Origin of the sequence: Paenibacillus violae (assembly GCF_032461945.1) — a bacterium.
GTDB classification, from domain to species: domain Bacteria; phylum Bacillota; class Bacilli; order Paenibacillales; family NBRC-103111; genus Paenibacillus_E; species Paenibacillus_E violae.
In genome coordinates this window covers 1-57,671 of sequence record NZ_JAWCUD010000013.1, presented here as the reverse complement: position 1 = coordinate 57,671, position 57,671 = coordinate 1, and the positions used below count along the sequence as shown (strand labels likewise).

53 protein-coding genes and 1 pseudogene (1 of these 54 running past the window's edge) are annotated in these 57,671 nt (G+C 47.0%); 38 read left to right on the top strand and 16 right to left on the bottom strand.

The genetic code is table 11. The features are described from left to right. The 3 genes from RQP52_RS29615 to RQP52_RS29605 form a co-directional block, all read right to left on the bottom strand. Window positions 1–556, bottom strand: partial view of a YheC/YheD family endospore coat-associated protein gene (locus RQP52_RS29615; protein WP_315955169.1) — the start only. The gene continues 809 nt to the left of window position 1, outside the view; 556 of the gene's 1,365 nt are visible here — the first part of the coding sequence; it begins with the start codon at window positions 554–556; its stop codon lies off the left edge, out of view. A 96-nt stretch (window positions 557–652) separates the two neighbouring features. Next, complete coding sequence (locus RQP52_RS29610; RefSeq protein ID WP_315955168.1) at window positions 653–1,780, bottom strand: YheC/YheD family endospore coat-associated protein; 1,128 nt, start codon at window positions 1,778–1,780, stop codon at window positions 653–655. A 9-nt stretch (window positions 1,781–1,789) separates the two neighbouring features. Continuing rightward, window positions 1,790–3,166: a YheC/YheD family endospore coat-associated protein gene (locus tag RQP52_RS29605; protein WP_315955167.1), complete on the bottom strand. Its 1,377-nt coding sequence runs from the start codon at window positions 3,164–3,166 to the stop codon at window positions 1,790–1,792. Window positions 3,167–3,326: 160 nt separating this feature from the next. On the opposite strand from RQP52_RS29605, the gene RQP52_RS29600 reads away from it, so the two are divergent. From RQP52_RS29600 to RQP52_RS29580, 5 genes are all read left to right on the top strand, one after another. Beyond that, window positions 3,327–3,662: a YlbF family regulator gene (locus RQP52_RS29600; protein WP_315955166.1), complete on the top strand. Its 336-nt coding sequence runs from the start codon at window positions 3,327–3,329 to the stop codon at window positions 3,660–3,662. A gap of 231 nt (window positions 3,663–3,893) precedes the next feature. Then, window positions 3,894–4,214, top strand: a complete 321-nt coding sequence (locus RQP52_RS29595) for a hypothetical protein (RefSeq protein ID WP_315955165.1) — start codon at window positions 3,894–3,896, stop codon at window positions 4,212–4,214. A 10-nt stretch (window positions 4,215–4,224) separates the two neighbouring features. After that, on the top strand, window positions 4,225–5,220 hold the full coding sequence (locus tag RQP52_RS29590) for an FAD:protein FMN transferase (RefSeq protein ID WP_315955164.1): 996 nt from the start codon (window positions 4,225–4,227) through the stop codon (window positions 5,218–5,220). Between the two features lie 21 nt (window positions 5,221–5,241). After that, window positions 5,242–5,814, top strand: coding sequence for a ferric reductase-like transmembrane domain-containing protein (locus tag RQP52_RS29585; RefSeq protein ID WP_315955163.1), 573 nt, complete (start codon window positions 5,242–5,244; stop codon window positions 5,812–5,814). 94 nt (window positions 5,815–5,908) lie between these two features. Beyond that, on the top strand, window positions 5,909–6,994 hold the full coding sequence (locus RQP52_RS29580) for an acyltransferase (RefSeq protein WP_315955162.1): 1,086 nt from the start codon (window positions 5,909–5,911) through the stop codon (window positions 6,992–6,994). A 674-nt stretch (window positions 6,995–7,668) separates the two neighbouring features. Here RQP52_RS29580 and RQP52_RS29575 read toward each other — a convergent pair. Beyond that, window positions 7,669–8,697, bottom strand: a complete 1,029-nt coding sequence (locus tag RQP52_RS29575; RefSeq protein WP_315955161.1) for an NADH:flavin oxidoreductase/NADH oxidase — start codon at window positions 8,695–8,697, stop codon at window positions 7,669–7,671. Between the two features lie 180 nt (window positions 8,698–8,877). Here RQP52_RS29575 and nfsA point away from each other — a divergent pair, with 180 nt between their 5' ends. The 3 genes from nfsA (at window position 8,878) to RQP52_RS29560 (ending at window position 11,515) form a co-directional block, all read left to right on the top strand. Further along, window positions 8,878–9,606 carry an oxygen-insensitive NADPH nitroreductase gene (nfsA, locus tag RQP52_RS29570; protein WP_315955160.1) on the top strand — a complete coding sequence of 243 codons (729 nt, stop codon included), beginning with the start codon at window positions 8,878–8,880 and terminating at the stop codon, window positions 9,604–9,606. 102 nt (window positions 9,607–9,708) lie between these two features. Continuing rightward, entirely contained in the window at window positions 9,709–9,996 is a 288-nt protein-coding gene (locus tag RQP52_RS29565) for a hypothetical protein (protein WP_307719955.1), read from the top strand. A 190-nt stretch (window positions 9,997–10,186) separates the two neighbouring features. Beyond that, window positions 10,187–11,515, top strand: coding sequence for a DRTGG domain-containing protein (locus RQP52_RS29560; protein ID WP_315955159.1), 1,329 nt, complete (start codon window positions 10,187–10,189; stop codon window positions 11,513–11,515). Here RQP52_RS29560 and RQP52_RS29555 read toward each other — a convergent pair. The 3 genes from RQP52_RS29555 to RQP52_RS29545 all read right to left on the bottom strand — a co-directional run bounded on the left by RQP52_RS29555 (window position 11,512) and on the right by RQP52_RS29545 (window position 12,720). Further along, complete coding sequence (locus RQP52_RS29555) at window positions 11,512–11,805, bottom strand: YtpI family protein (protein ID WP_127458088.1); 294 nt, start codon at window positions 11,803–11,805, stop codon at window positions 11,512–11,514. The two genes, RQP52_RS29560 and RQP52_RS29555, sit on opposite strands and share 4 nt — an antisense overlap. 94 nt (window positions 11,806–11,899) lie before the next feature. Beyond that, on the bottom strand, window positions 11,900–12,391 hold the full coding sequence (locus tag RQP52_RS29550; RefSeq protein ID WP_157322955.1) for a hypothetical protein: 492 nt from the start codon (window positions 12,389–12,391) through the stop codon (window positions 11,900–11,902). Next, on the bottom strand, window positions 12,388–12,720 hold the full coding sequence (locus RQP52_RS29545) for a YtrH family sporulation protein (RefSeq protein WP_315955158.1): 333 nt from the start codon (window positions 12,718–12,720) through the stop codon (window positions 12,388–12,390). The genes RQP52_RS29550 and RQP52_RS29545 overlap by 4 nt, the downstream gene beginning before the upstream one ends. 123 nt (window positions 12,721–12,843) lie before the next feature. On the opposite strand from RQP52_RS29545, the gene RQP52_RS29540 reads away from it, so the two are divergent. The 8 genes from RQP52_RS29540 to RQP52_RS29505 all read left to right on the top strand — a co-directional run bounded on the left by RQP52_RS29540 (window position 12,844) and on the right by RQP52_RS29505 (window position 22,039). Beyond that, window positions 12,844–16,443 carry a DNA polymerase III subunit alpha gene (locus RQP52_RS29540; protein ID WP_315955157.1) on the top strand — a complete coding sequence of 1,200 codons (3,600 nt, stop codon included), beginning with the start codon at window positions 12,844–12,846 and terminating at the stop codon, window positions 16,441–16,443. A 70-nt stretch (window positions 16,444–16,513) separates the two neighbouring features. Next, window positions 16,514–17,014, top strand: coding sequence for a phosphatidylglycerophosphatase A family protein (locus tag RQP52_RS29535; protein ID WP_315955156.1), 501 nt, complete (start codon window positions 16,514–16,516; stop codon window positions 17,012–17,014). 172 nt (window positions 17,015–17,186) lie between these two features. Next, window positions 17,187–17,375: a hypothetical protein gene (locus RQP52_RS29530; protein ID WP_057307280.1), complete on the top strand. Its 189-nt coding sequence runs from the start codon at window positions 17,187–17,189 to the stop codon at window positions 17,373–17,375. Between the two features lie 67 nt (window positions 17,376–17,442). Continuing rightward, window positions 17,443–18,309 carry an acetyl-CoA carboxylase, carboxyltransferase subunit beta gene (gene accD / locus RQP52_RS29525; protein WP_315955155.1) on the top strand — a complete coding sequence of 289 codons (867 nt, stop codon included), beginning with the start codon at window positions 17,443–17,445 and terminating at the stop codon, window positions 18,307–18,309. Further along, window positions 18,299–19,273, top strand: a complete 975-nt coding sequence (gene accA, locus RQP52_RS29520) for an acetyl-CoA carboxylase carboxyl transferase subunit alpha (protein ID WP_315955154.1) — start codon at window positions 18,299–18,301, stop codon at window positions 19,271–19,273. The genes accD and accA overlap by 11 nt, the downstream gene beginning before the upstream one ends. After that, window positions 19,266–21,020, top strand: a complete 1,755-nt coding sequence (gene pyk, locus RQP52_RS29515; protein ID WP_315955153.1) for a pyruvate kinase — start codon at window positions 19,266–19,268, stop codon at window positions 21,018–21,020. Before accA ends, pyk begins: the two co-directional genes overlap by 8 nt. Before the next feature lie 157 nt (window positions 21,021–21,177). After that, a complete protein-coding gene (locus tag RQP52_RS29510) occupies window positions 21,178–21,630 on the top strand; it encodes an acyl-CoA thioesterase (RefSeq protein WP_315955152.1) in 453 nt (150 codons plus the stop codon). Window positions 21,631–21,643: 13 nt separating this feature from the next. Further along, complete coding sequence (locus tag RQP52_RS29505) at window positions 21,644–22,039, top strand: FxsA family protein (protein WP_315955151.1); 396 nt, start codon at window positions 21,644–21,646, stop codon at window positions 22,037–22,039. 43 nt (window positions 22,040–22,082) lie between these two features. Here the strand turns inward: RQP52_RS29505 and ytvI are convergent, their stop codons facing one another. Further along, entirely contained in the window at window positions 22,083–23,219 is a 1,137-nt protein-coding gene (gene ytvI / locus RQP52_RS29500; protein ID WP_127457420.1) for a sporulation integral membrane protein YtvI, read from the bottom strand. 174 nt (window positions 23,220–23,393) lie between these two features. Here ytvI and ppk1 point away from each other — a divergent pair, with 174 nt between their 5' ends. After that, window positions 23,394–25,526, top strand: a complete 2,133-nt coding sequence (gene ppk1 / locus RQP52_RS29495) for a polyphosphate kinase 1 (RefSeq protein WP_315955150.1) — start codon at window positions 23,394–23,396, stop codon at window positions 25,524–25,526. Here the strand turns inward: ppk1 and RQP52_RS29490 are convergent. After that, a complete protein-coding gene (locus RQP52_RS29490; RefSeq protein ID WP_315955149.1) occupies window positions 25,492–27,027 on the bottom strand; it encodes a Ppx/GppA phosphatase family protein in 1,536 nt (511 codons plus the stop codon). The genes ppk1 and RQP52_RS29490 overlap by 35 nt on opposite strands. 301 nt (window positions 27,028–27,328) lie before the next feature. Between RQP52_RS29490 and citZ the strand changes: the two genes are divergently transcribed. From citZ to RQP52_RS29465, 5 genes and pseudogenes are all read left to right on the top strand, one after another. Further along, window positions 27,329–28,441, top strand: coding sequence for a citrate synthase (gene citZ, locus RQP52_RS29485; protein ID WP_127457423.1), 1,113 nt, complete (start codon window positions 27,329–27,331; stop codon window positions 28,439–28,441). A gap of 366 nt (window positions 28,442–28,807) precedes the next feature. After that, window positions 28,808–30,106 carry an NADP-dependent isocitrate dehydrogenase gene (gene icd, locus RQP52_RS29480; RefSeq protein WP_315955148.1) on the top strand — a complete coding sequence of 433 codons (1,299 nt, stop codon included), beginning with the start codon at window positions 28,808–28,810 and terminating at the stop codon, window positions 30,104–30,106. Between the two features lie 57 nt (window positions 30,107–30,163). Beyond that, window positions 30,164–31,105 (top strand): malate dehydrogenase, encoded by a 942-nt coding sequence (gene mdh / locus RQP52_RS29475; RefSeq protein WP_315955147.1) that lies wholly within the window; start codon window positions 30,164–30,166, stop codon window positions 31,103–31,105. Between the two features lie 88 nt (window positions 31,106–31,193). Next, window positions 31,194–31,471, top strand: a pseudogene (locus RQP52_RS29470) (hypothetical protein). Window positions 31,472–31,655: 184 nt separating this feature from the next. After that, window positions 31,656–32,084: a hypothetical protein gene (locus RQP52_RS29465; RefSeq protein WP_315955146.1), complete on the top strand. Its 429-nt coding sequence runs from the start codon at window positions 31,656–31,658 to the stop codon at window positions 32,082–32,084. A 76-nt stretch (window positions 32,085–32,160) separates the two neighbouring features. Here the strand turns inward: RQP52_RS29465 and yfbR are convergent, their stop codons facing one another. Together yfbR and RQP52_RS29455 are read right to left on the bottom strand one after the other, a co-directional pair. Next, window positions 32,161–32,757 carry a 5'-deoxynucleotidase gene (gene yfbR / locus RQP52_RS29460; RefSeq protein WP_127457427.1) on the bottom strand — a complete coding sequence of 199 codons (597 nt, stop codon included), beginning with the start codon at window positions 32,755–32,757 and terminating at the stop codon, window positions 32,161–32,163. Between the two features lie 17 nt (window positions 32,758–32,774). Further along, a complete protein-coding gene (locus RQP52_RS29455; protein WP_315955145.1) occupies window positions 32,775–33,917 on the bottom strand; it encodes a polysaccharide deacetylase family protein in 1,143 nt (380 codons plus the stop codon). A gap of 77 nt (window positions 33,918–33,994) precedes the next feature. Here RQP52_RS29455 and RQP52_RS29450 point away from each other — a divergent pair, with 77 nt between their 5' ends. The 4 genes from RQP52_RS29450 (at window position 33,995) to RQP52_RS29435 (ending at window position 39,540) form a co-directional block, all read left to right on the top strand. Beyond that, entirely contained in the window at window positions 33,995–35,545 is a 1,551-nt protein-coding gene (locus tag RQP52_RS29450) for a fumarate hydratase (RefSeq protein ID WP_315955144.1), read from the top strand. A 143-nt stretch (window positions 35,546–35,688) separates the two neighbouring features. Then, on the top strand, window positions 35,689–37,485 hold the full coding sequence (gene pnpS / locus RQP52_RS29445; protein WP_127457430.1) for a two-component system histidine kinase PnpS: 1,797 nt from the start codon (window positions 35,689–35,691) through the stop codon (window positions 37,483–37,485). Window positions 37,486–37,581: 96 nt separating this feature from the next. Beyond that, window positions 37,582–38,298 (top strand): response regulator transcription factor, encoded by a 717-nt coding sequence (locus RQP52_RS29440; protein WP_127457431.1) that lies wholly within the window; start codon window positions 37,582–37,584, stop codon window positions 38,296–38,298. Window positions 38,299–38,457: 159 nt separating this feature from the next. Next, window positions 38,458–39,540: a Gfo/Idh/MocA family protein gene (locus tag RQP52_RS29435; protein WP_315955143.1), complete on the top strand. Its 1,083-nt coding sequence runs from the start codon at window positions 38,458–38,460 to the stop codon at window positions 39,538–39,540. Between the two features lie 57 nt (window positions 39,541–39,597). Here RQP52_RS29435 and RQP52_RS29430 read toward each other — a convergent pair whose 3' ends face one another. Next, on the bottom strand, window positions 39,598–40,476 hold the full coding sequence (locus tag RQP52_RS29430) for an AraC family transcriptional regulator (RefSeq protein WP_315955141.1): 879 nt from the start codon (window positions 40,474–40,476) through the stop codon (window positions 39,598–39,600). A gap of 117 nt (window positions 40,477–40,593) precedes the next feature. Between RQP52_RS29430 and RQP52_RS29425 the strand changes: the two genes are divergently transcribed. Then, complete coding sequence (locus tag RQP52_RS29425; protein WP_315955140.1) at window positions 40,594–41,442, top strand: phytanoyl-CoA dioxygenase family protein; 849 nt, start codon at window positions 40,594–40,596, stop codon at window positions 41,440–41,442. A gap of 9 nt (window positions 41,443–41,451) precedes the next feature. Here RQP52_RS29425 and RQP52_RS29420 read toward each other — a convergent pair whose 3' ends face one another. Beyond that, complete coding sequence (locus RQP52_RS29420; protein ID WP_315955139.1) at window positions 41,452–42,294, bottom strand: AraC family transcriptional regulator; 843 nt, start codon at window positions 42,292–42,294, stop codon at window positions 41,452–41,454. Between the two features lie 159 nt (window positions 42,295–42,453). Here RQP52_RS29420 and RQP52_RS29415 point away from each other — a divergent pair, with 159 nt between their 5' ends. Both RQP52_RS29415 and RQP52_RS29410 read left to right on the top strand, forming a co-directional pair. After that, window positions 42,454–43,227, top strand: a complete 774-nt coding sequence (locus RQP52_RS29415; RefSeq protein WP_315955138.1) for a phytanoyl-CoA dioxygenase family protein — start codon at window positions 42,454–42,456, stop codon at window positions 43,225–43,227. Between the two features lie 87 nt (window positions 43,228–43,314). Continuing rightward, window positions 43,315–44,103 (top strand): DUF975 family protein, encoded by a 789-nt coding sequence (locus tag RQP52_RS29410; RefSeq protein WP_315955137.1) that lies wholly within the window; start codon window positions 43,315–43,317, stop codon window positions 44,101–44,103. Window positions 44,104–44,174: 71 nt separating this feature from the next. Here the strand turns inward: RQP52_RS29410 and RQP52_RS29405 are convergent, their stop codons facing one another. Further along, entirely contained in the window at window positions 44,175–44,966 is a 792-nt protein-coding gene (locus RQP52_RS29405) for an HAD family hydrolase (protein ID WP_315955136.1), read from the bottom strand. A 255-nt stretch (window positions 44,967–45,221) separates the two neighbouring features. On the opposite strand from RQP52_RS29405, the gene phnX reads away from it, so the two are divergent. The 8 genes from phnX (at window position 45,222) to RQP52_RS29365 (ending at window position 53,991) form a co-directional block, all read left to right on the top strand. Next, window positions 45,222–46,019, top strand: coding sequence for a phosphonoacetaldehyde hydrolase (gene phnX, locus RQP52_RS29400; protein WP_315955135.1), 798 nt, complete (start codon window positions 45,222–45,224; stop codon window positions 46,017–46,019). Next, window positions 46,016–47,143 (top strand): 2-aminoethylphosphonate--pyruvate transaminase, encoded by a 1,128-nt coding sequence (gene phnW / locus RQP52_RS29395; protein ID WP_379173821.1) that lies wholly within the window; start codon window positions 46,016–46,018, stop codon window positions 47,141–47,143. The genes phnX and phnW overlap by 4 nt, the downstream gene beginning before the upstream one ends. Window positions 47,144–47,276: 133 nt before the next feature. Beyond that, window positions 47,277–48,380, top strand: a complete 1,104-nt coding sequence (locus RQP52_RS29390; protein WP_315955134.1) for a putative 2-aminoethylphosphonate ABC transporter substrate-binding protein — start codon at window positions 47,277–47,279, stop codon at window positions 48,378–48,380. A 131-nt stretch (window positions 48,381–48,511) separates the two neighbouring features. After that, the gene (locus RQP52_RS29385) at window positions 48,512–49,549 is read left to right on the top strand and encodes a putative 2-aminoethylphosphonate ABC transporter ATP-binding protein (RefSeq protein ID WP_315955133.1); all 1,038 of its coding nucleotides are present in this window, start codon (window positions 48,512–48,514) and stop codon (window positions 49,547–49,549) included. Continuing rightward, window positions 49,549–51,270, top strand: a complete 1,722-nt coding sequence (locus RQP52_RS29380; protein ID WP_315955132.1) for a putative 2-aminoethylphosphonate ABC transporter permease subunit — start codon at window positions 49,549–49,551, stop codon at window positions 51,268–51,270. The genes RQP52_RS29385 and RQP52_RS29380 overlap by 1 nt, the downstream gene beginning before the upstream one ends. A 47-nt stretch (window positions 51,271–51,317) precedes the next feature. After that, entirely contained in the window at window positions 51,318–52,106 is a 789-nt protein-coding gene (locus RQP52_RS29375; protein WP_315955131.1) for a DeoR/GlpR family DNA-binding transcription regulator, read from the top strand. 50 nt (window positions 52,107–52,156) lie between these two features. Further along, the gene (locus RQP52_RS29370; RefSeq protein ID WP_315955130.1) at window positions 52,157–53,176 is read left to right on the top strand and encodes a hypothetical protein; all 1,020 of its coding nucleotides are present in this window, start codon (window positions 52,157–52,159) and stop codon (window positions 53,174–53,176) included. After that, window positions 53,173–53,991, top strand: coding sequence for a hypothetical protein (locus tag RQP52_RS29365; RefSeq protein ID WP_315955129.1), 819 nt, complete (start codon window positions 53,173–53,175; stop codon window positions 53,989–53,991). The genes RQP52_RS29370 and RQP52_RS29365 overlap by 4 nt, the downstream gene beginning before the upstream one ends. A 534-nt stretch (window positions 53,992–54,525) precedes the next feature. Here RQP52_RS29365 and RQP52_RS29360 read toward each other — a convergent pair. Further along, window positions 54,526–55,074: a hypothetical protein gene (locus RQP52_RS29360; RefSeq protein WP_315955128.1), complete on the bottom strand. Its 549-nt coding sequence runs from the start codon at window positions 55,072–55,074 to the stop codon at window positions 54,526–54,528. Window positions 55,075–55,302: 228 nt separating this feature from the next. After that, a complete protein-coding gene (locus RQP52_RS29355; RefSeq protein WP_315955127.1) occupies window positions 55,303–56,982 on the bottom strand; it encodes a DUF2339 domain-containing protein in 1,680 nt (559 codons plus the stop codon). 159 nt (window positions 56,983–57,141) lie between these two features. On the opposite strand from RQP52_RS29355, the gene RQP52_RS29350 reads away from it, so the two are divergent. Further along, window positions 57,142–57,420, top strand: a complete 279-nt coding sequence (locus tag RQP52_RS29350; RefSeq protein ID WP_315955126.1) for a hypothetical protein — start codon at window positions 57,142–57,144, stop codon at window positions 57,418–57,420. Window positions 57,421–57,671: the final 251 nt, after the last annotated feature.

Here is a 57,671-nt window from a genome sequence, read left to right as displayed (position 1 = left end):
CAAAACGATCCTTAAAGCCCTCCATCCCGGCCGACTTCTCAGCTACACGGCTGGATAGGCGGTTATAGACGACATCCGGAAGCGGGAACGTTTTGCGAATCCAGCCTCCGCCTTCTTTGGGAATGATCCCCGTAACGGTTTCCTGTACCCAATTGACCCCTTTCGGGCTGAAAGCGAAAATAAAAGATTTGCTCGAACCTGTATTTAAAACCTGACGGATGAACCCGGTTTTTGTACCAAAGGGAGATGAACCTCCTACAATATTCGTTAAAACGCCGATGAGCGGTCCGATGCGCAGTTCTTTGTTATTCGCGCTCGCGACCATTACGCTCCCCGAGCGAGGAACTCGCAGAGAAGCCATCAAAGAAAGCGGAATGTACATATGCTGACCACTTTTTTTAATCAGGCGGATCGGTAGGGTGGCTGTTTTGCTGCCGACCTTTACAGTAATCGATTTGGTACCGGTTAACCGTAAAGCTTTGACGACTTCACTTGTTAAGTAGACCGATCTATCTGTTCGTTGTACGGCGTGGAGCATACACGTTGTCAAACTCATTAGGTTACCCTCCTAAACTTGTTGCCCTACGGGGCTTCCGTGTCAAAGTAGCGAGACATAACGTCCGCTACCCGGGCACTTACCGGCCATCCAAGCTTAACTCAGCTTTTTGTGCAGCAAATATCCAGCATAATAAATAGGGTTAGCTATGGATTTCAACCGTGCTTTCTCGTTGCGCATGCGCGCGAAAATCGTTCTGCCTGGCTTGGAATTCACTTCGAGAATCCAGACGCGCCCCCACGTATCGATCCCAAGATCGATACCGAGCTCAGCCAATCGTCCGTGATGGGTTTCCAGAAGCGGGGGGATTCGATTCGAGAGCATGGTTAGTGTTGCTATGAGCTCACTAGCCTTGGTATCGCCGAATTCCCTGGTTAGATAGGCGGAAACCTCTTCAGCACTTCCTCCGCCATGCAGATTGGAAGTCACACTGCCAGGTTTGCCGACACGAACCGCCATGCCGGTGCTCTCCCATATGCCGGAACCGTTCTTTTGGACGAGAGAGCGAATATCATAAGCCATTCCTTCTGAAGAATGCAGGTGCAGATATTCTTGCATCAGGTACGGCCTGTTGCCGATAGAGCTACGCAGCCATTGCCAACAGGAATAGAAATCATGAAATTGGTGATCGACGAGCCCGTTGTGAGCATTGCGACCTTTGATATGGTAGGTGCTTTTTCCGTTCATCGTGTTTTCTTTGTGAAGATGCAGGGCACCCTTTCCTTGGCTGCCGCCCTGTGGTTTAAGAAACACATCTTCCCTAGTTTGAAGCCAATTTCTAAGAGCGCTGCCGCTTGTGAGCAAGTTCGTTTCAGGTAAGTAACGGCTGATCATACGATCTTTCTGCAAAATTTGATCGACTTCCCATTTTCCACCCAGTCCATAGCCCAGGAAGCGTATTAGAGGGGATTCGCGCAGCTTTTTCACATGGTACTGATACTGTTCATAGCTGTGTTTATTGTTAAAGAAACATCGATCATAGATCAGTGAGGGCAGCGGAACGAGTTTGGGCACCCATTCCTTCGTTTCCGTCAAGTAGGTGTAACCCCGTACCGTATGCCCTTTCCAGTCGATGCGATTCGGTGAGAACACGACGACGTCCAGACCTTCACGGGCGCCATAATAAGTCAGATGCTGATAAAAGCCTGAGCTGGCAAAAGGCAGTTCCCGTTTCAATTCTGTGACCATAATCCCGAGCAAGGGACGTTTGGTGCTTAACCGCATAGTTCCACCTCAAATCTTTGCTAAGAATTTGGCGTATTGCACGAGTTGTTTCACGGAAGGTCTTATTTTTTTGTCCGTGTTTAATGGCGTATTATCATCCTTAGAAGGTTTGGAGTTTACCTCAAGCAGCCAGACCTTCCCCATTTTATCTACAGCAAGGTCGATCCCCAGCTCTCCAAAATGACTCGGGATTTGGGCTTCAATCCCTTTGGCAATGTCGATAGAGGCCTTGCGCAATCGAGCCGTTACAGAGACACGAGTGGCTGAAGAAAATGGCGTTTTGGCAAGTGCGCCCACCACATTGGTCAGACTGCCGCCTCGTGCAAGGTTGGAGACGAAATGCTGAGATCCGGCAATACGGCCGACAATGGAGGTGATGGCCCACTCCCCTTTGGCCCCACGCTGGACAAGCGAACGGAAATCAATCGATCTGCCGTCTGTTGTGATAAGATCAAGTCCTTGCTGCAGTTGATAGCGCTGGGTCTTGAGTTTGCCGGATATCGCTTGAAAGACAGCAGAAAGGGAAGGAAACGTCTGTTTGCGAACACCGGTTAGATTCGTATAATGACACGTATAGACGTCACCGGGCTCTCGGCGAATGCGAATAATTCCTTTTCCCAAGCTGCCGGTAATTGGTTTGAGGAATAGAACGGGATGGCGGGAGGCCATCGATTTTAACATTTGATAATTTTTGAAGAGGTAGGATTCCGGTAAATACCCATGAAGGGAACTATCTTTGCGCAAAGCTTCGAACACTTCCGTTTTGTTCAAATATTTCTCATTGAAGACCTCGGTTCCATAACGGGTCTTAGCATCTTTCAAAAATTGTTGAACATTCGGCAAGTTCTCATACTTGCGCGAAGTAAGCCGGTTGTAGATCACATTGGGGATCGGAAACATTTTTTTGCTCCAGGAACCATTGGCATACGCATATGCGGAAATGGAACTGGCATTCGCTTGCATTTCACCAGGCGGGAAGAAGCAGACAACAGCCCCATAACGTTCACATGCGTCGGTCATTTCTTTACAAAAAGCGGTAATCGCACCAAATGGGCGGTCGTGTGAACTTGTATAAACGCGGCTGATCATCACGCCAATTAAAGGTCCAATCGACAAAGTGCCCACATTTTGCCTATAATGGATATTGAGCTGCGCCCCTTGATGAATACCGATCTTGGTAGCGAGGACAGGATTGAACCGTAAACTGTTCGATGTAGCGGCGGTGACGACCTTGACATCCTGTTTGGCAGAGCCGAAGCGCAGAGTCATCGATTGATTGGACGGAACTTTCCATTTTCTTGCAATGGCTTCACTTAGAACAACGGTCCGATCATCCAAATAGATGCTGGTGCCTTGAATGGATATTCCGACTTTCGTCCTGGTCAATAGCGAACACTCCTTCCAGCATCAAAAATGGCATTGCTGTTTAAGCAAAGTAAACTACTCCATCATATGAGGACATATATCCCTTGGTGCTTGGTATGTCGTCGAAACTGTTTGGAGGAAGAGCCCAACCGAGTTTGGGTTAAATTAGGAGGTCATGGAAATGAACGTACACGATAGAGCGTATGAGTTGGCAAAAGCGATTAAAGAAAGCAGCGAATACAAGGATATGCTGGAGATTCGCTCGAAGATTAATCAGGATGCGTCTAGCAAAAACTTATTGGAAGATTTTCGCTCGCGTCAAAATGAACTTCAACAGAAAATGGCTGTAGGCGAGATGCCGCCTGAAGAGGAGATGGAGCAGCTGCAGAAGCTGTATGACGTACTCGCTCTGAATCCGGGGATTAAGCAGTTATTTGATGCGGAACGCCGTTTATCGATAGTGCTTGAGGATGTGCAGCGCATTATTGCGGAGCCGTTGCAAGCGATGTTGCAGTAGAAGAAAGATACTCGAATAGAAGATCCTCAAATAGAAGATAAATGTAAGGCTATTCAGGAAGAAGTAGTTGATCTACTTACCTGGGTAGCCTTTCTTTGTGTATATCAAAGTCGAATGCGTTATCCATTCAGTTAAGTTTCAGTTGTTGTTAAGGCTTTTCTCAGGTAAGTGAAACAACTAACAAATATAATGAAGTTAAGATTAGGCCATTAGTTAGGAGGGGCGATAGGAATGAAAAAGTCCAAGTGGACAAAATGGCAAATGGGGATCGTCATTGGGGTTCTCCTCTTCTATTTATTTCAAGAAGTGAAAGATAGCCCGCAATTTCTAGCGGCTGTCTCCGCAGCTGCTCTATCCAAAGATAATTCGGCTACGGTAACGGCTCAGAAGGATGCTCCTAACAATCGGGGAGCAGAGAATACAGTCCGTCGGGGAAGAAACCATGACCGGATGGCAGCGGGGGCAGGGTCCGCCGGATCAACAGGCTCCACAGGAGGTGCCGAATCTTCACAGCCACAGTTGAAAGCACATACTAGAAGTCAAGCTTCATAAAAACAAGGAGATGGTCTTTATGCTCCAGGAGTCAAGCTTTCGTTCCATGAACACGCAAATTCAAGTGATATTGGCTGCACGCCATGAGATGTCTGAATTTGAGCCGCTTATCCAATCTTATTTTGCCAAGGCAGAACGGCGGTTTAGCAGGTTTTTGCCATCAAGCGAATGTTCCCGGCTTAATAGGAACTCAGGAAGCCGTTGCATGATATCAGATGAAATGGCGAATGTACTTGAGCTGTGCCAGCATTATTTTGAAGTGACGGAGGGAGCGTTTAATATTTTCATTCTTCCTGCACTTGAGCAAGCTGGTTACCAACGTAGTTTCGAAACGATATCAAATGATGATGAATGCGCAGAAGCCTGCAACCATTCGCTGCTACCTTTATCAGAGGATCGGTTACAGATAGATTTGGACACGGCCATGTCATCCGTACGATTTCCTGGTAATCAGCAAATGGATTTAGGGGGCATTGTAAAAAGTTGGACCGTTCAGGGGTTATCGGAATTACTTCGCGTCGAGCGGCAAATGCAAAGAGGCCTCGTGAATGCCGGTGGTGATGTTGAAGTATGGGGAGGCGCAACAGATACGGATCCGTGGGTGATTGCTATTGATAGACCTAATAACAGTCGTATACATCGGGCGGATGATCTTTTGCTCTTGCTAGTAGATGGGGCAGTTGCTACCTCGAGCACGCAAAAGAGAAGTTGGCGGAACAGCGGAGGTAGTATGCATCATCTCATTGATCCCAGTACGATGAAGCCTAGCCGCTCATCTGTGATTCAGTGCTCTGTCGTGGGGGAGCATTTGGTTGATTGCGAAATATGGGCTAAGGTCATGTGCATTCGTGGGCTGGAAGAAGGCCTACCCCTTTTTAGACGCCATGCGCAGCGGTTGGAAGCTCTCATTTATACAGAGGATGGAACGCTCCATCATGTGAATCCGTGTGCGAATAAATCCACGGGTCAATGGTTAGGGCTTGAAGCAGATTTTGTGCATGTTTGAAAAGGTTAGGAGGGAGTAAAAGTGATTCAAATCCTGCTAGATTTACCCATTTGGATGTTAATTCGCGTATTTGGCATCTTGTCTTATCTCAGTCTATTCATGGGGATGGCGCTAGGCATTGCGTATAGCTTTCCTCAGTGGAAGGGTCAAACGAAGGCGCGGCTTCTTCGATCGCATACATATGCGAATCATTTGGGCACTTGTTTAGCTTTACTGCATACCGTGCTTTTGGTCATCGATACTTTCATGCCGTATGATTGGAAGGAGATCCTTGTTCCATTCGCGGCCAAGCATTCTGCGGTATTGAGTGGTACCGGCTCGATAGCAATGTATGGATTGCTCTTGTTAATCTTCACAACCGATATCCGTCAGAAGCTGAAGAAGAAGCTTTGGTTCGCTTTCCATTTGCTATCGTATCCTATTTTTGTGTTATCCCTGATTCATGGATTATTTATAGGGACGGATAGTTCGAGCATCCTGATCAAAACGATGTATGTGATTACAGCGCTCCTCTTGATTGGTTTAACTGTTTTACGTGCTGTTGTACGTCCTCGCAAACAAGTGGCCAGAACAAAGGAGACGTATTCCGTCTAGCGCCTAGAAGGCTCCTATTTCAATGAAATAGGGGCTTTTTGCCATGTAAAAAGTTGCGAAATGTGTCGAAACTGTCTATAGTAAAAGGGGATTGTTGAATACGAAAAGAGGACCTGAAACCGATATGGCCAAACAAAAAATCACGGAGCTGGATATCGTCAGAGCGATAGCTATCCTGGCTGTCGTCACGATCCACGTCACGGCAGACTGGACGGTAGATCCGACTTTGAAGGGCAGCAGTTCGCAGTTGCTCGTCTTATTTTTGAACAAAATGAGTTACTTTGCAGTTCCCGTGTTTATCTTTTTAAGCGGAATTGTGCTTTTCTACATTTATACGGATAATTGGAGCGCCAAGCAGGCCGGTGTCTTTTACTGGAAGCGGGTCAGGCAGGTCCTTGTTCCTTATATTGTATGGTCGTTTTTCTACTATATTTATAATCCGTGGCTATGGACACCAGGGCATCCATTCAAGCTGGAACCACGTGTGTTCCTGGAGCAGTTAAAATGGGCGGATTCCGGCTATCATTTGTATTTCATGATCATTATTGTGCAGTTTTATTTGTTGTTTCCATTGTTGGTTTGGGCTGTGAGGAATGCGGCCTGGTTCCGCAAAACGCTGGCGCTTTGGGGGCTGGCGATTCAAGCCGGCGTGTACATATACAGCCATTGGTTCGGGACTATCGACCACAAACCGGAGCTGTGCATCACCTATTTTGCGTACTTCCTTATCGGAGGTGCGATCGGCATGAACTATGGAGCATTTCGCGCGTGGCTGGAACGAAACAAAGGCTGGGTCATTCCGGCTTCGATCCTCAGTGGCCTTGTCTATACGGCACTTTATCTGCTAGGCCTTAAAGGATACTCGTTTGAGAATACTTGGTTTGAGGTGCTTTGGCTCCTGTATAGCATCGGAATCGGCATCAGCTTCATCTGGGTAGGCAAATGGCTCTTGCAAAAAGCAGCGCCAGTCGGCCGCTTCTTTGTCTCACTCGGCTCCGTGTCGTTCGGCGTGTACCTGATGCATCCAGCGCTGCTTTCTCTGTGGAAATATAAAGTGCATACGCCGGGCTCTATTGTGCTCTTCCATTTGTACAACGCTATCGTGCTGGTACTCATTGTAGCTATTCCTTGGTTATTAACGCTGCTGTATCGAAAGGCAAGAAAATTGATGGGGTTTTGATGAAAAAGACAGTGCAGGTGTGTTTCCTGCACTGTCTTTTTTTTGAGTGAATGCGGTGGGCTCTGCCGATAGGGCGCGTAATCTCTTGGGTTTGGTGGTGAGGTCGATCCTCACCACCAAACCCTTCAGTAAGGCTGAATTCGAAGCGCGTTGCGCTTTCTCATTCAGCGAAGGGAACTCTAGGGCGCTATTTCATCGAAATGCGCCATTTTACGCGCGGAGGGGAACTGGGGGCTCTTATTTCTTCATATTTGGCTAAAGACCAGCCAAATGTGAAGAAATAAGGCCCTGCAGTTCCCCTGGAGCTGCCATGATCCCACTATTCACCGAAATAGTGGACTGTAGTTGCGCTCTGTTGGCCGCGCAGCCAACTTGGTTCTGATGGTGAGGTCGAACCTCACCACCAAGCCCTTCAGTAGCGCTGAATTCGAAGCGCGTTGCGCTTTCTCATTCAGCGAAGGGAGCTCCAGGGCGCTATTTCATTATGTTTCGGGGAACGATAGTCCGTTATTTGCCTGAAAAGGCACATTTTCCATTCGTGATGGGAACTACAGTTCGATAGTTTGCTAATTTCAGCTAAACCAGCCCCAATCAGCTACTTCACGATCCCTAAGCTGTACAAAGTACAACGTAGGGGAGCGAAGAGGCCAAAAAGTACAACGCCAGGCAAGTAATCAATACCCGCGCTGATACTGCCGCGGGATATAGGGATGCGCATGCCCTAGCTGAACGGCAGCATGCGTCGCCCAATAAGGATCGCGCAGCAAGCCGCGTGCGATGGCGACAAGATCCGCGTCCTCGTTAACGATGACGGACTGCGCCATTTCCGCATCCGCCAGCAGGCCGACGGCGATGACCGGCACTTGCAGCGCTTCGCGAATTTGCCGCGCGAAAGGCACTTGATAACCGGAGGAGTTACCCGGTTTGCGCTGCCCTGCAAGGCCTTCCCCGCCTGAGCTCACATGAAACGCATCGACGCCTGCGGCTTGATACGCTTTGGCAAGCTCGATGGCGTGGTCAATATCGTAACCGCCGTCTGCGTATTCAACGGCAGAAATACGGAAAATAAGCGGCATATCAGCAGGCATTTCTTTTTTCACCGCTTGAATGACTTCCACGCCGAATTGGGCCAGATTTTGCCCATAGACATCGTCTCTTTTATTCGTAAGCGGCGACTGGAATTGATGGATCAAATAACCGTGAGCACCGTGCAGCTCGATGGTATCAACGCCTGCTTGCACCGCGCGACGGGCCGCGTCGCCGAACAGCTTCACGATATCCCGGACCTCATCCGTTGTTAATGCCCGTGGCATTTTGTAGGCATCACCCGGGAAAGGGATAGCCGACGGCGCGACAGGAACTTCCGCGTCCTCTGCTTTGCGGCCTGCGTGGGCAATCTGAATGCCGATTTTTGCACCATGCGCATGAACGCCGTCAATGATTCTGGCAAATGCAGGGATATGATCGTCCGACCAAATACCCAAATCATGATCTGTGATGCGGCCGTCCGGATGTACATCCGTCATTTCCATAATAAGCAGACCCGTGCCTCCGATTGCCCGTGTGAGATAATGGACGTAGTGCCATTCATTAGGTTTTCCATCTTTAGCTGTAACGGAATATTGACACATCGGCGCCATCACGATGCGGTTTCTAATTTGCAAGCCTTTCAGCTCATAGGGAGAAAATAAATCTGTTTTCATGATGATGCACCTCCAATAATATAAATATCTAGATATCTAGATATTTGCTGCCAAGTTAGGTTGCATTGTTTGGCAAAACTATGTACCTTAGTATCGGTTGTATTATAATTAATTTCAAGTACCCACTTTTTAGTGCCATAGTAACTAAAAGTATACTAATGGGAGAAAGGTTGCATCAATATGAACGAAATCATTCAGTTATTGCAAAATCATCGCTCGATTCGCAAGTTTACGGATCAACCTGTCACCGACGAGCAGCTAAAAAACATCCTGGTTTCCGCTCAAGCGGCTTCAACCTCCAGTAACATGCAGGCATATAGCGTCATTCACGTAACGGATAGCGAGCTAAAAGGCCAACTTGCCGCGTTCGCCGGCAATCAGAATTATGTCAGCGAATGTCCGGTGTTTCTCGTATGGTGCGCGGACTTGCAGCGTTATTCGCAGGCGTCACACCGGCATGTGGATACGCCGATAACCGGCAATGCGGAGAATTTCATCATTGCCACTGTCGATGCTGCTCTCGCTGCGCAAAATGCAGCCATAGCAGCCGAGTCGCTCGGGCTAGGCGTCGTCTACATTGGTGGGCTGCGCAACAAGCCCGCTGAGGTCGCCCAGCTGCTGGGCCTGCCGCAGCTGGTGTATCCCATCTTCGGCATGTGCATCGGCACGCCGGATCAAGAGCCGCTGCAGCGGCCGCGGCTCCCTCTGGAAGCCGTATACCACGAGAATCGGTATACGGATAACGAAGAAGCGGTTCGTCAGTATGACGAGACGATCCGCGACTACATGCACGTTCGTACGGGAGGCAAAGTCGATACGACGTGGTCGAAGGAGATGGCGGGCAAGGCGCAGCGTCCGCGCGAGCACATGAAAGCTTTCCTTAACTCGCAGGGCTTCGGAGAGGTCTAAACAGATTCTTTTCGCAGATGAACTCATATTGCAAGAACTTGTCTCATACATATGAATGAGGACCATGAAGACAGGCTTGAGAGTTCATCAGGCGAAAGGAGTGTGATCAGGTTGAAAGGCTTTAAGAATGTCGTGTACATGAGCGTAGCGCTAGGCATGCTGATTTATTCGCTGCCCCAATTGCAGCTGCGGGAAGTTGGCTCCCTGCCGATGATTTTTAGCAGCATTTGGATCGCTATGGCGCTGCTCGTAATTGCGTCTCATTTGCATCAGATTCTGGGTGTGGATGAAGAGAAGCGCAGAGAGCTTAAGCGCATTAATCGGATGAAAAAATGGCAGCTGGAGCAGCTCGTTCAAGGCCGCAGAAAAATGCTGCAATTTCGTAAATAGCCAGGCACGGACGATGTTATGCTTTACCTTTTGACAACGAACATATGTTTGGTATAATACAAATGAAGCATCCAATCCTATAGGGTTGGATTTTTCTTATTATAGATGCAGTTCGGATTGTTCTTGCTCTTTCGAACGTTTATACTAGTAGTACAGAGTAGTACAGGAACAGGCGAATGGGGTGTAACAGTTGGATACTCAATCCGTGGATGCGTTAACGAAACATGAACAAATTTTACGTCATATAGAAAGCTTGAAGCTCGGCAGTCGAATCTCCGTTCGCAAAATTGCCAAGAACATGGAAGTAAGTGAAGGCACGGCTTACCGGGCGATCAAAGAGGCGGAGAATCAAGGTCTCGTCTCAACCAAGGAACGAATCGGAACCGTGCGAGTGGAGAAAAAGCTGCGGCAAAACATCGATAAGCTCACTTTTGCAGAAGTCGTGAACATGGTGGACGGACAGGTGCTTGGCGGCTCGCGAGGACTGCACAAAACGCTGAATAAATTCGTCATTGGCGCGATGGAGCAGGACGCCATGATGCGATATATCGAAGCGGGAAGCCTGCTTATCGTTGGAAACCGGAACGAAGCGCACAGTTGCGCACTCGAATATGGCGCAGGAGTGCTGATCACAGGTGGATTCGATACCAGCGCAGAAGTGAAGCTGCTGGCCGACAAGCTGGAGCTGCCGATCATTTCAAGCAGTTACGATACATTTACAGTCGCCTCTATGATTAATAGAGCGATTTACGACCGTTTGATTAAGAAGAAGATTATGCTCGTCGAGGATATCTTGGCATCGGGCGCCTCGCTCTATGCGCTCAAGGCGAACAGCACGCTGAGAGATTGGCAGCGACTGTCGGAGGATACAGGCTACAGCCGTTTTCCGGTCGTCGATGAGTGGAATCGCATTATCGGCGTTGTGACGTCCAAGGATATGGTCGGGGCGAACGCTTTGCAGACGGTCGATAAACTCATGACGCGCAGCCCGCTCACGGTCACACCGCAGACTTCGGTAGCTTCTGCTGCCCACATGATGGTGTGGGAGGGCATCGAACTGCTGCCTGTTGTGGATCTGAACCGCAAAATGGTGGGCGTGCTGAACCGTAGCGATGTGCTCAAAGCGATGCAGTATATTCAGAAGCAGCCGCAGAACGGGGAAACGTTCGAGGATTTGATTTGGTCCGGATTGGAAGAGGTCAGAGATGAGAAGGGAACACTGCAGTTTCATGGTGTCATAACCCCTCAGATGACAAATCATCTGGGCACTGTATCAGAGGGAGTTCTTACAACGTTAATGACCCAAGCGGCCTATCGCATTGTACAGGAATTTAAAAAAGGCGACCTTGTCATGGACAACATGTCCACCTATTTCCTCAAACCGCTGCAGATTGATTCTAAAATAGAAATACGACCCACCATCATTGAGGTGAGCCGTAAATTTGGCAAAATTGATGTGGAAATTTATCATGCCGGGTCTTTGGTTTCCAAAGCGATGCTGACTGCCCAAGTCATCTAGCGCAGCAGGCGATCGAAGTGCCCGTGATTGCGAATGCCTGCGAATAAGTTAAACAATCCGAGCAAGACCAGTACGGTGCCGAAGATCCGGCGGAAGCTGGATTCACTGAAGAAGAAGAGCTGCGTGATGGCAATCATTACCAGCATCAAGCCCATGCAAATATTCATGCGAGCGGAGTAAAGACCGCGTTTGGCGGGTTCCTTTTCACGGCGCGCCCGAAAGCTGAAAAAGACCGATAGGGCAAGAAGCAGGCAAATGAGAGAAAATAAAGAAACTTGAATCGCGAACATGTGGTTCATCCGTCCTTTTAAGCGAGTTTACTGTTAACTTTAGCGATTTTGGGCGGAGAATGCAATCACATCTCGCATTGATCATGCCGAATGCTTAAGTTCGCTTCTCTTGGGCGGTGATCCAAACCGTCAATTCCGTTTGAATTAACACAATCGATTTTACTTCAACAATATATTTTTTATCATGCAAAACGTAGGTTTTTTGAGTAATCAACTTCTCATAGAGCGGTTGAGCGTCTTTGACATAAGTGGCTTTCTGGCCGATGACGAGCTTGAGCTCGCTTTTGATATCACTCTCAATTTCCTTCTGAATATCTTCGCTAATAAGCTCGTCCTGATTTTTGGGAACTAGATGCACATTGACGACATTAATTAAGGATTGTTTATTTTTTGTTTTGTTCAAACTGTCGATATCAGCTCGCAAATCACGATTTTCTTGCAGATATTTATGCATTTCCACATATAACTGCGTATAGGTATGCTGATGAATGCTCATATAGACCGCGCTCCCAATGATGGCTCCCGAAACCATCAGTGCGAAGTTCGCAAGCAAGCGCTGATAGCGGGCAAAAGGAGGAACCCTCAAGGCTGGTGGCCTCCCTTGCATATCATTTGGATGAGCGAGGTGCCGATCTGCGCTCCCACGAAGGCGACGACAATGAGAATGATTTGTTTGATCGCAGGATTCAAATGTCCAATGGCTACATGACTTTCTATATAGCGTATCGGATCAATTGTGCCGCCTACTGCAGCCACCATGGCCCAGATTTTAATATTTTCAGCCACAGTCATCATTTTCTCCGTCGGTGATTGAAGGGTCAGCACAGCTGCAATGCCGCTTAACATGCTGCCTCCGAAGACGACCCCGAAAGCAATGCAGAAGTACAAAATAATATTTGCCCAAAAGATTCCCATGACTTTACCGCTTCCTTTCCCATCCGTTATGGAGGACAGACTCTCTATACTTAATGTATGGGAATGCACGTCTACAATATGATACTATGTAAGGAATAAAATGAGAGCAGGGAGGAAATGCTGATGAGTTCGTTTGTACACTTGCACGTGCATAGTGAATACAGTTTATTGGATGGTGCCGCACGCATGGAGGAGCTTGTTACACAAGCAGCTAATCTGGGCATGACCTCTCTGGCTTTGACGGATCACGGTGTGATGTACGGAGCTATTGCCTTCTACAAAGCGTGCAAGCAGCGTGGCATTAAGCCCATTATTGGGTGTGAAGTTTATTTTACAGCGGGCTCCATTCGCGACAAAGGGACAAGACAAGAACAGCCGATCTATCACCTCATTCTGCTTGCCAAGAACTACCGAGGTTATCAGAATCTGATGAAGCTTTGCTCGATTGGGCATTTAGAAGGCTTTCATTATAAACCGCGCATTGATTTGGAACATCTATCCAAGCATTCCGAAGGACTTATCTGTCTGAGTTCCTGTTTAGGCAGCGAGATCTCGCAGCATTTGCTGCATAACCGGCACGATGAAGCTAGAGAGGCAGCGGAGCGATATCAACGTATTTTCGGGGATGACTTCTTTCTGGAAATTCAAGATCACGGCATGATTGAGCAGAAAAAAGTCATGGTTTCCATGATCGAGCTGAGCAAGCAAACGGGCATTCCGCTGATTGCGACGAACGATGTGCACTATGTGACAGAGCCGGATCATGTTATGCAGGATATTCTGATCTGTATTGGTACTGGCAAAACCGTGGATGATACGGATCGGCTCAAAATGGGAACAAGCCAAATGTATTTGAAAAGCGAAGAGGAAATGCGGCGTTTATTCGTCCATGTGCCCGAAGCGCTGACCAATACGGCTGTTGTGGCTTCGCGCTGCGAGCTCGAGCTTGAGTTTGGCAAGTCGATTCTGCCAAGTTTCCGTCCTATCCCTGAGCAGCTTACCTCAGTCGAATATTTGCGAGAGCTGTGCGAGAAGGGCTTGAATCAGCGGTATGGGGCAAAGCCGGAATGGGAGCAGCTGGACTCGCCGCTGAGGAAACAAGCGGAAGAACGCTTGTCTTATGAATTAGGCGTCATTGAGAAGATGGGATTCTCCGATTATTTCTTGATCGTATGGGATTTCATTCGTTTTGCCCATGAGAAAAATATCATGACGGGTCCAGGGCGGGGTTCCTCGGCTGGAAGCCTTGTCGCTTATGTGCTGCGCATCACCAATGTCGATCCGCTTCAATATAAGCTGCTATTTGAGCGCTTTTTGAATCCGGAGCGGATTACAATGCCCGATATCGATATCGATTTTAGCGATGAACGGCGGGATGAAGTCATTGATTACGTCGTTGCCAAATACGGGCATGAGCATGTAGCCCAAATTATTACCTTCGGAACGATGGCGGCCAAAGCGGCGGTCAGAGACGTCGGACGTGTGTTGAACGTTCCTTACGGAGACGTAGATCGCGCGGCGAAAGCCATTCCGAATCAGCTCGGCATGACGTTGACGGAGGCGCTGCAGGTAAGTTCGGATCTCAAGTCGCTAGTCGCCAGACAGCCCAAGACTGCTGAACTGCTTGAAATGGCCATGCGTGTAGAAGGCATGCCGCGCCATGCATCAACGCATGCGGCAGGGGTTGTCATTTCCAGAGAGCCGCTCACGCAGTATGTCCCCCTGCAAGAAGGGACGACTCAGACGGCGCTAACGCAATATACGATGGAGCATTTGGAAGCCATTGGACTTTTGAAAATGGATTTTCTAGGTCTACGAACATTGTCGATTATTGAACGAACCGTGGATTGGATTGCCCAAATGGAAGGTTTGCACCTGGATTTTGATGGGCTGGATATGGACGCGGACGCGGTCACTTACGGCATGCTGAGCAAAGGGGAAACGACCGGTGTTTTCCAATTGGAGTCTGCGGGTGTCCGCAAGGTGCTGAAGGACTTGAAGCCTTCTGTTTTTGAAGATATCATCTCCGTTCTTGCGTTGTACCGCCCGGGCCCGATGGAGTTCATTCCCAAGTATATTTACGGTAAACACGGTCAAGTGGAAGTGGTTTATCCGCACCCGACGTTAGAACCGATTCTTCGGGATACGTACGGCATTATCGTGTATCAGGAGCAAATTATGCAAATTGCCTCTTCGATGGCCGGTTTCTCCTTAGGTGAAGCGGATTTGTTACGGCGTGCGGTTTCCAAAAAGAAGCGGGAAGTACTCGACGAAGAACGTGCCCATTTCGTGAAAGGCAGCTTGCAGCAAGGGTTTAGTGCGGAAGAAGCGAATCATGTCTACGATATGATCGTTCGTTTCGCCGACTATGGCTTTCCTAGAGCGCATGCTACGGCCTATGGGGTATTGGCCTTTCAGACCGCCTATCTCAAAGCGCATTACCCGATTTATTTCATGGCTTCCATGTTAACTGCTGTGATGGGTAATCACAGGAAGGTGGCTGAATATGTCGATGAGTGCAGGCGGACGAAAATCGCTGTTCTTCCGCCGGATGTGAATAAGAGCGGAACGGTATTTACACCGGATCCTCAAACAGGAGCGATCCGGTTTGGGCTTGCGGCCATCAAAAATGTAGGCACGCAAGCGATCGATGCCATTTTATTTGAACGTAAGAAGTCTTCCTTCGAGAGTTTGCTTGATTTCTGTAGACGTGTTGATCTCCGGGTCTGCAACAAGCGGGTCATCGAATCATTGATTCAAGGCGGAGCGTTCGACTCCTTGGGAGGTCACCGTGCTCAGCTTATGGCCATTCTGGACGAAACGATCGCTTCCGCTACAAAATGGCGCAAGGAGCGAGATGACTTGCAGCTTCACTTGTTCGGCTTCGTCGAAGAGCCGAATTGGGAAGTCGAGTTTCCGAACATTCCGGTTATGCCGCAAAGCAAGCAGCTGGAACTGGAGAAGGAGCTTTTGGGCATGTATATCTCGGGGCATCCGCTGGATGCCTACACACAGTCTCTTGAGGAGATGGACGCGGCCATGGTCTACCAGCTCGCTGAGCTGCCGGATAACAGCGAAGTTCTTGTAGCCGGGATGATCCTTTCGCACAAGACGATCATTACCAAGAAGGGGCAGCCCATGGCGTTCATGGAGCTGGAGGATCGCATCGACAAGGTCGAGGTGGTACTCTTCCCAGAGACCTGGAAGCACGCAGCTCCGCTCGTGCAGAAGGGCAGACTCGTCCTCGTTAAGGCGAAGCTGCAGCTTCAGGACGAGGACCCGCCCAAGCTGCTCGCCGATCAGGTGGCCGCGCTGGACGACCCGGTGGCCCTTCAGCGCCTTCGCCGGCAGCCTGGGGCGCCTAGGCGCGCGGTTGGCGCAGCCGGCGAACAGCCTGCTCGCGCGGCTGCCGTTTCCGGGGCTGCGCGCAGCGGTGCCGCGTTCAAGCAAGCGGCCCCGTCAGCGGGCCGCCAGCCAGCCGCTGCTGAGGCGAAGCCGCAGCGGGTGTTCGTCAAGATCTCGGCTGACTGCGAGCAGCCGGATAAGCTCTTGCAGCTGAAGGCGCTGCTCAAGCTGCACAAAGGGCCGCTCGCCGTTGCGCTTTTCTACGAAAGCAGCAACAAGCTTTTGGCCCTGAGCGACCAATATTTAATCGATCCCTCCAAGGATCTGATCCGGATGATTGAAACGATCATGGGTAAAGATTCCGTGAGGGTGAAATAAAGCATGCTTCCTCCGCATATGAATAGGAACCCGGCATTTCAGGGGCATTCCATGTGTAGGAGGGGGACTTATGACCGAACAACATATGATCCAATTGCTGCAAAAACGCGGTGTGACGGTGGAACAAATTTCCGAAATTGTGTTCAAGCTGCAGAAGCCCTATAATGATCATCTGACGGAACAAGAGTGCACCGACAGTGTAATGGCTGTACTTGCCAAACGGGAAGTGCAGTACACGCTGTACACGGGCATTGCATTGGATGAGCTGGCAGAGAAGAAACTGCTGCCTGAACCTTTGCAATCCATCCTTGAGGCAGATGAACCCTTGTTTGGTGTCGATGAAACATTGGCTCTAGGCATAGTACATGTATACGGAATGATTGGATTAACCAGCTTTGGCTACCTGGACAAAGAAAAAATGGGAATTATTCGAAGTCTCAACGATGATAAAAGCGCTGTGCATGTTTTTCTGGATGATTTAATTTGCGGATTAGCGGCTGCAGCGTCTGCCAGAATCGCTCATCAGAATGAGCATGCGCCTGATTATAGCAGTAAATTACGTCTGGACTAACTTGTTAGTTCAGACTTCACTTTTTTTTCATGAACGTGCTCTGTTGCGGGAAAAAGAGAAATTATGATATCATTATTCCATTGTGTGTGCCTATGCTTATTACAGGATGTATATTATCATCGTACTAAATGCCCTAATCCATGTAGCAGTACTTCATAGGAGGTTTTTTTTCATGTGGACGGTGATATACATAGCTCCTACCGCGAAAATTGCAGAGCGGATTAAACAGAGGCTGACCGAAGAAGGATTTCTCGTACAAGTAAGGGGTATTTCCTTATCCAAAAATCAGTTCGAAATTGTCGTTCCCGCAGGGGAAGTTGAAGAAGTACAAGAAGTACTCAATTCTATTTTACATAGATAATGAAAAGTAGAAGCAAGTAACCTGGCTTGTCAGAGATTCACGATAACAGCCAATTAGAGGTGGAAATGTGCTAAAGGATTTATTTCAAAAGCGTAAATACGCAACGATTCCTTCCGAGAAAACAAAAAGGGAAATTCCCGAAGGGTTAATGAATAAATGCCCGAAATGCGGTACCATTCAAACGAGTAAAGAGCTAGAGAAAAACCTAAAAGTATGTACAGCTTGCGGCTACCATTATCGTTTAAGCGCATTGGAACGTATTCAATTAACGCTCGATGAAGGCCAGATTCTGGAATACGATGCGGATATGATTTCTGAGGACCCTTTACAGTTTCCAGATTATGTTGAGAAATTAGATAAAGCGAAGAGCACGACGAAATTACAAGATGCGATTATTACCGGTGAAGGCACCATTGGCGGCTATCCGGTTGTGATTGCGGCGATGAGCTTTGATTTCATGGGCGGATCACTTGGGTCCGTTGTAGGAGAGCGAATTACGAGAGCTGTTGAGGCTGCCATCGAGAAGAAAATTCCTATTATTATTTATTCCACTTCAGGTGGCGCTCGTATGCAAGAAAGCATTCTTAGTTTGATGCAAATGGCCAAGACAAGCGCAGCCTTATCCAAGCTGAGCAACGAAGGCGGGCTCTTTATTTCCGTCATCACGGATCCGACTTTCGGCGGTGTATCCGCAAGCTTTGCGATGCTGGGCGACATTATTATCGCTGAACCAGCAGCACCGTTTGGATTCACAGGCCGCCGTGTTATTGAACAAACCATTAAACAAAAGCTGCCGGACAATTTCCAGACATCAGAATTCAATCTCGAGCATGGTCAGCTCGATAAGGTCGTACCCCGTAAGGATCTGCGACCTACGTTAATCAAGCTGTTGGACATGCACGGAGTGAAGGGGGAGGCGACTTATGGCGGGTGAAATGCCGTTTGAACAGCCGCTGGCGGAACTAAAGAGCAAAATTGCTGAGCTGCGTAAATTTGGAGCAGAGAAGCAAATTGACTTTTCAGAAGAAATTCGCCGTTTGGAAGAAAGATACGTAGAGCTTGAGGATGAACTTTATGCAAGTATGTCTTCTGCGGAAAAAATGCAATTGGCTCGTCATCCGCAAAGACCGACGACGATTGATTATATTTTATCTATTTTTACTGATTTCATAGAGTTTCATGGAGATCGCTTGTATGGAGACGACCTTGCGATTGTAGGTGGACTAGCCAAATTTAACGGCATTCCCGTTACGGTTGTAGGGCACCAAAAAGGGAAAGATACGAAGGATAATATTGCTCGCAACTTCGGTTGTCCGCACCCGGAAGGTTTCCGTAAAGCGCTGCGCATGATGCGTCAAGCGAACAAGTTTAACCGTCCAATTATTACGTTTATTGATACGAAGGGCGCATTCCCTGGGAATGCTGCTGAAGAGCGTGGTCAAGGAGAAGCGATTGCCAGAAATTTGCTGGAAATGGCCTCTTTTCGCGTGCCGATCATCTGTATTGTTATTGGTGAAGGCGGCAGCGGCGGCGCGTTGGCATTAGGAGTCGGCAACAAGGTGTTGATGTTGGAAAATGCGATTTATTCGGTTATCAGTCCGGAAGGCGCGGCTTCCATCTTATATAAAGATGCTTCCAAAGCTTTACATGCGGCAGAAGCAATGAAAATTACGGCGGATCACATTAAGGATCTGAACGTTATTGACGGCATCATCCCAGAGCCAAAAGGCGGCGCACACCGTGATCTGGCTGCACAAGCAGAATTTATTAAAACAGCGATCTGGGAACAGCTTCAGCCTTTGCTAAGCTTGACCGAACAGGAGCTGTTAGAGGACCGTTACCGTAAATTTAGAGACATTGGTCGGTTCACATTCACTCAGGAGGGAAACCATGCGTAAAACGAAAATTGTCTGTACCATTGGACCAGCAAGCGAATCACAAGAAAATTTGAAAAAACTCTTGTTAGCGGGAATGAATGTTGCCCGTCTCAACTTCTCCCACGGAGATTTTGAAGAGCATGGCGCACGTATCCGCAACCTTCGCGCTGCATCCGCTGAGACTGGCAAAGTAGCAGCTATCTTGCTTGATACGAAAGGACCGGAAATCCGTACCGGTAAATTGAAAGAAGAACCGATTGAGCTTGTACAGGACAAGCACATCATTTTAACAACAGAAGAAATTCTGGGAGATGCAGACCGTATCTCCGTTACTTACTCGGATCTGCCGCGGGACGTTGAAGTAGGATCCACGATTCTGATCGATGACGGTTTGATTGGTCTTACTGTCGTTGACATTCGCGGAACTGAAATCGAGTGCCGTATCGTCAACGGTGGAACAATCAAAAGTAAAAAAGGCGTTAACGTGCCAGGCGTGAAAATCTCCCTTCCAGGTATTACGGAAAAAGATGCCAACGATATTATTTTCGGTATCGAGCAAGGTGTTGATTTCATCGCAGCTTCATTCGTTCGTAAAGCTAGCGACGTTATGGAAATTCGTGAATTGCTGGAAAGACATAATGCAACGCACATCCAAATCATCAGTAAAATTGAAAACCAAGAAGGCGTAGACAATCTGGATGAAATCCTCGAAGTTTCCGATGGTTTGATGGTTGCTCGTGGAGATCTTGGTGTTGAGATTCCAGCTGAAGATGTGCCGGTTGTTCAAAAACAAATGATCAAAAAATGTAACATCGTTGGTAAACCGGTTATCACGGCAACGATGATGCTTGATTCCATGCAGCGCAACCCGCGTCCAACTCGCGCAGAAGCAAGTGACGTGGCAAACGCCGTGTTCGACGGAACCGATGCGGTGATGTTGTCCGGAGAAACAGCTGCTGGGAAATACCCGGTTGAGTCCGTACAAACGATGGCTCGTATTGCTGAGCGTGCAGAAGAAGCTTTGGAATACAAAGAAATCTTTCTTCGTCAAGCACAAGCACAACAAGTTACAGTTACGGAAGCTATCTCTCAAGCCGTAGCTAACTCGGCACTGGAGCTTGGAGCGAAAGCGATTTTGACAGCTACGGAAAGTGGATATACAGCAAGAATGGTATCCAAATACCGTCCAAAATCACCGATCATCGCGATTACACCAAGCGAGCAAGTGATCCGTCGTTTATCTCTAGTTTGGGGTGTTATCCCTGTAATGAGCGAACAAGCCAAAACGACAGACGAGTTGTTCAACCTTGCAGTGGATAGCAGCATCAAAACAGGTCTCGTGTCCTTGGGTGATATCGTTGTTATCACGGCAGGTGTCCCAGTTGGACGCTCTGGAACAACGAACTTGATCAAAGTTCACCATGTTGGCGAGATGCTTGCCAAAGGTACAGGTATCGGTATGCAAACGGCTACGGGTATCGTTGTCACAGCTCGCACACCTGAAGAAGCAAATTCCAAAATGGTTGATGGAGCCGTGCTAGTTACTGTAACTACAGACAAAGAATACATGCCGGCTGTACAAAGAGCTTCCGCGTTGATTACGGAAGTTGGCGGGATCACCTCTCATGCGGCCGTTGTTGCGCTAAGCCTGGGCATCCCGGTTATCGTAGGCGTTGAGAACGCGGTTGAACTCATTAAAGACGGTACAGAAGTTTCGATCTATCCAGAAGTAGGCATTATCTACTCTGGACAAGCGAGCGTTCTGTAGAATATAAACGAAGAGGCTATCTAGAAAGGGCTGATAAGACCCATCTGGATGGCCTCTTTTTTGTTGCCAAGGGAACTATAATTCGCCCAAAAGAGAGTTCCTCCATCCACTATGTTATACTTAGCATATAACGATATCTCAGGAGGAATGCATAATCATGAACGAGGAACACTGGTATCAGCACCAGCTGCGCGTGCGATATGCGGAAACGGATCAGATGGGCGTTGTGTACCATGCCAATTATTTGAACTGGTTCGAAATCGGACGAACAGAGCTGATCAGGGAGCTTGGCTATCCTTACAGCAGAATTGAGGAGCAAGGTTTGCTGCTACCCGTCGTAGAAGCGGATCTGAAGTTTAAGAAGCCGGCTCGTTACGACGATTTGGTAAGTGTTAACACTCGCGTGCTGGAGATGACCTCGGTGCGGCTCCATTTTGCCTATGAGATTCGTAAAGTGAACGAGGATACGGCGAAAGGCGTAGAAGAGAATTCGGGGGAATTACTTGTAACAGGAACAACGCGGCATGTTTGGGTGAATCCTTCTTGGAGGCCAGTACGTATAGAGAAGGAAGCGCCGGAATTGTGGCAGCTGTTATCTAAGTACTCTTAAAGGGGATGGGCTTATGCTTCGTATCATTCTTGCTATTTTCATCATAGTGCCTGCCATTGAAATTTCTGTGCTGATTGCGCTTGGTCATTTTATCGGCGGTTGGACGACATTCGGGCTTATCTTGTTAAGTGGTTTCCTGGGCATTTATTTCGCTAAGCGTGAGGGGCGCAAAGTATTGGAGTACGCTCGATTTGAATGGTCGCAAGGGCAATTGCCGGCACAGCATCTGCTGGACGGGATTTGTATTTTCCTAGGCGGTATTTTGTTGATTACTCCAGGTTTCATAACGGACATCTTCGGTTTTCTGCTTGTTTTTCCATATACGAGACCGATATTCAAAGTCATGCTGCTTGCATTGATCCAAAGACAAATTAGCAAAGGCAATATTCACTGGATTAACCGTAGATAAGCCGCACGCAAGTAAATTATCACAAACAAAAGCTCGGACCCTCTTATTCAGAAGGTGCCGAGCCTTTTTTTATGTAAGTAGCGATATCATGAAAGATTCGTGCTCGATAAAAAGCGGAGATGAGAATTAGGGAAACAGGGCCGATAATGAGCCCTAGGAGCCCGAACAGCTTCAGCCCCACGAACATCGCAATTAACGTTGCCAAAGGATCAAGACCGACGGAGGAGGCGAGTACTTTAGGCTCCATAATTTGTCTGGCTATCACGATGACGCCGTACAGGACACTAAGTCCGATCCCCAGAACCAGATTGCCTTGTGCAAAAAACACGTATAGGATCCACGGCACCATGACCGCGCCAGTTCCCAAGTAAGGCATCAAGTCTGCCAAACCTGTCAGTAAGCCGATGGTGATCGCGTAGTCGACACGTAGGACTAACAATCCGATAATGACAACCAATGCTGTCAGTGATACCAGGATAAGCTGTGCGCGTATGTACCCGAACAGTGCTTTTTGCAAATCGTTACGAATCAACTGCGTGGTTTTCACAATGAGATCGGAGAAAATGCCTTTGTATCTTTGAATGAGTTGATACCAGTCTTTACTTATAAAGAAGGTAGCTAACATGATGATAATGGTAATTGTTGCAATATTCGGTAGCGAGGTAAGCAAACTTTTGAGCGTGTTAAAGACATAATTAATAATAAATTTACTCACATCAGCAATTGAACCTGCTGTGGACGAGAGGTTGTTATTAACGGTTTCCTGATATTTGGGGTTATTTTCAAAAAACTCATTGATTTTCTCGATCCAATCTTGGAAAGCTGTTGAATTGATAAACACATTGAATTGCTCCACCCAACGGTTAATTTGAAGCTGCAGGGTATCCGCAAGAGATCCTAATTCCACAACAATATTGGCAACTAGCAGGGTGATGGCCGTAACCATGGCCGCTAAAAAGAGAAGCATCGAAAAGCTGACGGCAAGCCAACGCGGAAATTTGAGCTTGAATTGAAAAAAATTCACAATTGGATTGAGCATAAGCGCCAAAATCCAGCCAAAAATAAAAGGATAAATCAGTGGAATAACGTAGTAGAAAGCGTAGGCGATTCCAGCTATGATTAAAGCCACCCAAATACCTCTGAAAATCTGGTGAACTAAGCGCGGATTGAGGATACCCATCGTACTTCTCTCCTTGGTTCAGTTCTTTGTATTGTAACATGAACATGGATAAATACGGAAACGAACATCCCTTTACAAAATCTTAATATAATAGTGAAGGGGGGTCTGCATTGTCGGCATTCCAGACACATAGTACAATGAATCAATAAACTAGTTAAATTAATTGGAGGCTTTATGAGTATTGCGCGAGAACCCGATCTGAAAGAAGTTAAAGAGCTCAAGGAACAAAAGGAACTCAAAGAGATTTCGACCAAATACTTAAATCGCGATTTAAGCTGGATCGAATTCAACTGGCGAGTTTTGGAGGAAGCTCAAGATCCAAGCACTCCACTGCTTGAGCGTGTGAAATTTCTGGCTATCGTATCTAGCAATCTCGACGAGTTCATGAGTGTTCGTGTCGCAGGTCTTAAGGATCAAATTAAAGCTGGATATACCAAAAAAGATTTTACCGGCTACACGCCTGCGGGGCTAATCAAGCGAATTATGAAGCGTACGAACAAAATGGTGACCGAACAGTACAAAACGTATCGTGAAGTCACGAGGTTGTTGATGAAAGAAGGCATCGTGTTCACCGAATACGAGGATTTGAATACGAGCCAGAAGAAAGCCATGGATGCTTATTACCACGATATTATTTTTCCGGTATTAACGCCGATGGCTGTTGACCAGAGCCGACCGTTTCCACTCGTACATAATCATTCTGTTTATTTGGCTGTCCTGCTCATCCGAGAAGGTGATGATCCGGATGATGAACCGTATTTTGCCATTGTTCAAGTTCCTAGTAATTTATCCCGTTACATCTCCGTACCTTCACGGCCTAATAGCAAGAAGCAGGAATTTATTCTACTTGAAGAATTAATGGAGCATCATATACAATCGTTGTTCAGCGGCTACATCCCAATATCGGTTCATGGCTTCAGAGTGACGCGTAATGCCGATCTAACGCTCAATGAAGAAGGGGCGGAAGATCTGCTTGAGGAGATCGAAAAAGAGCTAAGACGTAGACGCTGGGGCTCTCCTGTACGGCTTGAGGTTCAAGAAGGCATTCACCCTTATGCGCTTGCCCAATTGCAGGAAGAGTTCGAAATCGAAGAACAGACCTTTGAAATTGATGGGCCGCTCGACATCACTTATTTTATGAAATTGGCGAATACGCTGAATGGTTTTGAAAATCTTCGATACCCGCGGGTAAACCCCAAATATCCGGTGGAATTTGAGGATGAGGTGGATTTCTTCGAAGTGCTGAAGCAAAAGGATGTCCTCGTTCATCACCCTTATGAAACTTTTGATGCCGTGACGGATTTCATTGTCCATGCGGCTTATGATCCTAAAGTGCTTGCGATTAAAATGACCTTGTACCGGGCAAGCGGGAACTCGCTGATTATTCAATCCTTGGCACGAGCCGCGGAATCCGGCAAGCAGGTTACGGTGGTTGTGGAGCTGAAGGCGCGTTTTGATGAAGAACGGAATATCGCTTGGGCGAGAATGCTGGAAAAGTCAGGCTGTCATGTCGTTTACGGACTTGTCGGGCTTAAGACACACGCCAAAATTACCTTGGTCGTACGCCAAGAAGAAAATACCCTTCGCCGATATGTGCATGTGGGGACAGGGAACTATAATGATAATACAGCCCGTCTCTATACAGATGTAGGGCTTTTCACCTCCAATAGTATCATTGGCGAGGATGCTTCGGCGTTGTTCAATGAAATTACCGGCTACTCAGCTCCGCATGACTGGCAGTCGTTTGCCGTAGCTCCTACAGATCTTAAAGATAAGCTGTTCGAGCTGATTGAAAGGGAAGCGGCCCATGCAAGAGAAGGCAAACCGGCGAAAATCATAGCCAAAATGAATTCATTGTCGAATCAGGAAGTCGTGGATGCGCTGTATGCGGCGTCGCAGGCAGGCGTGAAGATTGAATTAATTATTCGTGGCGTCTGCTGCTTGCGTCCGGGAGTTCCTGGACTTAGTGAGAATATTACGGTGCGGAGTATCGTAGACAGATTCTTGGAGCATTCACGGATTTATTATTTCCAAAATGGCGGTCTCGTTGATGTTTATTTATCTTCCGCGGATTGGATGACACGAAATTTGACGCGTCGAATTGAATTGATGTGTCCAGTTATTGACCCGCAGATGAAGAAGATGATGATTTCGATTCTGAACGTCAGTCTGAATGATAATGTGAAAGCCAGAGAGTTAATGTCAAACGGCATGTATACCAGAATAAAAAATGAACTGACCCCTTATCGGAGCCAGTTCGAGGCCATGAAAATTACGTCTTGGAAAAAACTCCAGCTTGAATCTTAAGTTTGAGGCCCCATGCTTTTTCGAAATCTTTGGTTATGGCTGCGAGCTCTTTTAACTCTAAGATCGGGTTGTGAACACAGAGCAGTTTAAGCGTCAAGGACGTATCGGATCGTGTAACGACCAGCTTTTGAACAGGTTGAGTTTCACTGTGATCCAACGCTGTAGCTAGCTTTAAGAGGGTGCCTAACTTTACAATCAACATCTCGTCGGATTCTTTCAACAAATCCTTGTAAGCAAGGGATTGCTGATGGGTCCGGCTTTTTGTTTTGTACGTCGCGATGAGCGAGCAGATCACGATCTCACGATGCGTGAGTCCATCGATGCGGGCATTCGCTAGCATATACTGCGTATGCTTCAGATATTGATAATAGTGAACGCTGACACCAATGCGATGCAGGAGCGCGGTTGTGTGCAAATAACGCGAACTGCCTTCTTCAAGGTTCGAGTGCACCTCAAGCTTGTCATAGAGCAGCATGGCAAGCTGATCGACGCGTCGAACATGCTTCTCAGCTCCATTGGGATGAAGGCACAGCAAGTTTTGGATGCTTGCTTCCAGGACATCCTGCCTAATTGGCTGCTTGGGGTCGTACATCTCGAAGAATATACCGTCTCGAAGTCCCGATCCGCTGACGATGCACCGGGAGGCATTTGCAGCTTGGAACAAGGTATCTAGAATAAGAAGTCCCGGCACGATAATATCGGAGCGTTCTTTGGATAGGCCGTCGACTTTCTTTCTCTTTTCGATGGGAAGGGAAGACAGCAGGGTGACGAAGGAACGAAGCTCTCCGGGCTGCAGTTCGTAGTTATGCGCAAGCTGCAAGGAGTACTTCGATCGTTTCTGGCTCATTTTGCCGAGTGTTCGAATCGTACCACCGAGTCCGATCATCGGCAGATTCGGAGACTGTGTAATCCAGGGGTGATCGGCGATCGCCTCTTCAACCATGCGACGAATATCAGCTGCCCCTTGTTCCGTGAGATTCGCGTTTTTCATAAATTGGTGAGTTGTGTTCACGGCTCCGAATGGGAAGGACACACTGTTCATCAGCTTCCGATCGCGCAGTAACGTTACCTCCGTGCTACCGCCGCCGATGTCGATGACGAGTGCATCCCGAATATCGATGGTATTGATGACCCCCAAATAGCCGTAACGCGCTTCTTCCGATCCGCTGAGCACTTCGATTTGCAGGCTGGTCTGTTCCTCAAGGACACGAACGATCTCTTCGGAATTGACCGCATTGCGAATGGCTGCTGTTGCAACGGCTCTAACCGTTTGAACTTCATGTACCCGGCATAGAAGCGCATAATGCGAAAGAATGGGGACAATAGAAATAATATCTTTGCTATGTAAAATGCCATCATAACCGATGCGCTCGCTGAGCCTTGCGGAGTCCTTGTGCTCGCTTACTACACGGTAGGCTCCCAGCTCATTGATTTCATAGATCACGAGTCGTATCGAGTTGGACCCGATATCGATGATGCCGATTTTTGTGCCGCTGCTCATGTATTTGCTCCTTTATCCGAGAAATCACTGATGCTTTGCCTTTCATTGTATCAAGGGAAGGGCGACTCGACAAACTTTTGCAAATTTCTTGTATAATTCGGGGAAATAAACAAAAACTTGTAGCGTGTGTTTTTAGTTGTGAAGCAAAATAAAATGGCTTTTTTGTGTCAAAAAGATTCTTTATGGTAGTGATAATGAAGTTTTATGTCCTCTTTTGTTCACTTACCGAGTAAAATACTTTATTATTAAAGTTAGGAAAAAAGCAATTTTTTGCTAATAGAGTAGCTAAGGAGAGATTCCAATGACTGCAACCAAAGGTTTAGAAGGAATTGTAGCCACGACCTCGTCGATTAGCTCCATTGTAGATGGAGTGTTAACATATCGCGGGATTGATATTGATGACCTCGCAGAAAATGCGACATTTGAAGAAGTAATTTATTTGCTTTGGTTCGGCAAACTCCCTAACCAAGCTGAGCTTGAGAAACTGCAAAGCGACCTGAACGCTTATAGCAAGGTGCCTGATGCGGTGATCAACCAGTTGAAAACATTCCCGAAAGATGTTAATTCTATGGCTGCGCTTCGCACGGCTGTTTCCGCTCTTGCTCTGTACGATGAAGAAGCGAACGACTTGAGCCAAGAGTCTAACGTTCGTAAAGCGATCAAATTGCAAGCGCAAATCCCTGGCATCATTGCAGCATTCGCTCGTATCCGTGAAGGTAAAGAACCGTTGGCTTCCCCAGGATATTCTTCCGTAGCAGCTAACTTCTTGTACCAATTGACGGGCAAAGAGCCGGACAAAGTTGCGATTGAAGCTTTGGACAAAGCGTTAGTGCTTCACGCTGACCACGAATTGAATGCATCGACATTCGCGGCGCGCGTAACAGTTGCAACACTTACTGACATTTACTCCGGTATTACTTCAGCTATCGGCACGCTCAAAGGACCTCTTCACGGTGGTGCGAACGAAGCTGTTATGGCTATGCTGGAAGAGATCGGTACTGTAGAGAACGTAGTTCCTTACATTAACGGCAAATTAGAGCGTAAAGACAAAATCATGGGCTTTGGCCACCGTGTTTACAAAAACGGAGATCCGCGTGCGAAGCACTTGCAAAAAATGTCTTACGAGCTTGGCAAATTGACTGGCAACCTGAAATGGTACGAAATGTCCGTCAAAGCGGATGAACTGGTGACAGGACTGAAAGGCTTGAAACCGAATGTAGACTTCTACTCGGCTTCCGTCTACACAACACTTGAAATCCCGCGCGACCTGTTCACACCAATCTTCGCGATCAGCCGTACATCCGGTTGGACTGCACACATTCTTGAGCAGTACGAAAACAACCGTTTGATCCGTCCTCGCGCTGAGTACACAGGTCCGGTTAACCAAAAATACATTCCGATTAGCGCTCGCTAATTCGTTTGAATTAGATGTAAACTCAAGGTGCGGGCAGTTCGGTACCAAATCTTCAGGGACTCATGTTCCCTGGGGGGTACTGCAACTCCCGTCGCTTTTTGTGTGTGTAAATGCTTTTACCTAGCTACGGTGACGAGTTGCATTTGTGTAAAGGGTACTCTTTGTAGTAACGTAACTAGTGGAGTGCTTGGCAGTGCCTGTGGAAACGTAGTGCCCGCCTTTATAATCGATTTATTTACATATGAAAATTTTTCAAAGAAAATGGATTATAACAAGCGGTCGGAAGGGACTGCCATAAGCATGCAGCGTATTGCACCATAGTTAACTCATTAATGCTATTTTAAACAAATCTTAGGAGGAACTATCATGCCACAATTCGAAACTTACGAACTGCCAACAGAAGGTCAAAAAATCACCATCGAGAATGGCGTTCTGCAAGTACCTAACAACCCAATCATTCCTTACATTGAAGGTGACGGCACAGGTCCTGACATCTGGGCGGCTTCCGTACGCGTTCTTGATGCTGCAGTAGAGAAAGCTTACAAAGGCGAGAAAAAAATTGCTTGGTACGAAGTTTTCGCAGGCGAGAAAGCTTTTAACAAATTCAACAACTGGTTGCCTAACGATACACTAACAGCTATGCGCGAATACATCGTGTCCATCAAAGGACCTCTGACTACACCAATCGGTGGCGGTATTCGTTCCCTGAACGTTGCGCTTCGTCAAGAGCTTGATCTATACGTATGTTCCCGTCCAGTTCGCTACTTCAACGGCGTTCCTTCACCGGTTAAACGTCCTGAGTTGGTTGACATGGTTATTTTCCGTGAAAACACAGAAGATATCTATGCAGGCATCGAGTGGGAAGCTGGTTCCGATGCAGTTAAGAAAGTTATATCCTTCTTGCAAAACGAAATGGGCGTTAAGAAAATCCGTTTCCCAGAAACTTCCGGTATCGGTGTAAAACCAGTATCTTCCGAAGGTTCTGAGCGCCTAGTTCGCGCGGCTATTGAGTATGCTATCAAACATGGCCGTAAAACAGTTACATTGGTACACAAAGGCAACATCATGAAGTTCACAGAAGGCGCGTTCAAAAACTGGGGTTACGAGTTGGCTGAGCGTGAGTTCGGTGACAAAACATTCACATGGGCTCAATACGACCGCATCAAAGAAGAGCAAGGCGCAGAAGCAGCTAACAAAGCTCAAAAAGATGCAGAAGCTGCTGGCAAAATCATCGTAAAAGATGCGATTGCTGACATCGCGTTGCAACAAGTATTGACACGTCCAACTGATTTTGATGTTATCGCAACATTGAACTTGAACGGTGACTACCTGTCTGATGCACTTGCTGCACAAGTAGGCGGTATCGGTATCGCTCCAGGAGCAAACATCAACTACCTGACGGGTCACGCGATCTTCGAAGCTACACATGGTACAGCTCCTAAATACGCAGGTCTTGACGTTGTTAACCCAGGTTCCGTTATCCTTTCCGGCGTAATGCTTCTTGAGCACCTTGGCTGGTTGGAAGCAGCTCAACTGATCTACAAAGGTTTGGAAACTTCGATCAACAACAAAACCGTTACTTATGACTTTGCTCGCTTGATGGAAGGCGCAACTGAAATTAAATGCTCCGAATTCGCGAACGAAATCATCAAAAACATGGCTTAATCATTTCTAACGCTCCAAGGGTACGATAACTAATCATTATTAGGAGGCACATCTCAAATGGCAATCCGTCGTAATAAAATTACTGTTGTCGGTGCAGGCTTCACAGGAGCAACAACTGCTCTTATGCTAGCTCAAAAAGAACTTGGTAATGTTGTTCTTCTAGATATCCCGCAATTGGAAAACCCTACAAAAGGGAAAGCGCTCGACATGCTCGAAGCTGGCCCGGTTCAAGGTTACGACGCTCAAATTACCGGTACTTCCAGTTATGCAGATGCAGCTGATTCCGATATCGTTATCATCACCGCTGGTATCGCCCGTAAACCGGGAATGAGCCGCGATGATTTGGTAAACACGAATGCGGGTATCGTGAAATCCGTTTGTGAAAACGTAAAAGAAGTGGCTCCGAACTCCATCGTTATCATCTTGAGTAATCCAGTTGATGCAATGACTTATGTTGCGTATCAGGCTCTGGGCTTCCCGAAAAACCGTGTAATCGGCCAATCGGGTGTACTGGATACAGCTCGTTACTTGACGTTCATCTCGCAAGAGTTGAATGTATCGGTTGAAGATGTTAAGGGAGTTGTGATCGGCGGACACGGCGATGACATGGTTCCACTTGTTCGTTACACCTACGCAGGCGGAGTGCCAATTGAGAAGCTGATTCCAGCTGACCGTATTGAAGCCATCGTACAACGAACACGTACGGGCGGCGGGGAGATCGTGAACCTGCTAGGTAACGGTAGTGCATACTACGCGCCAGCAGCGTCCCTTGTGCAAATGACTGAGGCTATTCTGAAAGATAAAAAACGTATCATTCCTACAATCGCTCTTCTTGAAGGCGAGTATGGCTATGATAACTTGTTCATGGGCGTTCTGACTGTCCTTGGTGCGAATGGTATCGAGAAAATTATGGATATCGAATTGACTGAGGCAGAAAAAGCAGCTTTGGACAAAACAGCTACCTCTGTTCGCAGCGTAATTAAAGTTGTAACAGGCTAATTAGATAGCAAGCAAAAAAAGAGTCGGTCTCCTACAAGGGGATTGGTTCTTTTTTTGTTTGAATGCGAGTTTTTTCTTTCTTGTTTTTATGTGGTTTTTACGCATAATTGTAACTAAGGGAGATGATTCCAAATTGAGTAAACAGAATATCAGCACAACAGTTTCAGGAGATTTAATTGTTACCCATCTCATCGGCAAGATAAGTTTTTCAGTGAAACCATTTTGAATCATAGTAAGGCAATTGCGTTTCTCCTTGAAGAAGAAGAGATCATGAATTATTTACAACAAACGAATACAAAAGAATCTGTGAAATTTTTTGATAATTATGAACAGGCATTTCTTTGGTTGGATGGATATTCAGTGTAATAAGATATTTATATCCTTCGTAGCAGTGCCGGATCATCACGCGAGTTATGACAGAGTTAGTCACATTTATATGGAGATATAGTGAAAAAGAACAATTGTTGACATCGCTTTCTTGTCCCCAAGAAAGGTATTCGGTATACTTACATAAGAACGATTCTAATTCAAAATTGCGGAGGTTATTAGAATGTATCAAGTCATGATTTTTTTACATGTACTTAGTGCCTTGCTGCTTGGCGTATACGTCGTGTTCCCGTTCATTGTGGGACGTGCCGCATCGTTAACCGGCGCTGCATTAGAGGGCTTTATGGGGCTGCTGTCTACGCTAAATCGCATTGGACAATTTTCATTAATTGTCACCTTCATCACAGGCGGAGCTATGGTTTCCAAAGTTAATGCATCTGTGTTGTGGATGGTGCTGGCTGTTGTTTTACTGCTTATCGTAGGAGCGGTGACTGGCATGATCGGCGGAAGAATGAAAAAGTTGGTAGCTAACGCCAATGCAGGAAACAGCACGGCAACCGATGCTGCGAAAATCAAAACATTCAGCTGGATTGCTGCGGTAGCTGTAGTAGTTGCTATTTTGTTCATGACGAATCCTCAAATATTGGCTTAATGATTGAAATAAAGGGGTTGTTTCAAACGCAGAGATTTTCTACGTTTGGAACAGCCCCTTCTTCATTGTGGAATGATTATTCTCCTTGACTTGGATTAAGCGTAATTTCGTCCAACGTTTTCTCAAACGAAGCGCTCATATGTTCAAGGAAATAATCCACTTCCGGCATATTCATTTTTTTCAAGCTTTCTAGAATTTGCTGCTTCGCAACGACGAATTCGCGGTTGCCGGTGGAAAGCTCCGTTAAGCACTTGATGTAAGCCTCGAGCAAGTCGGCAGCTTTCACCCAGCGGTAGAGCTCAGGATCCGGTTCCTGGATCAGCTTGCGGTAGATGTCGCTAATTTCCGGCGGAATCGTCTGAATGAGCCGCTCAACAGCGACATCTTCAATTTCGCGGAAGTTGCGCAGAATCTGCTCATTGTTGTGTTTGACGGGCTGTGGGATATCCCCCGTTAATACCTCAGACGCATCGTGGAACAATGCGATAGAGACAACGCGATCCGTTGGCACATTGCGGCCATAGACTTCATTAGCGATCGTACAAAGCATATGGGCGATCGTGGAGACGTAGAAAGAATGCTCAGCTACGTTTTCCCTGCGCATGTTCCACATGAGGCTCCAACGGTCGATATATTTGAGGCGATATAAATAGGCAAAAAAGTGATGATTCATGAGGTTCCTATACTCCTTCAGTTTGATTTCACGCTCGGCACCACCCGCGCAGCCACCGTTCCGGTGGACGGGGTGTAGACGAGCGGCAGCCCGAACAGCGCGCTCAAATCATCGAGCGCGATCGTGACCTGCCCGTGCTCGCGCAGCACGGGCTCCTTCAGCTTCACGCGCGCCGAACCGCGCGTGGCTTCAGCCGCATTCACCTGGAGGGTGAATGCCTCTTGCCCCAGGCGGAGGCGAAGCGCTCCGCCTTCTGCACTGGCGCTGCCGCCGAGCTGCGCTACGGCAGCGGCCGCGTCCACGCGCAGCGGGGCGCTGCCCGGCTGCGCTTGAATGCGGCGCTGGATCGAGCGGTCCAGCAGCTCCGGCGTGATGCCGGGGCTGCCCGCGTTGATCCGCGGGATTAGCAGATGGTCGGCGCTGCGCGTCGCCATCTCGGGGGAGATCGTGAAGGCGTAGCGGATGCCCGCCTTCTGAATTTGTTCCGTCGCCGCCGGCGACGTGATGCCGTATGGATACGCCATGACGTCGAGCGGCGCATCCGTAAGCCCTGCAAGCTTGCCGACACAAGCTTGTGTATCCTGCAGCACGCGCTGCTTGTAGGCGTCATCGTTTTCTCCATCCATGCGGCCGACAAGCATAGCATCGCCGCTCGGCAGCTTGTTATGCAGGCTGTCTGTGTGGCAGCCGATATTGATGAAATTCGTTGCATGGGTCATTTCGCTGATCTGCTCTTTGGACATCGAAGGAATATAGGATGCCAGCGGATCGGCCAAATCATGCGTGATGACAAAATTGACAGCGGGAACGCGCAAGCTTTTCAGAATCGGATAAGCCCCGGTATAAAAGCTCTGATACCCATCATCAAACGTCACAAGGACTGCGTTGGAAGGTACTGTGGCTCCAGCCAAATATTGCTTGAATTCATTCAGGGTAATAAAATGATAGCCCTTGCTTAGTAGAAACTGCAGTTGATTTTGAAACAGTGAGGATGTAATCGTGCTGGAGCTTGTATCGGTGTCATGGATATGATGATACATGAGGACAGCAACTTGATCCTGATAGTAGATATCTTGAGATCGCTTAGCCGAAAGCGGCGTAAGCAGAAACGTGAGCCCTATCAGACTCAGCAGAATCGTGATCCCGATTCTTTTGGACATGTCAGCGTAACTCCTTATATGGTATAATAGTTTGTAATTATTATTATTTGTTAAGTCGAGAGGAGCCATTTTTAGTCATGCAGCATTTTTATCAAAGCGTCTACGATCTAATTGTCGAAACGTCCACAAACCTTCCGGGTGATGTACGTCGTGCGGTACAAGCCGCAAGCGAAAAAGAAGACAAAGGAACTCGCTCAGCGCTCTCCCTATCCCGTATTGCCGATAACATTCATATGGCGGAATGCAATGTCTCTCCGATTTGCCAAGATACAGGCATGCCAACGTTTATTATACACTGTCCGGTTGGGGCAAACCAAATTATTATGAAGAAGCAGATTCTTGAAGCCGTCGCCAATGCGACCAAAGCAAGCAAGCTTCGCACGAATTCGGTCGATTCCTTAACAGGCGCCAATACCGGCGACAATTTGGGACCTGGAACTCCGGTTATTCACTTTGAGCAATGGGAACGTGATGAAGTAGAAGTAAAGCTGATTCTTAAGGGCGGCGGTTGTGAGAATAAAAATATTCAATACAGCCTGCCGGCTGATCTGGAAGGCGTAGGCAAAGCCGGGCGCGATCTTGACGGAATCCGCAAATGTATCATGCATGCCGTGTACCAGGCACAAGGGCAAGGGTGCAGCGCAGGCTTTATTGGCGTCGGCATCGGCGGCGACCGGACAAGCGGCTACGAGCTGGCGAAGCATCAATTGTTCCGCCATGTCGATGATGTGAACCCGCATCCTGATCTTCGAAAAGTTGAAGAGTATGTGATGGAGCATGCGAATACACTGGGAATTGGTACAATGGGCTTCGGCGGGCAAGTCACATTGCTAGGTTGCAAAGTTGGCGTGGCGAACCGTTTGCCTGCTAGTTTCTTCGTTTCCGTTGCCTACAACTGTTGGGCGTTCCGCCGTCAAGGCGTGGTTCTTAATCCCGAAACTGGCGAAATCAACGGCTGGTCGTATCCGAGAGGAAGCGAAGTCTCCTTCCAGGAAGCTTTTGAGGCGAGTGCGGAAGCTGCGAAAAATGTGAAAGAAGATGAGCGTCGCGAGATTGTCTTGACGACGCCGATTTCCGAAGAGCAAATTCGTAGTCTGAAAGTTGGCGATGTGGTCGTTATTAACGGCACGATGCATACGGGACGCGATGCGCTGCACAAATACTTGATGGATCACGATGCTCCGCTTGATTTGAATGGTGCTGCAATTTACCACTGTGGACCGGTGATGAGCAAGGATGAAGCCGGTGAGTGGCATGTGAAAGCAGCCGGCCCGACAACAAGTATTCGTGAGGAGCCTTACCAAGGCGATATCATTAAGAAGTTCGGGATTCGTGCGGTTATCGGAAAAGGCGGAATGGGTCCGAAAACATTGGCTGCTTTGAAGGATCATGGTGGTGTTTATTTGAACGCTATTGGTGGTGCGGCGCAATACTACGCTCAATGCTTTAAGAAGGTAGAAGGCGTTGACTTCATGGAATTCGGAATTCCTGAAGCGATGTGGCATTTGGAGACAGAAGGTTTCGCAGCCATCGTTACGATGGATTCACATGGCAACAGCTTGCATGCCGACGTTGAGAAAAACGCATTTGAGAAGCTGTCAGCGTTGAAAGAGCCTGTCTTTAAATAAGCATAAAGGTTTGTTTATTGCTTTTGCATTTTTTCATCTTTACAATTAAATAACTGGATTTGGTGCGGGAGAAAGGGTTACTATGTAGAGTAGCCCTTTTCTCTTTGAATTCAGACTTGATCTATCGGAGGCTAGATAAACAGATGACGAAATTCCGTGCCAAACTGACATTTATTTTGATTGTATTGATTGGTTCATCTATGCTGCTTGCCGGAATTTTTATGGCAAAAGTACTTGAGGATTCTCACGTGAAGTCCCTGGAGGATAATATGGAGCGCGAGCTTCATGTCCTTGTAGCTACGGGAGATTGGGGCAGAATGGGATCAGAATCTGAGCTGGAATCCTATTTCTCCGAACAAGCCAAACGGATTAAAGCAGCAACGAATGAACGATTGACCTTTGTTCGTGCAGACGGCAAAGTGATCGGTGATTCCGATCAAAGTCCAGAGCAAATGGACAACCACTTAAGTCGGCCGGAAATTGTGGCAGCTGCTTCAAATGGTGTGGGCTACGCCACGCGATACAGCGATACGCTGAAAGAGAAGATGCTGTACGCCGCCATACCAGTGAAGAATGAGTCACAGGTGACAACTGGCTTTTTACGCATATCGTTGAGTCTGGTGCAAGTGGATAATTCCATCCGCAGCTTGTGGTATTTTCTCATTGTAGGTTTGATGATCTTATTTGTGATTGCCGGTTTGGTTAGCTATCGAATTGCGAAGGGGATTACTCACCCGATTGAGAAAATGACGAAGGTCGCCCAGCAAATCACAAATATGAATTATGAATCTCGTGTTCCGGCCTACAGCAATGATGAAGTTGGGCAGCTGGGGCAGGCGATCAATCGGATGTCCGAAAGCTTGCAGCAGCAAATGGCGCGTATTCAGGAGAATGAGCGCAGACTTCAAGGCGTTATGGAAAATATGCTGAGCGGCATTATGATGATTGACCGCGAAGAGCGGATTATGCTGTTAAATCCTTCAGCTGAATACATTTTGGGCTTTTCTTCCCAGGAATTATTGGGGAAAAGATATAACGAAGCCAAGCAGCAGTTTGAGTTTACGAAGCTGATTCAGGAATGTATAGAGACGCGCGAATCCATTCGTGACGAAATGATTTTCTATTATCCGGCCGAGCGTATTCTGGATATTCATTTGAGTCCAATTGCCCATGAAGACGAGGAATGGTCAGGGGTACTGATCGTGATTCATGACATCACGGCAGTTCGCAGGCTTGAGCGGATGAGAAGCGAATTTGTTGCGAATGTATCCCATGAGCTTAAGACGCCGATTGCCGCTGTCAAGGGTTTCGCTGAGACACTGCTGGCAGGGGCGTTGAATGATAAGGAAACGGCGGTATCGTTCCTGCAAATTATTTTTGATGAGAGCGAACGGTTGAACCGGCTGATTGGGGATATTCTCGAACTGTCCAAAATTGAATCCAAGCGGATTCCAATGAATTTTTCGCCGATTTATTTACCGGAGTTTCTGGAAAGATCGCTTAATGTATTAAGAAAAGAAGCGGAGAAAAAGCATATCGAGCTGGGGTTGCAGGTTGATGAAGATATGTATATTGAAGCGGATGAAGATCGCCTGCGCCAAATTATTATCAATCTTCTCTCCAACGGTATTGCGTACACGCAGGAAGGCGGCAAAGTTAAGCTGCGGATCGAGCCGCTTGATCCAAATAGCGAAGGTGATTACGAGCGTCTGCGTTTAATCGTCTCTGATACCGGTATGGGGATTCCGAAGAAAGATTTACCTCGTATTTTTGAACGCTTTTACCGCGTAGACAAAGCTCGTTCGCGAAGTTCAGGCGGAACAGGACTGGGCTTATCCATTGTGAAACATTTGGTTGAGCTGCATAAAGGGACCATTCGCGTGGATAGCGAGGTTGGAGTTGGAACGAGATTTACCATTGAATTGCCAGTCATCCACTAAATTATATGGCGATAATGCAACATTTACATTCAGTTAGCAAAATTGTGTTATTATATGGATGTGCAATGTTAATAAACTGTAAATACGGGGGATCCCATGGCACAAAAAATATTAGTCATTGAAGACGAGCCTACCTTGGCTCGATTGTTATCGTACAATCTTTCCCAAGAAGGGTATCATACAAAAGTTGTGGATCATGGTGGAGATGGTCTGCAAGAAGCGTTGCAGCAGTCCTATGATTTAATTATTTTGGACATTATGCTGCCGGGCTTGAATGGGTTTGAGGTGCTGGCTAAGCTTAGACAAAAAGGAAATAGCACGCCAGTTATTATCTTAACGGCCCGCAATGCTGAAGATGAGGTTGTCCAAGGCTTGAAGCACGGAGCGGATGATTATATCACGAAGCCTTTTGGTGTAGCGGAGTTGCTGGCACGGGTATCGGCCGTACTGCGCAGAACGATGTCGGAGGATGTCACGGTAGACAAGCAAGGAACGAATGAGAAAGTCATTCAGGCAGGCGAGCTCTTCATCTATCCAGAGAAATATGAAGTCGTTCTGAATGGCGAATCAATTCCTTTGAGGCCTAAAGAGTTCGAGGTACTGCTGTATCTCGTACAGCGTCCAGGCGTAGTCGTGACGAGAGACGATCTCATGAATATTGTTTGGGGCTTTGATTATATCGGCGGACAGCGTACCGTGGATGTTCACGTAAGTTCACTGCGCAAAAAGCTGGAGATGAATCAGCAATCCGTGCAGATTGACTCGATTCGTGGCGTTGGATATAAGCTGGTGGCGTCGATTATTAAAAAATAAGGAGCCTGGGGTGCTGGTGAAACAGTTACCCGGGCTTATTTTTTTGCCTAGATAACACAATCGGATATAATTATCGCCAGATCAGAAATTTTATTTTTGCAGGTTTTTGATATACTGATACATAGTACGAGCTCAGACGAAAACCTAAGGAGGACCATCATGTCCAAAACGTATCGAATCGCAATTATCGGCTGTGGAGGCATTGCCAACGGCAAACATATGCCAAGTTTGAACAAATTGAAGAACGTAGAAATGGTTGCTTTCTGTGATATCATTCCTGAAAAAGCACAAGAAGCTGCCGACAAGTATGGAAAAGGCGAAACACGTGTATATGAAGATTACCGTGAGCTTTTGAAAGACAGTACGATTGATATCGTTCATGTTTGTACACCGAATGATTCTCATGCAGAGATTACGATTGCGGCATTGGAAGCTGGCAAACACGTGATGTCCGAGAAACCGATGGCCAAAACAGCAGCGGATGCTCGCCGAATGGTGGAAGCAGCGAAACGCACAGGCAAGAAATTGACCGTTGGTTATAACAATCGCTTCCGCAGCGATAGCCAACACCTGCACCAACTTTGTTCGGAAGGTGAGCTAGGCGATATTTATTTCGCAAAAGCTCATGCAATCCGCCGCCGCGCGGTACCGACATGGGGCGTTTTCCTGGATGAAGAGAAGCAAGGCGGAGGGCCTCTAATCGATATCGGGACGCATGCTCTCGATTTGACGCTGTGGATGATGAACAATTATGAGCCGAAGGTTGTTCTTGGTACTTCGTATCATAAATTGTCCCAACGCGAAAACGCAGCAAACGCATGGGGACCTTGGGATCCATCCAAATTTACCGTGGAAGATTCCGCTTTCGGTATGATTACGATGAAAAATGGCGCAACCATTATTCTCGAATCAAGTTGGGCGCTGAATACATTGGAAGTCGATGAAGCCAAATGTACACTTAGCGGTACAGAAGGCGGCGCGGACATGAAAAATGGACTTCGCATTAACGGCGAAAAGCACAGCCGCTTGTATACAACAGAGGTTGAGCTGAAAGCCGGAGGCGTTGCCTTCTATGATGGAGAAACGGAAAGCGCGCCGGATCTCGAAATGCGTCTATGGATCCAAGCCATTGAAAACGATACAGATCCAGTCGTTACACCAGAGCAAGCTTGTGTCGTTTCTGAGATTCTGGAAGCAATCTACGAATCCGCTAAAACAGGTAAAGCTGTTTATTTCGACTAATTTCAACGATTTCCCAGGAAATAACCAAGATATTAAGAAATCCCCTTTTTCGAGTGTTTAAGCTCGAATGAAGGGGATTTTGCTTTTTTTTAGCTCTCCTGGTGTGAGACCGGTTCGTTTCTTAAAGGTTTTGGAGAAATGATGCAGATCCGCAAATCCGCAATAGCTGGCAATGGATTCCTGACTGAGATCTGTATGGGTCAGCAATTCTTTGGCATGATTCACCCGCATGTTCATTAAATATTGGTGAGGAGAGATGCCATACCGCTGTTTGAAAACCATGCTGAATCGGGAAATCGACAGATTAGCTCGTGCGGCCATGTCCGCCAAGGAGATAGGGTCACTTAGATGATGCGAAAAGTAGGAAGTAATCCAGTTGAACGATTGTGACGCTGTGTATGGTTCTTGATAATAGGTTTCTAATAAAGAGAGGATGATCTCAGTAACTAGATGCTGTGTCTTAAGTTGGATGAGCGGATCCTGCTTCTCGGCTTGCTCGATAACTTGCAGCAGTGTTTCTTTCAATTTTAAAGGCTTGGACGGTTCAACCTGCACGGGCATTTCCACCCCGTATAAATCTTTAATGGTTGGTTGTAAGAGATGCAGATAAGCCGATAAATCAATTTGTCCTGGGCGGGTAGGAAAACTATGTTCTCGTTCAGGGTTAAAACTGAGATCAAAATGGATATACGGTGTTACGGTATTCGTTAACCCTTCCAAAGACAGCAAGCTGCCGGGCTGTACAAGGCAAAATTGACCTGCGTTAAATGTATATTTTTTATGATCAACATGGAAACAACAAGTGCCTTCTTGAATGTAGACCAATAAATAATCAAGCAGTCTGCGCTCCGGGTAAGACCATGGTTTACGAACGGCAAAGTCGCTTTGTCTAACGAATGGAACGATGGGATGTTGTTTCAGAAAATCGCTTAGCATCGAAGATCCTTTCCACTTCAGTTGTTTTTGACAAAATTATAACCTTGTTTGACAAAGATTTGGAACAGCTTGAACCCTATAATAAAGCTATAATTATACAAATTGAGGTGATCCGAGATGAGCATGAAAGAAACAAGCCATAACCAAGCGCTGCCCTCTTTGGAAGACAGCTATACTTTGTCGGAGCAGCAGATACTAAGCTATCAGCAGAAAGGGCATATTGTCCTTCGGCAGGTAGCTAGCCCATCGGAAATCACATCTTACGAGCCGGTTATTACGGATTTGGTGAAGGAACTGAATTATCATAACAAACCGATTGAGCAGCGGGATACGTATGGCAAGGCTTTTATCCAAATCTCTAACTTGTGGGAAAAAAGCGAAGCGGCTCGCAGGTTCGTATTAGCCAAAAGATTCGCCAAAATCGCAGCGGAATTGATGGGCGTAGAAGGCGTGCGCATCTATCATGATCAAGCTTTGTACAAAGAACCTCATGGAGGACACACCCCATGGCATCAAGACCAAATCTACTGGCCGCTGGATACAGATAAAACGATTACAATGTGGATGCCGCTGGTACCTATTTCGGAAGAAATAGGGTCCATGACGTTTGCTTCTGAGTCCCATCGCGTAGGATATATTAACAAAATGGTGATATCCGATGAATCCCATCGCACGTTAGCCGGTTACATTGAAGGCAAAGGGTATGAAACGATGTCCCATGGCGCTATGGAAGCCGGAGATGCGACTTTTCACGCCGGCTGGACGCTGCACAGCGCGCCTGGGAACCCGACGGATGCCATGCGCAAAGTGATGACGGTCATCTACTATGCGGACGGACTGCGTATTGCGGAGCCGGATAGTAAAGCGCGCGAAAGCGATTTGAAAGCATGGTTTCCTGGAGCTAAGCCCGGCGATTTGGCGGCAACCGCCCTTAACCCGCTGGTTTATAGCCGATCCGCACGATAGTATTTGCAGCTACCTGCTGGTTTGTTCCTGTTTACGGAACTTGCCGGGGGGGAGCTTTTTTTCTTGTTTGAACGTATGGGTAAAATAATGGACGGAAGAAAAACCTGTAACCTCCGCAATTTCGTTAATCGACAGCTCACTTGTCAGCAGCAGGTGGGCTGCATGGCGTATGCGCTCACTGCGGATGAAATCGGTATACGTTTCATGAATTCCTTCTGAAAACAAGCGCGAAAGATGGCGCTCTGAAACATTGAGATAGCCGGCGACATCGCCAAGGTGAAGTGGTTGAGACAGGTTGTCGCGGATATAGAGCTTGGCCCGCTGCAGCAGGATATTCGTATTTTTACGGATGACCATAGGTTTGCCTGTCTCTTTACCGAATAAGCTGAGAAACGACACGAGAAGTGTGTAGGCTAAGGTTGGAACTGCGGCAACAGGCAAGCTGCCATGATCCTCACGAAGCAAAAGTGACTTCCACAAGAGGGCCGTCGGGTGATGGTCACCGTCATATACACAAACCTCGGCATGCTCGGCTAGATCCTGAAAGGCATCCCGCATCGTATCTTCACTTTGTGTTTCATCCAATTCAAAAGCGACGAACAGAATAAAGAGGCCTTTTTGGGTGCGGATTTGATGTTTGATGCCAGGTCTGGAGCAAAAGTGCGTACCTGCGCGCAGCGGATAGAGATTACCTTCTTCGGTGTACTCGCCTTCTCCGCTAATGACATAGCAGACCTCAAAAAAAGAATGCTTATGGGGTTGGTTATCGAATAGGCACGGATCTACGCCCCAATATTGAATTTTAAAGCATGCTGCAGGTCCATGAATGACGGTTGCAACCTCGTTCAGCAATGATCTGGTTTCTTTGCACATGTACACATGCATCATCCTTCATGTCCTTATTTTGCAAAAAGCTGTCCTTTGCAGAAAAAGACAGTTCTCACTCTCATTCCTTATAATTATAGATAAGAAAGCGGTTTACAATCAACTTCAATGATGGAGGAATGAACATTGATTACTCGTGAGGATGTAGAATTTTATAAAGAAAATGGGTATTTGCTTGTTAAAGGGGTATTCAATCAGCAAGAAGTAGAGGAAATGAGACAAGCTGTAGAAGAAATTATTATTCGCGCCGCTGAGGCCAAAGCAGACCGGAATGATCAATGGAGGGGCGACTTCCTTCCGCCAGATGAGCTGAAGAAGCTGGTTCTAAAAGGCTTCCACGACGTGCACTATCACGATGCTGCATTTATGCGCGCTGTGATTCATCCCAACATGGCGGCTGTGCTGCAGCAAATCATTGGACCTAACGTGCAGCTGCATCATTCCAAAATGCTTGTGAAGCCGCCGGAAAATGGTGCTGCTTTCCCTATGCACCAGGATCACCCTTACTTTCCGCATGAGAAACATACGATGCTTGCTGCAAGCGTGCATTTGGATTATGCGGATGAGGAGAATGGCTGCCTGCGAGTGATTCCGGGTTCGCACCGCTCAGGCAGCATACCGCACGTGGGTCAGCATTACCTGAACCATAAAGAGTATCCCGTCAAAGATGGCATACCTTGTGTGGCTGAAGCCGGCGATGTGCTGTTCTTTAACTACTTGACGATCCATGGCTCGGAATCCAATCGGAGTTCCCGAACAAGACGGAACGTGCTGTTCCAGTATCGTGATCCGAGCGATTTCCCGACGGAAAATACGCATTTTGACTGGGGCATGGGCCTCATGGTCACAGGGAAAAACCCGCATTTCACGAAGGTGAAACCGGAATATAAAATTCTTTGAGGATGAGAGAGGCGCCTGCGGGTGCCTTTTTTCGTTAGCAGGTGGGGTTCTATTATTGGACATTCTGTTGTAGGATAGTTAGTAAATATGTGGAAATTGGATGGTGGTTTCTTGGACTGGACGCGAAGTGAACTAAAGGGACGAGCCAAGCAAGTCTTGCGAACGTCCTACTGGAAGGCTTTTCTCGTAAGCTTGCTGCTAGCGGTGCTAAGCGGAGGGGTGTCGAGCTGTTCTTTCAATTCGAACGGTGGGACTTCGGTCAAATTCCCTTTAACCGGCAGTCACGACAGTTGGACCGATTTTTATAACAGCCCGGTATTTGTTGCCGTCGTTGTTGGAGCGATCTTGTTATTTATTTTCCTTATCCTTGTATCCATTGCATTTCATGTTTTTGTTACAGCACCTTTCGAAGTGAGCGTTATGCAATATTTTAAACAGGCTGCCTCTGAAGATGTGAATATGAATTACCTGGTCTACTCGTTTCAAAAAGGCAGATATCTAGCTATTGTGAAGGGGATGCTCTGGAAAAGCTTTCTCACTTTACTTTGGTTTTTGCTTCTCGTTATCCCGGGATTTGTCAAGGTTTATGCCTACAGCATGGTGCCCTTTCTTTTGGGAGACAATCCGGGGATTGGCACGAAGAGGGCGGTTGAGCTTAGCAAACAGATGACGAATGGGCATAAATGGAACATGTTCGTCCTGGACCTTTCTTTCCTTGGATGGTATATCCTAGGGTTCCTGGCACTTGGCATCGGCGTTTTATTCGTCATGCCATATGATCACTCGACCAAAGCTGAACTTTATAAGGTGCTCAGGCAGCAGGCGCTGTATGATGGACTCAGCAGCAGCAAGGAATTGAATCTGCCGGAGGTATGAATCGCCGACAGGCAATATAAGAAGGACTTTCCCAATAAGGTCACATTAGACCTTGTTGGGAAAGTCCTTTTTCATGGCTGCACGATATCTAGCAGTTCCACTAAAGCAGCGATTTCATGGCTCGGCAAGTTGTGCAGCGGCGCCGTCCGCTGATGATGATTGATCCAAACATTTCGCATGCCTGTCGCTAAAGCTCCTTTGATGTCGGTATCCAGATTATCACCGACCATGAGTGCTTCTTCCGCCGTGACACCAAGCAGCTCCATTGCGTGCTCAAAAATAGAAGGATCAGGTTTCCCGCGGCCAAAGGTACCGGAAATCAAGATATGATCAAAGTAATCCGCCAGACCCGGAATACTATCTACCTTCTCCTGCTGCAGGTCCGGCGCGCCATTCGTCAACAAAAGCAGCTGATACTTCGGTCGTAAAGCCTCTAACACTTCGAAAGTGGTTTCATACACTAACGGACGCTCCCGACGTTCCTTAGCAAACCTCAGCGCTAGCGTTGCACCTAACTCCGGATCGTTAACGCCCAGTTTGAGCAGTCCCTGCGTCCACGCGCTTTTTTGAAACATTGGTGCTAACTGGCTGAGCTCTAGAAAGGTTGGATGCTCTTTCGCATCAAATCGTCCCCACAAAGCTTCCAAATGTGTGACTTCAATCATTTTAGCATAGTCATAACAGGCCAATTCCTCAAATAAACGTTCGGATAACGCGCGCACCTCGTGCTCTAATTCGGACGGGTTTACGTTCACTGAAGCTGCCGCTGCCTCGCAAGTCGCCTCAAATGCTTCCTGGATACTTCTTTCATCCCACAATAACGTATTATCCAAATCGAAAATAATCGCTTTTATCGGCTTCATTTCTATAATCCCTCCCAGTGTCCTACCCTTAATTTCCAACATAATAACAAGGAAGTCAACAGAAAACTGAAGAGCGAATATCGAGTAGGATCATACCGAAACAACGAAATCAAATTAAATCAAATTAAAAACACAAATTTTACACGCGTTTAACGCTGCGATTACAAATACGGGTTATTATATACCTATAGACGCAACCAAAACCAACAAAAGGTGCTCAAATAACAAGCAAAACAGTCAAACAGGAGGGTTTCAATGATACAAGCAGTTGTTTTTGATTGGGCAGGGACGATGGTGGACTATGGATGTTTTGCTCCCCTTAACGTATTTATGGAGGTCTTCCGAAAAAGAGAGATTGCTATCACTTTGTCAGAAGCGAGAGCGCCGATGGGACTTCTCAAACGCGATCATATCAGCGAGATTTTAAAAATGGAACGTGTCGCCGGCTTATGGCTGGAGCGCTATGGTCAATTGCCGCAGGAAACGGACGTTGATGCACTTTATGCCGACTTTGAACCGATGATGCTAGCCCTTGTCCATGAATACGCTGAACCGGTCCCTGGTGCGCTTGCACTCGTTGAACGTTTACGTCAAAACGGCATTCGAATCGGTTCCACCACGGGTTACACCGCTGAGATGATGGCGATCGTCACGGTCGAAGCGAAGAAGCGCGGGTATGCTCCGGACCACTTGGTTACCCCAAATGATGTGCCCGCAGGACGTCCATATCCTTGGATGATCTACGAGAACGCAGCAGCTCTGAACGTGTATCCCATGTACAACGTAATGAAGGTAGGAGATACGGTCAGCGATATAAGGGAAGGTGTCAACGCCGGCACTTGGACAATTGGTGTGGTACTAGGAAGCAGTGAACTGGGTATGAGTGAAGCGGAAGTGGAAGCTTGTGAGCCTGAAGTTCTAAAGGCGCGAGTAGAAACAGTTACGGCTAAGTTTCAAGAAGAAGGCGCTCATTATGTCATCCAAACGATTGGTGAACTTGATCAGCTTATTCCGGTCATTAATCAAAAACTTCAAAGAGGTGAACGTCCATGACAACAACGATGAATCAATTCCCGGATAATCCTTATTTATTGCTTACACCAGGCCCTCTATCGACGAGTAAAAAAGTAAAAGCAGCGATGCTGCGCGATTGGTGCACATGGGACCAAGATTATAATCAACTCGTTCAGTCGATTCGCAGCCGTTTAGTGACTATGGCTTCGAGCAAACCGGATGATTACACAACTGTACTGATGCAAGGAAGCGGAACGTTCAGTGTTGAATCGGTCATTGGATCTGTGATTCCCAAAGAGGGTAAGCTGCTTGTTTTGGCTAACGGAGCTTATGGCAAACGAATTGCCCAAATCGCGGAAGTCCTCGGTATCTACTCGATCGTTCTGGATGCGGGTGAAACGAAGCCGGTTAATGTTAAGCAGCTAGAGGAAGTGCTGAAGGTGGATTCGTCGATCACGCACGTGGCGGTTGTTCATGTTGAAACAACGACGGGCATGATGAATCCGATCGCTGATGTTGCTCGCGTTGCCAAGCAATACGGCAAAACACTGATTCTCGATGCGATGAGCTCTTTCGGCGGGATCCCGATTGATATAGCGGAACTGGACATCGATTATTTAATCAGCAGTGCCAACAAGTGCATTCAAGGCGTGCCTGGTTTTGGTTTTATCATTGCGCGTAAAGAGTCACTGCTGAAATGCAAAGGACTAGCACGTTCCTTATCATTAGATCTTTACGATCAGTGGGAGACTATGGAGCAAGGTAAAGGCAAATGGCGTTATACCTCGCCAACGCATACCGTTCGGGCATTTGATCAAGCGCTTCAAGAGTTAGAGGAAGAAGGTGGCGTTACGTACAGATTCGAAAGGTTCACCCGTAACCAACAAACGTTGGTTGCCGGCATGCAGCGGATGGGGCTGCAACCCTTGCTTCCGATTGAGCTGCAGTCGCCGATCATTACTTCCTTCTTGTATCCGGATTCGCCTGTGTTTTCCTTTGATGAGTTCTATGCACGCATTAAACAAGAGGGCTTTGTTATCTACCCAGGTAAAATAACAGCCGTGGCTACGTTCCGAATCGGTAACATCGGTGATATTCATGGGCCCGACATTGAACGTCTGCTGCAAGGTATCGAAAGACAGTTATTTTGGAAAACAACTTAAAAACAACAAATAAAATTTAAATACAAATATTTTACGTGCATTTAATACTGATTTTACAATTCTAAATTATACTAATATTTATCAGGTGATAGATAGTCAAACCGATAATTCGAATGAAGGTGGGAGTAAGAAGATGAAGAAATCATTGGGAAGTGTAGTAGCGTTGTTGACAGTTGCTTTAATGTTAGGGGCTTGCGGCGGGAAAGCGGTTGGTACAGACGGAGCGAAGACAAGTGCTGCTCCAGCAGCAAGCGCAAGCGCAGATGTAACAGTGGATACAAAAAGCAAGGATCTAACGGTTTACACGGCTTTGGAAGATGATCAAATCAAAACTTATCTCACGACTTTCAAAGCGAAATATCCGGATGTAAAAGTAAACATTGTCCGTGACTCCACGGGAATCGTGACAGCTAAATTACTTGCTGAAAAAGACAATACACAAGCAGACGTTGTGTGGGGTTTAGCGGCAACAAGCCTGCTCGTTCTTGACCAGAACAGCATGTTGGAGCCTTACGCGCCAAAAGGCGTAGAGCGAATTCTTCCTGATTTTAAAGACAAAAATGCCGTGACGCACTGGGTTGGTATCGATGCTTGGGAAACAGCGTTCATCGTGAACAAAGTTGAGATGGAGAAGCGCAAGCTGGCAATTCCTCAATCTTATGAGGATCTGGTGAAACCGGAATATAAAGGGCTGATCACCATGCCGAACCCTTCGTCTTCAGGGACAGGTTTCCTGACGGTTTCCGGATTGGTTCAATTGAAAGGCAATGACGCTGCATGGGATTATATGAATAAATTGCATAACAACATTGCGATGTATGTTCACTCCGGTTCCAAACCTGCTAAATTAGCCGGTACTGGCGAATATCCAATTGGTATTTCCTTTGGTTACCGTGGCATTCAAGAGAAAAAAGCCGGTTCTCCGGTTGAAGTTGTATTCCCGAAAGAAGGCTCAGGTTGGGACGTTGAAGCTAATGCTTTGATGAAGAAGAAAGTCGTGAAACAAGTAGCTAAAGACTTCTTGGATTGGGCGATCACGGATGATGTGATGAAAGAATACAACAAAAACTACGCCATCCTTGCGGTCAAAACAGATTCTGCCAAAATCCCTGATGGTTACAGCGTAGATCCGGTCAAACAGCTTATCAAAAATGATCTGAATGATGCTGCGAAAAAACGTGACAGTGTTCTTGCTGAGTGGGACAAGCGCTTCAACGCGAAAAGCGAACCAAAATAATAAACGGCAAACCTAGAAAAAGGCTGACTGCGAACCATGCTTGCAGCAGCCTTTTTTCTATCACCTTTTTACAAAGCGATAACATATCACACTTATACTAGAGCTAATAAGACTAAGGAGGCTGCTTGATCATGACACAAGCTTACTTGTCCATTCAAGGGGTAAATAAAACATTTGGATCTTTCAGCGCTTTGAATAATATTCATATTGATATTCAGAAAAATGAGTTCATTTGTTTATTAGGCCCAAGCGGTTGCGGTAAAACAACATTGCTTCGCATTATTGCAGGATTAGAAAAACCGACACAGGGACAGATTACGGTTGACGGAAAGGACATTACCCAACTGCCGCCAGCGAAAAGAAATTTTGGAATGGTGTTTCAATCGTATGCGCTTTTTCCAAATCTCACTGCTTATCAGAATGTCGCTTATGGCTTGCAGGGTAAGAAATTGAAGAAGAAAGAAATTGACGAGAAGGTAAAGGAAGTCTTGAACTTAGTGGATCTGCTGCACCTCCACGATCGCTACCCGGCGCAAATGTCCGGCGGACAGCAGCAGCGTGTGGCATTGGCTCGCGCGATTGTACTGTCTCCAGATTTCTTGCTGCTGGATGAACCGCTTTCCGCGTTGGATGCCAAAGTTCGGGTGAAGCTCCGCGAGCAAATTTGCGAGTTGCAGGACAAGCTCGGCATTACTACTGTGATGGTCACGCACGATCAAGAGGAAGCGCTCACGATGGCAGATCGCATTGTGGTGATGAAAAACTCTGAAGTTGTGCAAATGGGAACGCCGGAACAAGTCTATGAAGCACCGAATTCGGCATTTGTCGCTGATTTTATCGGATCGATTAATTTCCTGGAAAACGGGGAGCAAGGAAGTCTTGCGCAACGTACAAGTCTTGCCATTCGTCCTGAACATATTCGCCTGTCAGCCTCTGGGGCAAGCAAAGGAGTGAAGGCGGTTGTCAAGCATGTCGAGTTCCGAGGAGCTTTCTACCGAGTGACGCTTCAGTTAGCAGCAGGCAGCAGCTACCAGAATGTACTGCTTGCCGTAGATGTGTCTTCGCAAGCAGCGCATCAACTGAGGCTTGCCAAACATTCCGAGGTATTCGTTGAATTCCCGCAGGAAAAGATGATCACATTCCCAGCTGATTCTATGGTAGGTGCCTAATGAACAAGGGAATCATCAGCATGAATCCGCCGATCCGCCGTCACCTTGGAGCTTTTTTTACATTACAAAATGTGTTGATTGTCGTGCTCGTGCTCACTTTAACAACTAGCACTTTAATTCCGTTAATCCTCTTATTTAGCAAATCTTTGCTAAATAAGAATGAGGAGTTTATTGGATTGGCTAACTTTGTCCAATATTTCTCTACGCCTTCCTTACTTCAATCGTTAACAAACACGATATGGATTTCAGTTCTATCTACCGTACTTGCCGTTGTTATCGCATTCGTTTATGCCTATGGCATTAGCCGTACGGGTATTCGGGGCAAAAGTTATTTCCGCTACGTTGCGTTATTGCCGCTTTTTCAACCGACGATGATGCATGGGATTGCACTTACTTATTTGTTTGGGAATCAAGGCATGGTTACACACGGTTTTTTCGGACTTTTGCCTGGTCTAAGGGTACCGATTTATGGTCCCGTTGGGATCGTCATCTCGGAAGTGATTTACTTATTTCCTCAAGCTTTTCTGATTTTTATCACAGCTTTGTCAATGACCGATCAGCGACTGTATGAGGCCGCGGAATCGCTGGGCGCGAATAAATGGAAGACCTTTTTTACGGTGACTTTGCCCTCCGTTAAGTACGGCCTCATCAGCGCCATTTTCGTCTGTTTCACAGCCAGCTTTACGGATTTCGGAGCTCCGCAGGCAATCGGCGGAAAGTTTAACGTGCTTGCCACGGATATTTACAAACAGGTTATCGGGCAGCAAAATTTATCCATGGGTGCGACAGTGGGGATTCTGCTCACGATTCCGGCCATCATTGCTTTTGCTGTGGACCGATTCGTAGAACGCAAACAACGTTCGCTGCTCTCTTCCAAGTCCACGCCATATCGGGTAACGGTAGGACAAGCTCGGGACAGATTTTATCGCACATTTTGTATCATCGTCTCGATTGCTATTTTGGTGCCGTTATTCACGATCTTTTTTGCTTCCTTAGTGAAGGTGTGGCCGTACAATATCAGCTTAAGCTTCAAACATTATGATTTTTCCAGTGTTGCTGGGTCAGGTCTGGAGCCGTTTTGGAATTCACTTCAAGTTTCACTCATCACAGCGGTGGTGGGGATGATTATGACCTTTGTTTTTGCTTATTTGATTGAAAAGACCAGATCGATGAAAGGATTGCGGCAGGTCGGTTACTTCTTGTCAATTTTACCCCTTGCGCTTCCGGGGATGGTTATCGGCCTTGCCTATATTTTCTTCTTTAATGATTCGAGCAATCCGCTGAATTGGATTTATGGCACCATGGCGATTATCGTGCTTGCGAACATCACGCATTTCTACGCAGTTCCCTTCATTACGGCTACAACTGCGCTGAAAAAGCTGGACAAGGAATTCGAACTCGTTTCGGAGTCTATGCGTGTCCCTTTCTACCGAACATTTATGCGGGTAACAGTGCCAATGTCTCTTCCGGCCATTATTGAAATTGCGATGTACTTTTTCGTTAATTCCATGGTTACGGTATCCGCGGTTGTGTTCCTCCGGGCTGCTGATATGAATCTTGCGGCTGTCGCTTTAGTGAATATGGAAGATGCAGGCGACGTAGCTGCCGCTGCGGCGATGTCTACTCTGATCGTTGGAACGAATATTATCGTTCGTTTGTCTTATGAGTTTATTTTAAAAAAGGTAAAAAAGCGCACGGCTGCTTGGCAAATGTCGAAGTAAAGCCCTATCATGCAAAGCGTGATGCATAAATTGGAGGGTCTAACCTTATGTCTTTGATTGGTGAAGAGCGAAAGAATTATATTCTCAATCAGTTGAATTTGGATGGCAAAGTAAAGACGAATGAGCTGGTCGAGGCACTGGATGTCTCTTCTGAGACGATACGTCGTTATTTGGAAGAGTTGGAGGATGAAAATAAGCTCAAACGGGTATATGGCGGCGCGGTCAAAATTAATTTGTCCCGAGATGAGCCGTCACACTTGAAAAGGGAGGTGCTGTACGCGGATGAGAAACGGAAAATCGGCCGTGCAGCAGCCACCCTCGTGGAGGATAATGACGTCATTTTCATCGATGACGGCACTACGACCTTGCATATCATCGATTATTTACTAAACAAGAAAAACCTGACGGTTCTAACAATTTCCATACCTGCCCTGTACTTGTTAATTGACTACAAAAACAAAGGATTGTTCACCGGGGACATCTTTTTAATTGGCGGTAAGGTAAATGCCCTGCACTCCAGAGTCACAGGTCTACTGGCTGAGAAGATGGTGGAAAATTTCAATGCGGATAAAGCGTTTTTATCTGTGGACGGCATGATGCTGGACAAAGGGATTACAGGCTTCGAAGAAAGTAAAGGCCAGCTGACACAGAAAATGATGAAATATGCCAAGCAAAATATCGTGCTCTGCGATCACTCCAAGTTCGGGCTCGTGCAATTCTACAAAATTGCAGATTTAAGAGAGATCGATATCATTGTCAGCGATGTGCCAGCTCCAAAGGAATGGTTATACGAATTGCAGAAAAAAGGAGTTGTATGGGTCTCATCGGGCGATTAACTGTGTTATGATTGAACGGAAATCATGACAAATGTTGGGAGCTGATTCGTTTGTCGGTACAACTGAAAGTGGCGCAATCCGCGGGTACTGTTGGTATTTTCAAACATGCCGTCACAATGGTGATGGGGATGTGGCTGATTGTCGGCTTGTTTATCGATGGCTTTGCCCATAATCATGGGGCGGTTGAGACCTTTTTTACGCCATGGCATGCTATTCTGTACTCCGGCTATTTGGCCTGTGCGATTTGGATTCTTATCCTTACTTATCAGAACAAAATGAAATCCCGTCACGGCACTTGGGTAGCGTCCATTCCTACGGGATATAAGCTTGGGGTCGCCGGTGTATTGATCTTTTTCATCGGCGGTATCGGCGATATGCTATGGCATACGATATTTGGCATTGAGAAAAATATTGAGGCTCTCTTAAGTCCGACCCATCTGATTCTATTGACCGGAGCGCTGATGATTCTGACCAGCCCGTACCGCGCGTTGAGCGATGCGGAGAAGGACGTTTCTCCGAGCTTTCGCCGGCTGCTGCCAGCCTTGACTTCCATAGCGCTGACCTTTGCCGTGATGGCTTTTTTTCTTATGTATGCATGGTCGTTTCGTCAGAATTTGTGGATGGCCAGGGAAGAAGACGCAGTGGCTAAAGCGGTTGTGGATTTCCTGGTGACAACGATGCTGCTCGTTATGCCGATCATGCTCGTACGGAGAAGGTGGAAGCTGCCTTTCGGAACGGTGACCTATTTCTTTGTGTTTGAAGCGGTATTGATGGCTGTGTTGGATGGCTTCTCACACTATGGTTCTATCGTGATTCTGCTCATAAGCGGTATAATCGGTGACTTGCTTTTGAAGTCGATCAAAGAAAAAGAAGCTGGAGCGTGGCAGTATCGCGGTGTTTTCTTCCTGCTGCCCGTTCTTATCTGGGGCCTGTATTTTGCGGATTTGCGCTTGTTCCACACGTTAGATTGGTCTCCTGAGCTGTGGGGTGGCACAATCTTTATTTGCGGCCTCTGTTCGATGGGATTAAGCATGCTGACAACCCCGCTCACGACTGGAAGAAATCAATGAAGCAGCTTGTCATCCTTCTCTTGGGTGTTCTCTTAACCGCCTGCGGGAATCAAAACACGACCATGGATATGTCAGGGATGCAGATGTCTGGGAATATGGAGGCCATGCCGACACATGCCCACAGCGATGATGCCATTGCGCATTTCTCGGTTGCCATGGATCGTTACATGCCGGGTGAAGAGGCGACGATTACGATTCTTATTCAAGATAAATGGAATAAACCGATTGATCGTTTTGACGTCATGCATGAGAAGCTGATGCATTTGATCGTGGTGAGCAAAGATCTGTCTTATTTTGATCATCTTCATCCGGAGCATGTCGGTCAAGGCCAATTCACCGTCAAGACAAAGTTCCCTGCCAGCGGCTATTATCAGCTGATTGCTGATTTTACTCCGCAGGGAAGTGGAGAGACGGTGCAAACGCACTGGGTCACAATAAAGGGGAAAGAGCCGAAGCAGGCGGCACTTCAACCGGATGCCTCGCTGACGAAAGAGGTGGGCGGCAAGGAAGTAACGCTTGCTTTCGACCACCTCATGGCGGGGATGGGACTGGATATGATCTTCACGATCAAGGATGCCCGGACGAAACAGCCGATCACTGATTTGCAGCCCTATCTGGGCAGCTTGGGGCATGTGGTTGCCATCAGCGCCGATGCGAAGGAGTATGTCCATGTCCACCCGAATGAGCAGCAGGGTTCAGGGCCTACAGCACCTTTCACGATTATTTTCCCGAAAAGCGGAGTTTATAAAATCTGGGGACAATTTCAGCGTCAGAATGAAGTGTTTATTGTACCTTTTACCATAAAAGTGCCATAAGGACGTTACCTTTACAATTTAAACTTCATTTTGTAATCAAAAAGAAATATGTTATTCATCTGGCTTTAATGAAACGGGCTTATAATAAAACTCGACCCCCTTTAAAATATATATATCTTAAGACCCGCGGCCCGTTGCTGTGGGTCTCTTTTTTTATAGATTTGGGGTAAGGGGTAAGTGGAGCTTACCCCTAATTATTGCTACGCGCTAAGTAATTCCAATTACTCAGCATGACCGCCTCTCGCTATGGGCCCTCGCTTCCATGTCTATGTATGTTGTAATTTGTACAACATAAAACAGCTTTCAACCCCACTAACCGGATCTTCATTGCACAAAGTACAATGAATTCAATCAAAATAGCGTGAAAACCACTCTATTCTGCCTTCTACATTGCACTTTGTACAACGTAGAAGGCGGCATCGGCCGTCATGATGCCGCTAGGTTGCAAAAAGTGCAACTTAGGAGAAGGTATCGGCCATTATTGAAGAAAAAGACAGGTCGAATCTCAGATTCGCCTGTCTTAAGTCGATATGCTTATTTTTTCGCTACGTCGGTCATAACGAATTTGTCGTTTACTTTTTTCGTTGTATAAGTGGCGCCGTCTTTCGTCGTGAATTTGACTTGATCCGCCGTATTTGCCGTGTCAAATGTGACATCTGCTTTGGTTGTATCTAGCAGGTTTGTTGGGAAAAAGGAAGTCGGGTTTGTTACAATCGCTCCGTCCGCTTGCTGTTCCGTCAAATAGTGGGCTGCCAATTTATCAGCCATTGCGGCATCGAAGTAGCTGGAAAGGAACTTCACGGCTTTTTCTTTGCTATCAGCGGCGATAGGGTTAAGGATTAGCTTGCCATCTTTGGATTTGGCTTCTCCGAAGAGGAAGCCGACTTTCTCTTGAGCAATTCTAGCGCCGATATAGCCTTTCATGTTGATCGTATCCTGCGTTTCAGCTGTTGCTTGCGGGGAAGCTGCTGCACTTGCGCTTGGAGACGGGCTAGTCGCTGTATTTTTTGGTGAGGAGCATGCTGCTCCTGTCACCATCATTGTAAGCAGGATCACGCCTGCGGCTGTTTGTTTCAAAGTCATAATGTGATACACCTCTTCATCTGTATGAATGTATTTATTTGTAAATAAATACATATTATATTAAATTTATATAACCACAAGTGTAAAATATACGCTATTTTTAGACGTAATGCAATGAATTCAAGGAAAGTTCACATTCTATTTTGTCCCTGAAAAAGCGAAAAAAACCCTCATATCCACAAGATAAGTGGCGATGAAGGCCCTTCGATTGAGTCAATGATTGCTTGTTTATTTACGCTTATAAAACAACCTGGAAATCCCAACTCCAATGGCCCCAAGTCCGATAAACAGGATCGCACGAATGGCGGTAGACACATCAGGAAGATCAATGAAAATAATTTTGAGCAGGGTTACAAACAAGAACAGGATGCCGATTAGATTTGCCTTTGCTCTTCGAACAAACAGTCCCGCGACAATAAGGAGCACCGCATAAATCGCCCAAACGCCGGAGAGAACGAGATGTTGGTAATCACTATTGAGAGCTTTCGTTAAGGCGTTCGTTACTTGTGAGACGAAGATGAGGAACAGTATGAATGCCATCCACAGCAAAAGCAGAGAGATGCGCGACGGCGCAAGGCTTTTTTGAGCAGAAGAGCGATAGAACGCATAAAGGCCGCCGATGGTAGCCACGAGCACAAACCAAGCAAAAGTTTCATGTGATCCTATATCATGGATCGGATGGGTGAGAACGAACAGCATACCGATGAAATAGGTAAGAGCTCCGCTGATTTGCTGCAGCCTGCTTTGGAAGCGTACACCCAGGCAAAGAGCGATGCCGCCTTCGACTAAAAGCGCTGATCCGGCTTGATCGGCATGCAGGACGAAAATCAGCCATAAGAAGATGCTGAACGTTGCGATGGATACATGGACGGAGAAGGCGCGCTTTTGCAAGTAAAGCCAAGAGGATGTACCGATGTACAAAAGCGACCACAGAGCCAGCATCCATTCATAGACGTGCCTATCGCTGTGAGCAGTGCCGTAGAAACCGTATGTCCAGGCCGCAACGAGGCCAAAGCTTAAGAACAACGTGATGCGCTGTCCAATTCGGCTATCTTGAGAGCGCAGAAGTGTAATGCTGAAAAGGAGCAGGTGCTGCAAGATGATAACGGTTAGCACAGCAGGTTTGTCACTCGCCGCATGGCTGAGCAAGGTCGATATGAGCAAAGGCAGATGAAGTACGCCAAATGCGGTGAAATAAGCGCCTCGGAAGGCGTAGCGCAGCGATAACAACATCATAGCCATGGAAAAGAGACCTTCGTAGCCAGCGAAAACCCACATATTCGGGTGCGCAGAATCGACCATGAACGGAACAAGATAACCCGCAAGCAAAGTAATAATCATGAGAGCTTGTGAACGATGGCGAATCGCTATGAACACACTAGCTGCAATAGAAACAATGTAAAGAACAAAAGCAAGCCAGGACTGGATCAGCTCGAACAGCATGTGGGCAGCGAACAGGGACAAGATCAGAACCCCGCTCGCTCCGCCTATCAGCACTTGCCCCAGTGCTGTGCGTTTGCGGCGTATTTGCGCTTCCCCTTGCCAAAACATGAGACCTGCTGCGACAACTCCGAGTATGCAGCGGACAGGTTCTGTAATGAAGCCGGCACTTACGGCTGCTGTAAATCCCCAGAGCACGCCAAGCAGGAAGACGATGATAAAAATGCGCGGCAACCAGACGCGGGCGATCAAGTGCTCCCAATCTGTTGGGGGAGCGGGCTCTTTGGCGGGAACGGTTTGCTGCTGGAGGGGCGGGCGCGGAGCTGGCTGGGAATGCTCGCTTGCCGGAGCTGATACCTCTGTGCGTTCAGATCCTGATGCATTTGGTCGGTGAAGTGCATGGTCCAGCAGCAGCTCAAGGTCTTTTACTCTTTTTTCCAATGCGGCTACTCGTAATTCTAAATCCATAATAGCCCCCTTTGTTGTGCGTATTTTAGGTATGTTTTTCCATCTCATTCTATGTTAACATGGGCCTGGCAAGACGTGTAGGCTGACAGAAAAAATAAAAGCTGACAATTATGCTACAATAGTCATAAACACGAATAGGACATTAGGAGATGAACCGTCATGAGTAAGGAAATAAATGAACAAGAGCTTATTCAATTTATCGTAGAAAAATCAAAAGCAGATGCCAAACAAATCCAGCTCGTACTGAAATATGAGAAAGCGTATATTCTGAAGGCTGAACAAGGTGCCAAAGGGGAAGTGGACATCGACAGCGACGATTTGATCGATCATATTCTAAGCAGGCCGGACGTGAAATTGACGGAGCTCGCGGTGGATACCATTTTGGAAGCGGAAATGGCGTATTTAATGAAACATGGATTAGCCGGTTACATGGATTAAGGTTAGAGGACGATGCAGGGGGGATTTCTCCGGTGTCGTCCTTTTTTTATGCGCTAGGATGGCGTGTTAGAGGAACTACAGGGCGCTATTTCTCTGAAAGGGGGCATTTTCCAGGTGTCAGGGGATACTGGGGCTAGAATTAGAAGTGGACACATCGTTAAGTGACCCCAATAATAGACTTAACGAATAGGAGGGTGTCCGCCCATGGGAGAGCAACGCCAACGATATAATGAAGATTTTAAGAAACAAGC

Bases quoted from the DNA above. Each gene is read 5' to 3' on its own strand.
- RQP52_RS29610 (WP_315955168.1), bottom strand. From the start codon at position 1,780: ATGCGGTTAAGCACCAAACGTCCCTTGCTCGGGATTATGGTCACAGAA.
- RQP52_RS29600 (WP_315955166.1), top strand. From the start codon at position 3,327: ATGAACGTACACGATAGAGCGTATGAGTTGGCAAAAGCGATTAAAGAA.
- RQP52_RS29595 (WP_315955165.1), top strand. From the start codon at position 3,894: ATGAAAAAGTCCAAGTGGACAAAATGGCAAATGGGGATCGTCATTGGG.
- RQP52_RS29590 (WP_315955164.1), top strand. From the start codon at position 4,225: ATGGTCTTTATGCTCCAGGAGTCAAGCTTTCGTTCCATGAACACGCAA.
- RQP52_RS29575 (WP_315955161.1), bottom strand. From the start codon at position 8,697: ATGAAAACAGATTTATTTTCTCCCTATGAGCTGAAAGGCTTGCAAATT.
- nfsA (WP_315955160.1), top strand. From the start codon at position 8,878: ATGAACGAAATCATTCAGTTATTGCAAAATCATCGCTCGATTCGCAAG.
- RQP52_RS29555 (WP_127458088.1), bottom strand. From the start codon at position 11,805: ATGTTCGCGATTCAAGTTTCTTTATTTTCTCTCATTTGCCTGCTTCTT.
- RQP52_RS29545 (WP_315955158.1), bottom strand. From the start codon at position 12,720: ATGGGAATCTTTTGGGCAAATATTATTTTGTACTTCTGCATTGCTTTC.
- RQP52_RS29540 (WP_315955157.1), top strand. From the start codon at position 12,844: ATGAGTTCGTTTGTACACTTGCACGTGCATAGTGAATACAGTTTATTG.
- RQP52_RS29535 (WP_315955156.1), top strand. From the start codon at position 16,514: ATGACCGAACAACATATGATCCAATTGCTGCAAAAACGCGGTGTGACG.
- RQP52_RS29530 (WP_057307280.1), top strand. From the start codon at position 17,187: ATGTGGACGGTGATATACATAGCTCCTACCGCGAAAATTGCAGAGCGG.
- accA (WP_315955154.1), top strand. From the start codon at position 18,299: ATGGCGGGTGAAATGCCGTTTGAACAGCCGCTGGCGGAACTAAAGAGC.
- pyk (WP_315955153.1), top strand. From the start codon at position 19,266: ATGCGTAAAACGAAAATTGTCTGTACCATTGGACCAGCAAGCGAATCA.
- RQP52_RS29510 (WP_315955152.1), top strand. From the start codon at position 21,178: ATGAACGAGGAACACTGGTATCAGCACCAGCTGCGCGTGCGATATGCG.
- RQP52_RS29505 (WP_315955151.1), top strand. From the start codon at position 21,644: ATGCTTCGTATCATTCTTGCTATTTTCATCATAGTGCCTGCCATTGAA.
- ytvI (WP_127457420.1), bottom strand. From the start codon at position 23,219: ATGGGTATCCTCAATCCGCGCTTAGTTCACCAGATTTTCAGAGGTATT.
- ppk1 (WP_315955150.1), top strand. From the start codon at position 23,394: ATGAGTATTGCGCGAGAACCCGATCTGAAAGAAGTTAAAGAGCTCAAG.
- RQP52_RS29490 (WP_315955149.1), bottom strand. From the start codon at position 27,027: ATGAGCAGCGGCACAAAAATCGGCATCATCGATATCGGGTCCAACTCG.
- citZ (WP_127457423.1), top strand. From the start codon at position 27,329: ATGACTGCAACCAAAGGTTTAGAAGGAATTGTAGCCACGACCTCGTCG.
- icd (WP_315955148.1), top strand. From the start codon at position 28,808: ATGCCACAATTCGAAACTTACGAACTGCCAACAGAAGGTCAAAAAATC.
- mdh (WP_315955147.1), top strand. From the start codon at position 30,164: ATGGCAATCCGTCGTAATAAAATTACTGTTGTCGGTGCAGGCTTCACA.
- RQP52_RS29465 (WP_315955146.1), top strand. From the start codon at position 31,656: ATGTATCAAGTCATGATTTTTTTACATGTACTTAGTGCCTTGCTGCTT.
- yfbR (WP_127457427.1), bottom strand. From the start codon at position 32,757: ATGAATCATCACTTTTTTGCCTATTTATATCGCCTCAAATATATCGAC.
- RQP52_RS29455 (WP_315955145.1), bottom strand. From the start codon at position 33,917: ATGTCCAAAAGAATCGGGATCACGATTCTGCTGAGTCTGATAGGGCTC.
- RQP52_RS29450 (WP_315955144.1), top strand. From the start codon at position 33,995: ATGCAGCATTTTTATCAAAGCGTCTACGATCTAATTGTCGAAACGTCC.
- pnpS (WP_127457430.1), top strand. From the start codon at position 35,689: ATGACGAAATTCCGTGCCAAACTGACATTTATTTTGATTGTATTGATT.
- RQP52_RS29440 (WP_127457431.1), top strand. From the start codon at position 37,582: ATGGCACAAAAAATATTAGTCATTGAAGACGAGCCTACCTTGGCTCGA.
- RQP52_RS29435 (WP_315955143.1), top strand. From the start codon at position 38,458: ATGTCCAAAACGTATCGAATCGCAATTATCGGCTGTGGAGGCATTGCC.
- RQP52_RS29430 (WP_315955141.1), bottom strand. From the start codon at position 40,476: ATGCTAAGCGATTTTCTGAAACAACATCCCATCGTTCCATTCGTTAGA.
- RQP52_RS29425 (WP_315955140.1), top strand. From the start codon at position 40,594: ATGAGCATGAAAGAAACAAGCCATAACCAAGCGCTGCCCTCTTTGGAA.
- RQP52_RS29410 (WP_315955137.1), top strand. From the start codon at position 43,315: ATGTGGAAATTGGATGGTGGTTTCTTGGACTGGACGCGAAGTGAACTA.
- RQP52_RS29405 (WP_315955136.1), bottom strand. From the start codon at position 44,966: ATGAAGCCGATAAAAGCGATTATTTTCGATTTGGATAATACGTTATTG.
- phnX (WP_315955135.1), top strand. From the start codon at position 45,222: ATGATACAAGCAGTTGTTTTTGATTGGGCAGGGACGATGGTGGACTAT.
- phnW (WP_379173821.1), top strand. From the start codon at position 46,016: ATGACAACAACGATGAATCAATTCCCGGATAATCCTTATTTATTGCTT.
- RQP52_RS29390 (WP_315955134.1), top strand. From the start codon at position 47,277: ATGAAGAAATCATTGGGAAGTGTAGTAGCGTTGTTGACAGTTGCTTTA.
- RQP52_RS29385 (WP_315955133.1), top strand. From the start codon at position 48,512: ATGACACAAGCTTACTTGTCCATTCAAGGGGTAAATAAAACATTTGGA.
- RQP52_RS29380 (WP_315955132.1), top strand. From the start codon at position 49,549: ATGAACAAGGGAATCATCAGCATGAATCCGCCGATCCGCCGTCACCTT.
- RQP52_RS29375 (WP_315955131.1), top strand. From the start codon at position 51,318: ATGTCTTTGATTGGTGAAGAGCGAAAGAATTATATTCTCAATCAGTTG.
- RQP52_RS29365 (WP_315955129.1), top strand. From the start codon at position 53,173: ATGAAGCAGCTTGTCATCCTTCTCTTGGGTGTTCTCTTAACCGCCTGC.
- RQP52_RS29360 (WP_315955128.1), bottom strand. From the start codon at position 55,074: ATGACTTTGAAACAAACAGCCGCAGGCGTGATCCTGCTTACAATGATG.
- RQP52_RS29355 (WP_315955127.1), bottom strand. From the start codon at position 56,982: ATGGATTTAGAATTACGAGTAGCCGCATTGGAAAAAAGAGTAAAAGAC.
- RQP52_RS29350 (WP_315955126.1), top strand. From the start codon at position 57,142: ATGAGTAAGGAAATAAATGAACAAGAGCTTATTCAATTTATCGTAGAA.